At 66.8% G+C, this 50,233-nt stretch carries 40 protein-coding genes and 2 pseudogenes (1 of these 42 running past the window's edge); 20 read left to right on the top strand and 22 right to left on the bottom strand.

Going from position 1 to position 50,233, the window contains the following annotated elements; genetic code table 11:
- Both AB4Z46_RS08640 and AB4Z46_RS08635 read right to left on the bottom strand, forming a co-directional pair.
- On the bottom strand, nucleotides 1-157 hold a 157-nt coding region (locus tag AB4Z46_RS08640), incomplete at its 3' end, for a DUF938 domain-containing protein (protein ID WP_442283074.1).
- A 315-nt stretch (nucleotides 158-472) separates the two neighbouring features.
- Nucleotides 473-1,561, bottom strand: coding sequence for a redoxin domain-containing protein (locus tag AB4Z46_RS08635; RefSeq protein WP_442283063.1), 1,089 nt, complete (start codon nucleotides 1,559-1,561; stop codon nucleotides 473-475).
- Between the two features lie 672 nt (nucleotides 1,562-2,233).
- Here AB4Z46_RS08635 and AB4Z46_RS08630 point away from each other — a divergent pair.
- From AB4Z46_RS08630 to AB4Z46_RS08615, 4 genes and pseudogenes are all read left to right on the top strand, one after another.
- Nucleotides 2,234-2,584 (top strand): annotated as a pseudogene (locus AB4Z46_RS08630) (SDR family oxidoreductase); the annotation flags it as partial.
- Nucleotides 2,585-3,093: 509 nt separating this feature from the next.
- Nucleotides 3,094-3,483: a hypothetical protein gene (locus tag AB4Z46_RS08625; RefSeq protein WP_442283062.1), complete on the top strand. Its 390-nt coding sequence runs from the start codon at nucleotides 3,094-3,096 to the stop codon at nucleotides 3,481-3,483.
- Entirely contained in the window at nucleotides 3,480-3,947 is a 468-nt protein-coding gene (locus AB4Z46_RS08620; RefSeq protein WP_442283061.1) for a hypothetical protein, read from the top strand. The genes AB4Z46_RS08625 and AB4Z46_RS08620 overlap by 4 nt, the downstream gene beginning before the upstream one ends.
- A 167-nt stretch (nucleotides 3,948-4,114) precedes the next feature.
- A complete protein-coding gene (locus tag AB4Z46_RS08615) occupies nucleotides 4,115-4,732 on the top strand; it encodes a hypothetical protein (RefSeq protein ID WP_442283060.1) in 618 nt (205 codons plus the stop codon).
- Between the two features lie 162 nt (nucleotides 4,733-4,894).
- Here the strand turns inward: AB4Z46_RS08615 and AB4Z46_RS08610 are convergent, their stop codons facing one another.
- From AB4Z46_RS08610 to AB4Z46_RS08590, 5 genes and pseudogenes are all read right to left on the bottom strand, one after another.
- Nucleotides 4,895-5,284 carry a thiol-disulfide oxidoreductase DCC family protein gene (locus tag AB4Z46_RS08610; RefSeq protein WP_442283059.1) on the bottom strand — a complete coding sequence of 130 codons (390 nt, stop codon included), beginning with the start codon at nucleotides 5,282-5,284 and terminating at the stop codon, nucleotides 4,895-4,897.
- Nucleotides 5,281-5,796, bottom strand: coding sequence for a DUF4166 domain-containing protein (locus tag AB4Z46_RS08605; protein WP_442283073.1), 516 nt, complete (start codon nucleotides 5,794-5,796; stop codon nucleotides 5,281-5,283). The genes AB4Z46_RS08610 and AB4Z46_RS08605 overlap by 4 nt, the downstream gene beginning before the upstream one ends.
- A 26-nt stretch (nucleotides 5,797-5,822) precedes the next feature.
- Nucleotides 5,823-6,678: pseudogene (locus AB4Z46_RS08600) on the bottom strand (saccharopine dehydrogenase family protein); the annotation flags it as partial.
- Between the two features lie 118 nt (nucleotides 6,679-6,796).
- Complete coding sequence (locus tag AB4Z46_RS08595) at nucleotides 6,797-7,681, bottom strand: ATP adenylyltransferase family protein (protein ID WP_442283058.1); 885 nt, start codon at nucleotides 7,679-7,681, stop codon at nucleotides 6,797-6,799.
- Between the two features lie 46 nt (nucleotides 7,682-7,727).
- Nucleotides 7,728-8,540 carry a class I SAM-dependent methyltransferase gene (locus tag AB4Z46_RS08590; protein WP_442283072.1) on the bottom strand — a complete coding sequence of 271 codons (813 nt, stop codon included), beginning with the start codon at nucleotides 8,538-8,540 and terminating at the stop codon, nucleotides 7,728-7,730.
- 294 nt (nucleotides 8,541-8,834) lie between these two features.
- Between AB4Z46_RS08590 and AB4Z46_RS08585 the strand changes: the two genes are divergently transcribed.
- The 5 genes from AB4Z46_RS08585 to AB4Z46_RS08565 all read left to right on the top strand — a co-directional run bounded on the left by AB4Z46_RS08585 (nucleotide 8,835) and on the right by AB4Z46_RS08565 (nucleotide 14,062).
- Nucleotides 8,835-9,515 (top strand): redoxin domain-containing protein, encoded by a 681-nt coding sequence (locus AB4Z46_RS08585; RefSeq protein WP_442283057.1) that lies wholly within the window; start codon nucleotides 8,835-8,837, stop codon nucleotides 9,513-9,515.
- Between the two features lie 46 nt (nucleotides 9,516-9,561).
- A complete protein-coding gene (locus AB4Z46_RS08580) occupies nucleotides 9,562-10,428 on the top strand; it encodes a PAS domain S-box protein (RefSeq protein WP_442283056.1) in 867 nt (288 codons plus the stop codon).
- Between the two features lie 147 nt (nucleotides 10,429-10,575).
- Entirely contained in the window at nucleotides 10,576-12,333 is a 1,758-nt protein-coding gene (locus tag AB4Z46_RS08575) for a carboxylesterase/lipase family protein (RefSeq protein ID WP_442283055.1), read from the top strand.
- 103 nt (nucleotides 12,334-12,436) lie between these two features.
- Entirely contained in the window at nucleotides 12,437-13,078 is a 642-nt protein-coding gene (locus AB4Z46_RS08570; protein WP_442283054.1) for a 2'-5' RNA ligase family protein, read from the top strand.
- Nucleotides 13,079-13,141: 63 nt separating this feature from the next.
- Nucleotides 13,142-14,062, top strand: a complete 921-nt coding sequence (locus AB4Z46_RS08565) for an HAD family hydrolase (protein ID WP_442283053.1) — start codon at nucleotides 13,142-13,144, stop codon at nucleotides 14,060-14,062.
- A 41-nt stretch (nucleotides 14,063-14,103) separates the two neighbouring features.
- On the opposite strand, the gene AB4Z46_RS08560 is transcribed toward AB4Z46_RS08565, so the two are convergent.
- From AB4Z46_RS08560 to AB4Z46_RS08515, 10 genes are all read right to left on the bottom strand, one after another.
- A complete protein-coding gene (locus AB4Z46_RS08560) occupies nucleotides 14,104-15,744 on the bottom strand; it encodes an alkaline phosphatase family protein (RefSeq protein ID WP_442283052.1) in 1,641 nt (546 codons plus the stop codon).
- A 217-nt stretch (nucleotides 15,745-15,961) separates the two neighbouring features.
- A complete protein-coding gene (locus AB4Z46_RS08555; protein ID WP_442283051.1) occupies nucleotides 15,962-16,714 on the bottom strand; it encodes an SDR family NAD(P)-dependent oxidoreductase in 753 nt (250 codons plus the stop codon).
- 70 nt (nucleotides 16,715-16,784) lie between these two features.
- Nucleotides 16,785-22,208: an autotransporter-associated beta strand repeat-containing protein gene (locus tag AB4Z46_RS08550; protein ID WP_442283050.1), complete on the bottom strand. Its 5,424-nt coding sequence runs from the start codon at nucleotides 22,206-22,208 to the stop codon at nucleotides 16,785-16,787.
- Nucleotides 22,209-22,628: 420 nt separating this feature from the next.
- The gene (locus AB4Z46_RS08545) at nucleotides 22,629-23,708 is read right to left on the bottom strand and encodes a linear amide C-N hydrolase (RefSeq protein WP_442283049.1); all 1,080 of its coding nucleotides are present in this window, start codon (nucleotides 23,706-23,708) and stop codon (nucleotides 22,629-22,631) included.
- 72 nt (nucleotides 23,709-23,780) lie between these two features.
- On the bottom strand, nucleotides 23,781-26,768 hold the full coding sequence (locus AB4Z46_RS08540; protein WP_442283048.1) for an autotransporter outer membrane beta-barrel domain-containing protein: 2,988 nt from the start codon (nucleotides 26,766-26,768) through the stop codon (nucleotides 23,781-23,783).
- Nucleotides 26,769-26,942: 174 nt separating this feature from the next.
- Nucleotides 26,943-28,442 (bottom strand): efflux transporter outer membrane subunit, encoded by a 1,500-nt coding sequence (locus tag AB4Z46_RS08535; RefSeq protein ID WP_442283047.1) that lies wholly within the window; start codon nucleotides 28,440-28,442, stop codon nucleotides 26,943-26,945.
- A 25-nt stretch (nucleotides 28,443-28,467) separates the two neighbouring features.
- Nucleotides 28,468-29,598: an ABC transporter permease gene (locus AB4Z46_RS08530; protein WP_442283046.1), complete on the bottom strand. Its 1,131-nt coding sequence runs from the start codon at nucleotides 29,596-29,598 to the stop codon at nucleotides 28,468-28,470.
- Nucleotides 29,599-29,603: 5 nt separating this feature from the next.
- Complete coding sequence (locus tag AB4Z46_RS08525) at nucleotides 29,604-30,761, bottom strand: ABC transporter permease (protein ID WP_442283045.1); 1,158 nt, start codon at nucleotides 30,759-30,761, stop codon at nucleotides 29,604-29,606.
- On the bottom strand, nucleotides 30,758-32,530 hold the full coding sequence (locus AB4Z46_RS08520) for an ATP-binding cassette domain-containing protein (RefSeq protein ID WP_442283044.1): 1,773 nt from the start codon (nucleotides 32,528-32,530) through the stop codon (nucleotides 30,758-30,760). The genes AB4Z46_RS08525 and AB4Z46_RS08520 overlap by 4 nt, the downstream gene beginning before the upstream one ends.
- Entirely contained in the window at nucleotides 32,530-33,555 is a 1,026-nt protein-coding gene (locus AB4Z46_RS08515) for an HlyD family efflux transporter periplasmic adaptor subunit (protein WP_442283043.1), read from the bottom strand. Before AB4Z46_RS08515 ends, AB4Z46_RS08520 begins: the two co-directional genes overlap by 1 nt.
- Before the next feature lie 282 nt (nucleotides 33,556-33,837).
- On the opposite strand from AB4Z46_RS08515, the gene AB4Z46_RS08510 reads away from it, so the two are divergent.
- Entirely contained in the window at nucleotides 33,838-34,404 is a 567-nt protein-coding gene (locus tag AB4Z46_RS08510; protein ID WP_442283042.1) for a hypothetical protein, read from the top strand.
- A gap of 18 nt (nucleotides 34,405-34,422) precedes the next feature.
- Here AB4Z46_RS08510 and AB4Z46_RS08505 read toward each other — a convergent pair whose 3' ends face one another.
- The 4 genes from AB4Z46_RS08505 to gcvA form a co-directional block, all read right to left on the bottom strand.
- Nucleotides 34,423-35,400 (bottom strand): Bug family tripartite tricarboxylate transporter substrate binding protein, encoded by a 978-nt coding sequence (locus AB4Z46_RS08505; RefSeq protein ID WP_442283041.1) that lies wholly within the window; start codon nucleotides 35,398-35,400, stop codon nucleotides 34,423-34,425.
- Entirely contained in the window at nucleotides 35,397-36,773 is a 1,377-nt protein-coding gene (locus tag AB4Z46_RS08500; RefSeq protein WP_442283040.1) for an MmgE/PrpD family protein, read from the bottom strand. Before AB4Z46_RS08500 ends, AB4Z46_RS08505 begins: the two co-directional genes overlap by 4 nt.
- 11 nt (nucleotides 36,774-36,784) lie before the next feature.
- Nucleotides 36,785-37,480 carry an RraA family protein gene (locus AB4Z46_RS08495; RefSeq protein ID WP_442283039.1) on the bottom strand — a complete coding sequence of 232 codons (696 nt, stop codon included), beginning with the start codon at nucleotides 37,478-37,480 and terminating at the stop codon, nucleotides 36,785-36,787.
- Nucleotides 37,481-37,590: 110 nt separating this feature from the next.
- Nucleotides 37,591-38,478 carry a transcriptional regulator GcvA gene (gcvA, locus tag AB4Z46_RS08490; RefSeq protein WP_442283038.1) on the bottom strand — a complete coding sequence of 296 codons (888 nt, stop codon included), beginning with the start codon at nucleotides 38,476-38,478 and terminating at the stop codon, nucleotides 37,591-37,593.
- Nucleotides 38,479-38,794: 316 nt separating this feature from the next.
- On the opposite strand from gcvA, the gene AB4Z46_RS08485 reads away from it, so the two are divergent.
- The 5 genes from AB4Z46_RS08485 to AB4Z46_RS08465 all read left to right on the top strand — a co-directional run bounded on the left by AB4Z46_RS08485 (nucleotide 38,795) and on the right by AB4Z46_RS08465 (nucleotide 43,469).
- Nucleotides 38,795-39,355, top strand: a complete 561-nt coding sequence (locus AB4Z46_RS08485) for an H-NS family nucleoid-associated regulatory protein (protein WP_442283037.1) — start codon at nucleotides 38,795-38,797, stop codon at nucleotides 39,353-39,355.
- 436 nt (nucleotides 39,356-39,791) lie between these two features.
- Complete coding sequence (locus AB4Z46_RS08480; RefSeq protein ID WP_442283036.1) at nucleotides 39,792-39,926, top strand: hypothetical protein; 135 nt, start codon at nucleotides 39,792-39,794, stop codon at nucleotides 39,924-39,926.
- Nucleotides 39,927-40,024: 98 nt separating this feature from the next.
- On the top strand, nucleotides 40,025-41,353 hold the full coding sequence (locus tag AB4Z46_RS08475) for an ATP-binding protein (protein WP_442283035.1): 1,329 nt from the start codon (nucleotides 40,025-40,027) through the stop codon (nucleotides 41,351-41,353).
- A gap of 110 nt (nucleotides 41,354-41,463) precedes the next feature.
- The gene (locus tag AB4Z46_RS08470; RefSeq protein ID WP_442283034.1) at nucleotides 41,464-42,924 is read left to right on the top strand and encodes an ATP-binding protein; all 1,461 of its coding nucleotides are present in this window, start codon (nucleotides 41,464-41,466) and stop codon (nucleotides 42,922-42,924) included.
- 29 nt (nucleotides 42,925-42,953) lie between these two features.
- The gene (locus tag AB4Z46_RS08465; RefSeq protein WP_442283033.1) at nucleotides 42,954-43,469 is read left to right on the top strand and encodes an ATP-binding protein; all 516 of its coding nucleotides are present in this window, start codon (nucleotides 42,954-42,956) and stop codon (nucleotides 43,467-43,469) included.
- Here the strand turns inward: AB4Z46_RS08465 and AB4Z46_RS08460 are convergent.
- Nucleotides 43,380-44,681 (bottom strand): MFS transporter, encoded by a 1,302-nt coding sequence (locus AB4Z46_RS08460; protein ID WP_442283032.1) that lies wholly within the window; start codon nucleotides 44,679-44,681, stop codon nucleotides 43,380-43,382. The two genes, AB4Z46_RS08465 and AB4Z46_RS08460, sit on opposite strands and share 90 nt — an antisense overlap.
- A gap of 172 nt (nucleotides 44,682-44,853) precedes the next feature.
- On the opposite strand from AB4Z46_RS08460, the gene AB4Z46_RS08455 reads away from it, so the two are divergent.
- The 5 genes from AB4Z46_RS08455 to AB4Z46_RS08435 all read left to right on the top strand — a co-directional run.
- Entirely contained in the window at nucleotides 44,854-45,933 is a 1,080-nt protein-coding gene (locus AB4Z46_RS08455) for a LacI family DNA-binding transcriptional regulator (RefSeq protein WP_442283031.1), read from the top strand.
- A 55-nt stretch (nucleotides 45,934-45,988) separates the two neighbouring features.
- A complete protein-coding gene (locus AB4Z46_RS08450; protein WP_442283030.1) occupies nucleotides 45,989-48,160 on the top strand; it encodes an ADP-ribosylglycohydrolase family protein in 2,172 nt (723 codons plus the stop codon).
- 73 nt (nucleotides 48,161-48,233) lie between these two features.
- Complete coding sequence (locus AB4Z46_RS08445) at nucleotides 48,234-48,578, top strand: STAS domain-containing protein (RefSeq protein WP_442283029.1); 345 nt, start codon at nucleotides 48,234-48,236, stop codon at nucleotides 48,576-48,578.
- On the top strand, nucleotides 48,575-49,462 hold the full coding sequence (locus AB4Z46_RS08440; RefSeq protein WP_442283028.1) for a patatin-like phospholipase family protein: 888 nt from the start codon (nucleotides 48,575-48,577) through the stop codon (nucleotides 49,460-49,462). The genes AB4Z46_RS08445 and AB4Z46_RS08440 overlap by 4 nt, the downstream gene beginning before the upstream one ends.
- 28 nt (nucleotides 49,463-49,490) lie before the next feature.
- A protein-coding gene (locus tag AB4Z46_RS08435) for a PP2C family protein-serine/threonine phosphatase (RefSeq protein ID WP_442283027.1) crosses the window boundary here: on the top strand, nucleotides 49,491-50,233 show its 5' portion. The gene runs 412 nt beyond the window's last position; the window shows 743 of its 1,155 coding nt (coding positions 1-743); it begins with the start codon at nucleotides 49,491-49,493; its stop codon lies beyond the right edge, outside the window.

Below are 50,233 nucleotides of genomic sequence, written 5' to 3'. Positions count from 1 at the left end.
TGAGGGCGGGCAAAGCCCTGGCGAAGTGCGCCACGTGCTGCCCGGTGCCGCTGCCGATCTCGAGCACGAGGCCGCGTGGCGGCAATACGCGCGCAAGTACCTCGAGGATCGGCTGCTTGTTGCGCTCGGGGGAGGGGGCGGTCTCGCGTAAGTTCATGCAGCGATGGTAAGCCTCAAGTCGTGCTCGGCGCCTCAACCGCTCCGTCTGCTGCCTGCCGACGTGTGCCCTCCGATGCGGGACCTGCTTCAGGTCCCTGTGGGCGGGCTCGGCCGGCAGCTTTGCGGCAAAGAGATCATGCGGTTTGGCGCAGGCCCAACGCGTGAGTTCAATCACGCCGCTCGACAGAGCGGTGACCCTCTGGAAGCACAGACTCCTTCGCGCGTCAAGGCTGAGCCACCATGACTGAGCGTGGGCTGGCTCCTGTGGCAAATGGGCCTGCTTGGCGGCAACAGTCGCAATGAAAGACCCGTATCAGCCGAATGTGAACGAGTAGGCATCAATTCCGGGCTCGAAGAACTCAATCTCGAACAGCCGATCCGCGATGGGCTTTGCTTGCCGAATCAGTTGGTATAGCCGGTGGTCGGACAGCACCCCTCGGCCCTCTGCATCAATATCTGCACCGTGCGCCATGCCAGGTGGCTTCCCATCGACGAGCACGCGAAATGGCACGGTCTTCCCTTGAACGGCGGATCCCATGACCAGATGAAGATCGCGAGAGTGGAAGCGGTACAGGATCCTGCCGTTCGCTCGTTCCAACGCAGCGGCTTCTCCGCCGACTCTCCAATGCCCGGACAACGCCCAACTATTGAGCTTCAACTGATCGGGCGCCACGTACAGGTGTGCAACACCCCGCTTCACGCCGCCCGGTGAGACGAAGCCCTCCGCGCGGTCATATCCCACATAGGTTTCCGGCGACTGCAGGTCGTCCCAATCGGCCTGTGCCTGACTTCCAGAGCCCGCGACACGTACCAGCTGTGAATCGACCCCCTTCGCGCCGGCCTCAGTCAGCAGACTCTGAAGCACCCTTTCAGATCGCTCATACTGGCCCTCACCGAATTGGTGGTGGCGAATTCTTCCGCGCGCATCGATGAAGTACAGCGCTGGCCATTGGTCGTTGTCAAAGGCGTTCCAGATCGCACGCTTGCTGTCCACGGCAACCGGAGGCTGCACCTGCAAGTCCGCGATTCCCTTGCGAACGTTCTCGATGTCCTTCTCGAAGCCGAACTCGGGGGTATGGACGTTGATGACGACCAAGCCCTGATCCTTGTACTTGTCGGCCCACGCCTGAATGTGCGGAAGTGTGCGATGCGAGTTGATGCAGGAGTAGGTCCAAAAGTTGACGAGCACTACCTTTCCCTGCAAGTCATCAGCGGTCAGCGGCTTCGAATTCAGCCAATCGACCGCGCCGCCTAGTGCCGGTACCAAGGTCTTCCCCGGCGGAAACTTGAGGGGCGACATCAGTGGAGGCCGCTCGGCTCTATCGGCAGCGAATAGGTCGGTGCCGCCACAAATGCTGCAAACCACGGCGACAACGAGCAACGTGAAGTGATTTCGTTTCATTGGTCCTACTCCTGTGCGCCGGTGGTGGCAGTCCCCTTGCGTGCCCGCTCCCTTGCCTTGATCCGCTTCTTGCTCCAGTTGCGAATCACTCATCCCGTCTGCCCAGCCACCGCAGGCGCATCGCAGTGGCGACCAACCAGATCATCATCATGCCAATGACAGATCGGTTGGCAATGCCGTGCGCAGTGGGTCGGGCACTAACTTTTTGGTGCGTACTTGCCATGAGGTAAGCGTAGGCGGCCGAGCATCAGTGCATTGCAACCTGTTCGCTGACTTCCATGAATGTCCAGACCCCTGACGCCATTGCGCGATACCTTCATTCGCGTGGAGCCGACAACGAGGCCTCGCTCAGTGAGTACTTCCACGCGCATGCTGTTGTTCGGGACGAAGGCCAGACGTTCCGTGGCTTGAACGCCATCAGCGCCTGGAAGGCCGCAGCCGAGGCCAAGTACCAGTACCGGCTGATGCCACTGGGTCTCTCACGGGAAGGCGGCACGTTCAAGCTGTTGGCACACCTTGAAGGCAACTTCCCGGGCAATCGAGTCGATTTGATACACGTCTTTGGCCTCAAGGACGGCCTCATCGACTCTCTCGAAATCCGTCTACCTATCGAACTCGAGGGTCGAAGGGCGCTCGTCACGGGCGGCACCAAAGGGATTGGAGCAGCCGCGGTTGCCGGAGGCAACCGCTGCCTACGCTGCCGCCAAGGCTGCCCTGTCGACCTACAGCAAGAGCCTCTCCAAGGAAGTCGGTCCAAAGGGCGTGCGCGTGGTACGCGTGGCACCCGGTTGGGTCGAGACCGAAGCTGCGGTGAGCCTTGTCGAGAAAATCGCCAACGAGCATGGAACAGACTACGACGGTGCACGCCGCTCCCTCATGAACTCCCTCGGCGGCATACCGCTTGGGCGTCCTGCCAGGCCCCAGGAGGTCGCAGAGCTGGTCGGGTTTCTGGTGTCGCAGCGCGCAGCCTCCATCACGGGGGTCGAATACCTTATCGACGGGGGAACAGTTCCCGTTGCCTGAGGCAAGCTTCGGCGCTGCGCCGCCGCGCGGCCTAAGGCTAGTGAAGTCCAATGTAGATTTCCACCGATCGAATCGGAATGTCGGCTGTTGGCTGACGGGTAAATCTCTCCGAGCAGGGCCCGCCACGCGAGCAACATCAACCAATCTGGCAGTCCACGGTTCGATGACATGGCAATTTCCTGTTGATTGAGCGGCGGTCGTGAAGGTCCGGTTGAATCCGCAGTCCGAAGCGGACATTCGCAACGAAGCTGCCCATCCAATGTTTAGAGCCCCAAACCTTGCCGCAACAGGCCCGACCTCCAAATGTTCATGGCTCGTAGCGCGCACGATAGCAAAGGCCTCATGGCGAATGCACCGCGCTGGCTAAAGTTTTCGAAATAAGTGTCGATATACCCAATGGGGTCGCCTCATTTTCCGGAGGCGACTCATTTGCCGACTCGATGAGCCCGCTCAGCTTCTAGACCAGTTTCACTGGCTGGCCATTCGAACCCACCCGTTGAGTGAAAACGATGAATGCTGAACCCCAATCCTTCGTCCTTCCGAGCTACAAGCGTAGCTCCGTTTACCTCTTTGTTGGGGGCCTGACGCTTTTCGTAGGGCTGAACTTGACGGCCTACCTGCTTGATTTCCAAGGTGACTTCGTCTTCGTAACCGGATTTCCCATCGTACTTCTGGGGTCGATTGCTTCCTACTTCCTGAAGCGCCGTCACTTCCGTCAGTACGGCTATGCGTGGTACAGCAAGACCTTCCCTGCCAGCGTCCGCGGCGGCGGGCGAGTGTCATGCCGCCACTGCGGGAGCAATCACGTAGCGGTACGCAATCTGATGCAGCGCACCTTCCACCGGGCGCATATCTGCGGGCAGTGTGGAGAGACGCTGTACTACTCGCCTGAGCGATGACGTACCCATTTTTCAGAATAATGAACACCCTGCCGGCCCTCTCTCTTGCCGCTGTCCTTGCGGGCTGCGCCGCCACCGGTGACGACTACGTGAAGGGCGTTGTCCCTGAGGTCACCAATCATCCGGTCCTCGGCACCCTCAACTCAAAAGAGCGCGCGCTTCTCGGCCCTGACGCGAATGAGAACGGAGTTCGAGACGAGATTGACCGCATTGTTTCAACTCAGCATGCCGGAGCCCGTGCACAGGCGCTCCGCTTTGCCATGGCATTCACTGAAGCAATGTTGTCCGGTGCCGCCGCCGGCACATCGCGCACCGCGCCAGCCGCCTCCGAACTCGATGCCGCTGCCTCTGCGCTTGACGCAGTTGACGGACCGCAATCGAGTGGCACCTTGGCGGCACGCATCGCCAATTCCCCCGAGCGCCGCGCTGCCGCATCCGCCGCGGACATCAAGCTTGCCAGATAGCAGATGTGCTGCGGAACCTCTCGTCACGGCACTGCTGGTTTGACTCGGTCGGGTCCGGCCCCGGGGCAATCCAGATCACAAAGAACAGTTCGTAGCTCCGCTCTCCATTCGCCTTGGGCTGCGGGAAAAAGGTGCATGCCCGGCGGACGCACAAAGAGGCAAACAAAGTGAAACTCTTCTACCGTATCGCAATCCTCATGACGGCAATCCTTCTCGCGGCCTGCCAGACGCCTGTCATCCACGGTATCAACAAGGCCATCAACCTTGGAACCGAGCTCCCGCCTGAAATGTGGGAGCGCAATGTCGCGGCCGAAGTCGCGTTTGACGAGGTCTGGGCAGGCGCTTACAACTTCGCCAACCGGAACTTGATCTACACCTTCGGGATAGAGTTCGGCTCACCCGAGTACGATATGCGGGTGGCGCGAGTCAACCTCCGGCAGCCGGAATACGGGGCGTGGGTGAGCGCTGGCCAGAAGGTGTGGCCGACGACTGCCATCGTTCCGGACCACCTGCCAATGCTCAAGGGCGGAGACATCGTCGAGGTGCGTCACCCGACGACCTGGCACGCCAACAAGGATTTTGTCGCCAAGGGCGAAGGCAGTGTTGTGCTTCGAATCCTCTGTAGCAAGGGCCAACAGGACTTTGCCGACTGCGTGAAGAAGCAGCCTCGCATCGGAAAGTATCCGGGTTTCGGTGAAACCGGCACGCTCTATCCGGCAAGTCTCCGGGAATACGGCTTCACCTTCACGCCGAAGTACGACAAGGATGGGAAGGCTATTCGCTAATCCACGCATGGTCGCCACCCCCGACGGCACAATTTGGTCATCGTCGGCAACGTGAAGATGATCGTGGTGCCGATTCCGCGTGCGCTCAGGGGTCTCAGAACCTCGACGCCAGTGCAATAGTTCGCTGGGCTGCCTCGTCGGAGCCGGCGGGCGCCTGGCGAGTCAGTCCAGGAAGCGCTCGGCGTAGTCCTGAGGCGGCATCGCACATGTTTCAGTGCGCCCGAACAACCAGTACCGGTTTCGTGCGACCCAGCGATACAGCACGTCGCGCACAGGCGCAGGCACCAGCCAAGCGGCCCACGCGAGCCGCCACGGCCACCCCAGTGCGTGGAGCACGCGCAGGATGGCGGATGTGTGTTGCCAGGTGCGATTCCCATCCACCACGAGCAGCGTTTGCAGTCCGTCGACGTTCAGGCCCGCCTGAGCAAGCAAGCCCCTTCCTGCTGCACCCTGGATGGACGCAAAGCGGACGAGGCCATGCCGGTCGTGCCGCAGCAGAAATTGCACCCAGCCATTGCAAAGAAGACATTGAGCATCGAAGACGACAATCACACGGGTTCCTGCTCGGAGACAGTCAAATGACCGCGATAGCTTGCCACGGTTCCGATGGCCGGCAGCGATGCCTGAACCCGAAAGTGAAGCCGGTCGCTTTGGCCGGTCTCCTCGGCAACGACTCGCGGGAGCAGCCAGCGCGGGCAGGGCATTCCCAGAAAGTGCAGCGCCTTCAGGCGCATTTCAAGTCTGCCGTCTGTCTCGCAGAGGTCGAAGGTCAGACGAGTCGCGCCCAGTTGCTCGACGACCCGAGTCGCATCGAGGCGCATGCGCGAGGTCATTGTCCGGCTCGGGAAATGTCGGGTCCACGTCTCGGCCTCCGGCGCGGCATGGAGCTCGAACCGGATGGGGCCGCTGGTCGCCCGAAGCGGGGTGCCAAGGCAACGAGCGAGGAGGCTTGCCGCCGGCGAGGAAGGCGCATCGGTGTCGACCCAGCCGTGAAGCTCCTGCGCGCCGACCAACTTGTGAAAGCGCTGCACGGCGAGCGGAAGGCGGTCAAAGCTCTCACCCATGGCCCGCTCGTACATCGACACCGTGTTCATGCGACTACCTCTGCCATCTGGATGTTCAGGCCTCGCGCTTCTTCTTCGAAGTTCTCGAGCGACAGTCTCCCCACACAGGGCGTCGCGCCAGCCGGCAAGACGCCGCCTGCCTTGAGCTTTCGAACCAATGCGGCTGCCGCCAGCGTCGGCACGCAAGGGCCATCGCCATGCGTTGCAACCAGATTCCAGGTGCGTGACGCCTCGGCCCCATCGGGGCGCAGCCCAGTCACCGTGCATGGCGCCCGCATCGGACCCCCAGCCCTTGAAGATGTCTGCCGCACGCTGGAGCCAGCGCGCATGGGCTGACCAGTCCCGGACGAGACCGCGGCGCGCAGCCCACGCCATGGCGTTCATCCCCCGGTGCAGGAAAGCGAGTTCGAGGCCGGCGCCGAACCGAACGATGGGGGACCCGGCATACCGACCTGGCAGCAATGCGAGGTCCGGGACATCGCATGGCGACAGCCATCGCTGTCCGACCGGCGCCGGGTAGCGATGGCGGCGCGAGCCGCTCCATCCGATCGTGTGCGCAGAGCCGTCGACCGGGATCGGCTTTCCGCAATAGCTGAGGATGGCCTTCACGGTCGACAGACCTCGCTCGGTTCTGTTGCCGGGACTGATGCCGATGTCGATGCTGCGGACGGTCGCCATGTCTCGCACGAGGTGGTCAACGGCTGCGCTCGACAGTGCCGGGACCGAACTTGCTCCGCTGCTCACGAACACGCCCGCCGCCCTGGCGCTCGAGTCGAGCTCGCGGATTCCGGCGACGAATGCGCGCGCATCGGCCAGGTCGATGTAGTTCGCGCCGGTGGCGATGCACGCGCGCGCGACCCTGTAGTCCTGACCCTGTCCGGGACGCGGCCGCTGCCCGGCCTCGAAGACGTTGCGGATGAGCGGCACCCTCCGTTGATCCAGGCACCAGATGCGCCTCCGGCACTAGGCGCCTTTGCGCCAGCGAGCTCGGGAAGATCGGTCATGCGCCATGAGGCTCGTCCAGCGGCATCGCAACCGCGCGCAGCACCTGCATCGGCCCCATGGCGCAGACGCGGTCCAGTTCCTCTTGCGAACGCAAGAACAATGAGCCGGCGAAGCCGAGCCCGTTCACGGAGATCGATTCGAAACGTTCGCGCGAACGCGGCACGACGAGCATCCAGCCTCGGCGAACCAGCAGGTTGTAGGGGGCCGACTGAACGTCGCCCTCTTGGGTGGCGACAGCGGAAATCCCGCACCGATCAAGCAACTCGCCATAGAGGGCATGCAACTCGGGCGCCGTCGCTTGCGGCGCCAGGCGTGCGAACGCATGCCTGAACGGCAGCCGCGAGCCGCTGCCGAGCAGTCGCTCCATCGGTACCTGGTCCGGGCTTTCGCGTGCGAGCGGGAGCGGCACCAGCTGCAGGTGCTTGTGCCGTTGGCTGGCCCCAGCTTCGACGCCCCCGTTGTAGAAGGCGAGGCCGTCGACCTCACTCAGGCAGGTGACGAGCGCGGCGAAATCCTCGACGGCAAGGAGGCGCTCCTGGCGTTCGAAGCCGCGGGTGACGAGCAACACATGGCCGGCGAGCAGTTGAAACTTGTTCAGCAGGACGTAGTGCGAAGGCGCGAGGTCGCCGACGAACAGAGAACGGTCGTAGTCGCCGAGGGGATCCCTGGCCGCCGAGACATGGCGGGCCTTGTCCTTGCGCGCCAGGCTCGACACCGTGCGCAAGACGAACCGGACGCCATCGCTGTCGAGGAGGATGGTTCGAGTCTCGATCGGCTGCAACGCGCCGTCTGCCAGCGCACGCCGCATTGCATCCTGGACGATGGACTGCGAAAACACGCCGCCATTTTCGACCCGTTCCGGGCAACGGGGAATGACCACGTGGGGCCCGGCGGTTTCGGTTGCAACAGGCTGCGCCGGGACTGCGCTATCCCGCCGCCACGATCACATGCGCCTGAATCTTGCCGGCCACCGGGCCTTCGCCATGGCGGCGGGCGATCGCCGCCGTCGCGCGGTCCGTGGCGAGTTGAAGCAAGCTGGCGTCGCGCGCCTCGATTTCGTTGCGCAGCGGCGTTCCCTGGCAATAGGCGGTGGCGGCGTCGCGTGCCGAGGGCGCGCGACTCACGTTCTCGCGCGTCTCGATCTCGATGCCGGTGAACCCTGCGCGACTCAATTCCTCGCGGATCAGTGCGATATCGTGATAGCCGTGCGGCGTGCGGGCGAGGAATCGCGGAGGGTCGTGCGGAAACACCGCGGCGACGGCGCGGGTGACGTCATCGGCAAAGGCGTTTTCTTCGATGCGGTCCCAGACACTGAAGACAAAGCGCCCGCCCGGCCTCAGCACGCGATGCGCCTCGGCGTAGCCCGCGACCCGGTTGGGGAAGAACATCGCACCGAACTGGCAGCAGACGACGTCGAACGAGGCGTCTTCGAACGGCAGGTCGAGCGCGTCCGCCTGCCGCCATTCGATACGACTATCGGCCCCCTGCCGGCTGGCGGCATAGTCGAGCATGGGTTGGCTGAGGTCGGTCACCACGTAGCGCGCGTCGGCGTGGAGTCTTGGCGCAAGCGCCCGGGTGACCACACCGCTGCCGGCCGCTGTTTCAAGCACCGAGCCGGGCGCGCAGGCAGCGACAAGCTCCGCCAGGTCGACGGCATAGGCCGCGAAGATCAGGGGGACCATCAGCGTGTCGTAGAGCTTCGGGATCGAGCCCGCGAACACCTTGTCGCTCTCAGTCATGAGTTCCCCTTGAAAGGTCTGAACGGCGCCCTTGACCACTCATTCCAGAGAGGGGCAGGCCACTCCGGCGAGTCCGCCGCCTGGCTGGGCATTGGCGACGATGCGCCATGGTGGGCGCGCATGCCCGCCTCGTCAACATGGCCCGTGCACTCAGGGCTGGTAGCTCGGTGGGATGGGGCGTGAAAGGCGAGAGGTGAAAACGTAGCATCCGACGCCGAGCGTTGTGATTGCCTGCGACAAGTGATACGGTCGAATTCTGTCGCTCAGCTGGACGACACCCGAAGGAGATATTCCATGGGAGATCAGAGACGCCCGCTACGACAGGGAGAACTTGCACCGGCGTTCGCGCTTCCGGCGGCCAACCTCGAAGGGATGGTCTCCCTCGACAGCTTGCGCGGTCGTCCATTCCTGATCGGCTTCTATCGTGGCTTGCATTGCCCGTTCTGCCGGCGCCAGGTGCTGCAGCTCGGGAGCGTGGAGCCGCCTTTGCGCGCCATGGGGGTGGAGACCCTCGCCGTCATCAACACGCGGCTGGACCGCGCCAGCCTGTATTTCCGGTACCGGCCGACGCCCGTCACGCTTCTGTGCGATCCGGATTGCCTTGCACACCAGGCCTTCGGCGTGCCGCATCTCGAGTTCCTGCCTGAGGGGGACAACGGCCAGCCCGAGTGGCCCTATCGCGCGAGCATGGCGCAGTTCGCCGCGGCGCGAATCAACCCCACCGGCGAGCTGTCTGCGCCGACGCAGCCATTGGAAGCCAACGCCGCCCTCAACGCCAAGGACGGCTTCGAACCGGACGAGATCGACAGTGCCATCTTCGCGCTCCACGGCACTCAGCTCGTCGGACACTTTCTGGTCGATGCGGCAGGCATCGTCCGCTGGGTACAAATCGAGGCGGTCGATGGGCCGAACAGCCTCTCCATCTTCCCGAATGCGACGCAGATCATCGCCGCCGCCGACGGCCTTGGACGGTGACCCACAGGGACTTCGACAACGGCTTGCGGGTACTACGATCCGCGCCATGAATTCCGCGGAAGCCATTCCCTTCGAAGCCATCGTCGAGCAGTCGGTTGCCGGCATCTACGTGATCCAGGACGACCGCTTCGTCTACGCCAACAGCACCTGGGCGGCCATCGCCGGCTATGCACGGGAAGAGGTGATCGGGATGCCGCTTTCTCGCATCGTGCCGCCGGACTTTCTGGACGAGGTGCGCCAGCGGGTGCAGGCCCGCCTGCAAGGCGATCCGCCCAGCATGCACTTCATCACCCGCGGGCTGCATCGCGACGGGCATGTGGTGCTGGTGGAGGTGCACGGTTCGCGGATGGACTTTCGAGGCCGCCCGGCAGTGATCGGCGTGGGGGTCGACGTCACCGAGCGCCTGCACAACGAGGCCGAGTTGCGCCGCCTGCTGGCGCAGGTGCAGGCCTTCAGCAGCCGCACGGCCGCCAAGCTCGAGGCGCAGCGCAGCGCCTTCGCGCGCGAAGTGCAAGAGGTGCTGGGCGGCATGCTGAGCAACATCCGCACCGACGCGGCGCGCGTGCTGCACGGCGCCCAGGGCGGCGAGTTGCAAGGCCTGACCGAGCGGCTGCTGGCCCTGACGCGGCAGACGGTCGACGCCGTCGGCCAGATTGCCGCGGCCCTGGGGCCCACCACGGACACGACACCGCGGGGGCACGTCGCGCAGCCGCCGCACCGGCGCCTGAGCGCGCGCGAGCAGCAGGTGTTGCCGCTGCTGATCAAGGGCCTGTCGCACACCGAGATCGGCGCGCGCATGTGCATCAGCGGCAAGACCGTGAGCACGCATCGCAGCAACATCTTCCAGAAGCTGGGCGTGCGGAGTACGGCCGAATTGGTGCTTTACGCGGTGCGCAACGACCTGGTGCCCTGAGCCAGCTAGCGCGCAGGCGAGCATTTGTCAATCAGCCGATTCCGAGGCGCTGTTGGGGATTGACCAGGAGGCCCGGCGCTTCGAATGTTTCCAGAATGCTCACGGGAGCCGGCGGCGTTCCCGCGCGACAACAACAAGGAGACAACTGTGAACCTCGATCCACTGCACGCGCCGCTGGCGCGTTGGCGGCGCCTGGCCCTGGCCGGCGCGGTTTTCATCGCAGCCCTGCTGGGCCTGAGCCCGGCGCTGGCCGCCTATGACCAGCAGTTGACCCGCCAGCTCGACGCCGGAAAGATCTACGGCAAGGCGGATGCCGGCAACACCCAGGCCTTCCTGGGCGTGCCCTTTGCGCAGCCGCCGGTCGGTGCGCTGCGCTGGCGTGCGCCGCAACCGCCGGTGCCTTGGAGCGGCTCGCGTGCGGCCACCAGCTTTGCGTCCATGTGCGCGCAGGTCGGCAGCTTCTTCGGCGAGCCCGACCCGGCCACCTTCGACCAGCCGGTGGGCAGTGAAGACTGTCTCTACCTCAATGTCTGGCGGCCTAACTCCAGCGCCGACCGGTTGCCGGTGCTGTTCTGGATCCATGGCGGCAGCAACCTCAAGGGCTCGGCGCGCGAGCCGCTCTACAACGGCGCCTACCTGGCGGCCAAGGCCAACATGGTGGTGGTCACGGTGCAGTACCGGCTGGGCATGCTGGGGTGGCTCAAGCATTCGGCACTGGCCAGCGGCGATGCCAAGGACGACTCGGGCAACTACGCCACGCTGGACCTGGTGCGCGGCCTGGACTGGGTCCGCACCAACATCGGCGCCTTTGGCGGGGATCCCAACCTGGTGACGGTGGCCGGGCAGTCGGCCGGCTGCATCAACACCTGGGGCCTGTTGCAGTCGCCCTTGGCGGCCGGCAAGTTTCAGCGGGCCTTGTGCATGTCCGGGATCCCCAACGGCTACCCGTCGGCCGTGGGCCAGCTGGCCGCCGACGATCTGGCCAACAAGTTGCTGGTCGACACCGGCCGTGCGTCCACGCCCGAGCAGGCCGCGGCCCAGCGCCTGAGCATGAGCCCTGCCGAGGTCGCGGCGCTGCTGCGCGGCGCCACGGCGGCGCAGATCATGAAGTTCACGCCGTACCCGGTGGTGCCGGGCCACTTCACCGATGGCACGGTGATCCGCGCGAGTGGCCTGGCGGGGCTGGTGGCGGGCAACTACAACAAGATGCCGCTGATGGTCGGCTCCACGCACGACGAAGGTTCGTACTTCGCCTATTCCTTCGGCATGGGCAAGCCGAGCGCCCAGGCGTACTGGCAACTGGCCAACTACGCGGCGCCCGGCACCGTCACGGTCAACGACCTGATCAAGCCGGAGTTCCAGCCGATCTACACCCAGACGCATGAGGCCATCAGCTACGCCCTGGACAACGTGATCGACAACGTCGTGCGCCTGCTGCGCCTGCAGCAGGGCGGCATCTACCGCTACAACTTCAACTGGAACGACACGCCGCAGCCCTGGAAGGACACCTTCTCGGCCTTTCATGGCATCGACATCGGCTCGCTGTTCGGCAACTTCGTCACCAACGAGCCCAACTTCATGCACTTTGCCTGGGACGCCAGCAACGCGGCCAGCCGCCAGGCACTGTCGGACCGCTTCATCAAGCACTTCTCGACCTTCGCGCGCACCGGTGCGCCCACGCAGCTGTTCGACGGCCAGACGCCCTGGCCCGACTGGACCAACTTCACCTGCTGCGCGAAGCGCATGATCTTCGACAACACCTCGTACATGTCGTCGGCCGACTACCTCTTCTTCTGGCCGCGCTACGCGCTGTTGTCGCCGCAGCAGAGAGACTATGTGTGGAAGGTGATCGACTTCAATGCGCTGCCCGCGAACGTCGATCCGCTGCGTAACGGGCCGCGCTGAAGATGGCGGTGCTGTAGCCGGATGTCTATACTGAATCCCCTTTGCAGTGACGTGGGGCGCTCGGCGCTGCACTTGGTCGCAGATGACACTCGGAGTTGCAGAAATGACCCTCCCGATGAGTCCGGCTACAGCCATCGACATCCTGCTCGAACCCGACGCCAGGATGCTCGAGCACGCTGAAGCCAACAACGCTCGCCTGCTCCAGGTTTTTCCCAAGGGATTTGCCCTGGATGCGACCCATCGGCCGCACGTCACGCTGCTGCAGCGGTTCGTCCGTACCGCGGACCTGGACAAGGTGCATGCCGCCGTCGAAAAGGTCCTCGCCGGAACCCGACTGGGCGACATGGAGCTGGAGGCCATCAGGTACTACTACATCCCGAGCCAGGAGATCGGGCTGGCTGGCATCGTCGCGAAACCCACGCCTCGACTTCTCGAACTGCAGGAGGCGCTGATCGAGGCGGTGACGCCGTTTGCGACCGAGACCGGCGACTCGGGCGCATTCGTCACGACACCCGATGACCCTGTCATCGACCCGTTGCTCATTCAGTACGTTTCCGCGTTCGTGCCGAAGGCTTCCGGTGAGCATTTCAATCCGCACGTCAGCACCGGCGTTGCGTCGCGCAAGTACCTCGACGCGATGCTCGCCGAACCGTTCGAGGCTTTCAGCTTTTCGTTCAAGGGCGCTGCCATTTATCAACTGGGCCAGTTCGGTACGGCGGCCAGGAAACTCAAGGCGTGGGATTGAAGCCATCGGCAGCCCATGCTGGCATGCCAGCCGCCGAGCGAACGGAAGTACAAAGGAGCGGGCATGAATCCGAAGAGGCTTTCCAGTTGGAACGACTGTGCTTCGCGCACTGCGATCGTGGACTTCGTCGAAAGGACTACCCGATCGGGCAGTTCCGATTTCGTTCCGCCCGCCGATCGGGTCGCGACCTTCGACAACGACGGGACCCTCTGGTGCGAGCGACCCCTCCAGGTTCAATTCTTCTTTGCGCGGAGCCGCCTCGAACAGTTGGCGCAAGCGGATCCTTCCTTGCGGACACGCGATCCGTTCAAGACCTTCCTCGAGCACGACATGCGCAAGATTCCGCCCTTCGGGATGGAGGATCTGATGCACCTTGCGGCGACCGTGCACTCGGGCACGACGGTTGACGAGTTTGGTCGGATCGCCCAGCAATGGCTCGCTGCTGCCAGGCATCCGACGCTCGGTCGCCTCTTCACGGCGTTGACCTACCAGCCGCAGATCGAACTGCTGCACTACCTGCACGAGAACGGGTTCAAGACCTTTGTCGTGTCCGGCGGTGGCATCGACCTCATGCGCGCATGCAGCGAAACACTCTACGGGGTGGCGCGCGACCAGGTGATCGGCAGCAGCATGAAGACACGGTTCGAGATGCGCGACGGACGAGGCGAGTTGGTCAAGCTTGCCGAAATGGAAAGCTTCAACGACCGCGAGGTCAAGGTGAACAGCATTTCCCGCCATGTGGGTCGGCGTCCGATCCTCGCCTTCGGGAATTCCGATGGCGATCTCGCGATGCTCAGGTATACGCGAACGGGTGAAGGGCCACGCCTGGCGTTGCTCTTGCACCATGACGACGCAGAAAGAGAGTTCGCCTATGACCGCGAGTTCGCTCTCAGTCCTCTGGCGGAAGCACTCGATCACGCGGACGCGTACGGGCTGCAGGTTGTCAGCATGAAGCGCGATTGGGCTCAAGTCTTTGCGGCTTGAAAGGGTCCTGAGTCCTTTTGAGATGAGTTTCTCGGCCGCGATCAGGATGGGGTCCGCAATCCCGGAAAGAGCTTGAAGGCATCGTCGCGAATCATCCCGATGGCCTCTGCGCCGGTGAGCTGGGCGTCCGGCGAGAGGGTCGGCACCGCCGCGCCCGAGGTTTTCTCGAACGCCAACAGGCTGTGCACCAGCGCCTTGCCGAGCGGCGACAGTGGCAGATCCGGGGGGAGCAAAGCGACGTCGAACTTCGGAACCGGCCGGGGGGTGACCTCGGGCCACTGATCCGGTGCCCTTGGCTTTCCGAGCGAAAGAACCGCAGCGATGTCCCGGGCCGAGGCGTCGCGTGCGGTGAGAGGGCGTCCGAGCGACCATCGCCTGCGCATGGTCTGGATCAGGGAGGTGTGGCGATATTCATCGTTGACCACGATGCGCTCGGGGACCCATGCCGAGATCGCGATGGCAGGTACCCGCGCACCTGAGCGATTGAACCTGAACCCCATCTGGCCGGCCGGTGCCGTGCGGGTCGGTGGCACAGCGGGCGGAGGCGGGACATGGTCGTAGGTACCACCGGTCTCGTCGAAGGCGACCAGCAGGAACGTATTGAGGTAGTTCGATCCGCTGGAAGATGACGAGGAGCGGACCGCGTCGTAGACCGACGCGAGCAACGCGTCGCCACCCAGAAGAGAGGACGGCGGATCGTACGGCAGGCCGTGAAGCAGTGCCGAGATCGGCGGGTGCATGTCATTGTGGCCGTGCCACAGGTTCGGTTCGATGAATGAGTAGGTCGGCAGGCGGCCTCTTCTGGCGTCCTCGAGGAAATCGGCAACCGTCGAGAAGTTGGTTGCGAAGCGGTTGCGCAATCGTGAGGCGTGAATGATCCCGGTGAAGGAGGCCGGACTTGGCGAATCGCAGTAGACGCGCCATGTCAGTCTCTTGGCCTCCAGGCGGTCGAACAGCGTCTCTGCCCTGTTGTGAACGGGAAAGGAATCGGGAGGAGACATGTTGACGACGTATCCCGAAGCCGTGCCCGCATGGAAGAACGAGCGGTTGCTGAAGGTTTGCGACGGCACCTCGCAGAACCAATGGTCGAAAACGGCGAAACCACGAGCCAACGCCGACATCACCGGCATCTGCTCGGGCGTGTATCCCGCCATGATCTGCGCGTACTCGTCGTAGGTGGGCTGCCGCCTCATCTCGGCCGTGAAGGCGCTGATGTAGTCCATCACGAACCCGTCCATCGTCGGCCGCTGGCGCGGATCACTCGGCGCGTTGTACGGAGCCACCATGCGCGCCAGCGGCATGAAACGGTTCTTCGGGTCCAGGATTCCGTACAGATCCGTGTTGATGTGCGGGTACTCTTCGCCTGGATCCGGCTGCGGCGTGTTCATCGTGGGCGCCACGCCATAGGGCACGAACTTGCGCTCGGCGCCATGCTCGGCCCATTCCGGGATGGGGTTCTTGAGGTCCTTGCCGATCACGCCCTCGAACGACCGGACGTCGCCCGGTGCGTAAAGGCGGCCGAGCAGATTGTCGAATGAGCGGTTCTCGAACATGAGCACGACCACGTGATCGAGCGCCTTGCGCGGGTCGCCCCTGGTCCCTTGAGCCGGAGTGATCTCGGGGAAGGCTACGCTGGCAGCCGCCGCACCGACGATCTCGATGACCTCGCGCCGTGTCGTCATGGCTCACCTCGTGGCTTCGAATACGACCGAAACTCCGCCGCGCACCCTGGATCATCGCCGACGCCCAGGCGGGCAGTGGCACAGACTAGGCCTTGACGCTCCGTCTAGCAATCCCGGCGCCCACGGGGGTCCACGTACGTGGCCCCCCGCCTGCGGTTCATTGGTCTTCTTTGGTAAGGTGAGGGCGGCAATCTCTACGAGTCCGGCCCTACCCCTGTCAGCTGAGAAAGCCGCCGTCTATCGTCAGAACGGTTCCCGTCACAAAGGAAGCCTCGGATGAAACCAGATAGGCGACACCCGCTGCGATTTCTTCGGGACGTCCATAGCGGGGCACGACCAAGGATTTGAGAGTGTCCTTGGCCCACGGGCTGTCCATCGGGTTCATGTCCGTTTCGACGGGTCCTGGCTGGATGACGTTCACCGTGATGCCCTGTCTTCCCAGATCACGCGCCATCCCCCTCGTCAATCCCAGGATGGCGCTCTTGGTCATCGAGTAGCCAGCCATGCCCGGCGCTCCTGCGCGCTCCGCGTTGATGCTCCCTATGTTGACGATGCGGCCGCCAGCCGGCATGAACTTGATCGCCTCCTGTGAGGTCGTGAAGACTCCGCGAATGTTGATGTCGATCAGTCGATCCAGCATCTGCAGGGTGAGATCAGGCAGCGGGGCGAGCTCTGCGACGCCCGCGTTGTTCACGAGAATGTCGAGTCCTCCGAACGCGTCGATGACCTTTCGAACAACGCCCTGTGCGGCCGACGGGTCGGCTGCGTCGGCTCGGATGGCCAGGCCACGGCGCCCTGTCGCTTCAATTTGCCTGAGTACGCCTTCGGCGAGCTCTTGGCGACTGACGTAGGTGATTGCTACATCGGCTCCATCTTGTGCCATTCGAAGCGCAACAGCGGCACCGATGCCGCGGCTCGCGCCAGTCACCAACGCCACCTTGCCTGCAAGATCTRCCAATTTCGTTCCCATTCGAGAGCCATGAAGCGGGCGACTATACGGGGCCGCATGGTCCTCGCGCCTGGATTCGGTCGCAATCCGTTCAGAACATCAAGTTCAAGCCGAGCGTGCCCTGCGCCGTCGACCTGACCTGAGCATCGCCGCTGCCGGTACGGAAGACCCTGCCGAGCTGGCCGTAGACCGATACCTTCGGCGTGAGTCCGAGCGTGAAGCCGACCATGAGTTCGGTCGACGTGTAGCCGACGGCACTCTCGATCGGGGTCGCGCCGGCCGGGCCGGCGAAGGTGACGGTGTCGTGGCCCGAAAAGCCATGCCACAGGTTGATGCCTGCGTAAGGCCGCAAGCGGCCCATCGACGTCGACAGGTCGCCTGCGAGGCGTGCCCCGATGCGTCCGATCACGGCGTTGTCGGCGTCCTGCAGCACGCTCGCACCGCTGATGCGGGTGTTGTCGAGACTGAGGCGGTGATAGATCAACTGGGCCTGCGGCTCGAGGGCCCAGCCGCCGCCCAAGGCGAAGCGCTGGCCGATTTCGCCGGAGGCCATCAGGCTGGTGGCACCGAAACTCGAGCCCTGTCCGAGGCTGCCGCCCGACACGTCATGGTTGCCGTGCTGCAGCACGAAGTCGGCATAGAGGCCCTGCGGATCGGCGTATGTCGCGTAGCCGCCCACGTAGGTGCTGTCGGCGTGCAGCGTGCCGGCATAGCCGACCAGCCCGCCGGGACCGTAGGCGCCGTTCACGTTGGCGTCGGCGCGCAAGAGACCGGCATAGAGGCCGGCGCGCCAGAGCGGGTTGGCGAACAGGTCGACGCCGGACTGGAAGCCGCCCATGCTGGTGCGGCTCTCGGGCTGCGTCACGCCGCCCTGGCTGACAGTGATGGTGCCGCCGAGCACGCGGCCCCAGGCGTGCCGGTTGGCGCCGCCCCAGCCGCTGGTCGACGCATCGGCGCTGCCGGCTGTCGCCGCGGCGATGCCGCTCTCGTCGCCCACGCGGCGATGCAGGTCTGCGAGCATCGCCAGATCGCCCTGGCGCAGCACGCTGGGCAGCGCCGCATAGAGCGGCACTTCGGCGCGATACATCGGTGCCGCCGGCGGCGCCGGCGTGCCGGTCGTCGTGATGGCGGAACGGTCCTGCGTGCTCAGGAACCAGCTGCCGCCCTGGCCATTGGCATCGCCTGCGAAGAGCCGGTACTGGAAGGCACCGGCGTCCACGTGGTCGCCGTCCAGCGTGAATGCCGTCCTGGTGCTGGTCGCGCCGTTCTGTGCGGAAACGACCTCGATGCCGTCGCCGGTGGTCTGTGCGCCCAGGCCGCCGAGATGGGTGATCTGCAGCGTGGTGTGACCGCTGGCCACCGCGCTCGGGCCGCTCAGGACCATGCGGTCCGAGATGCTGTTGCTGCCACCGAATGTCGTGCCCATCTTCAGCACGCCGTTGTTGCCCACGTAGGGGCCGGTGACGGTGAGGGTCGTGCCGGCTGCCGCAGACAGCAGGTTGACGGTGCCCGCATTGGTGAGGGCGGCAATCGTCTGGTTGTGGCCGGCGAGGTCGAGCGTCGCGCCCGCGGCGACCGCGTGGGCGGAGGCGGCGCTGAAGGCATTGGCCGCACCGGCCCGGAGGGTGCCATGGCTGACCGTGGTGGCCGCCGTGTAGATGTTGTTGGCCGCGGCCAGAATCAGGGTGCCGGTGCCTTGCTTGGTCAGCTCGGATGCGCCGCTGATGCCCCCGGACAAGGTTGCGGTGTTGGCGCCGGTGTCGATGATCGGGTCGACCACGCCGGTGAAACGGATCGGGTTGGCCAGCGTCAGCCCATCGGCGACAAAGGCCAGCGTGGTGTTGTCGTCCATGGCCAGTGGGCCGGTGCCGAGCGCGCCGCTGTGGCCCACGGCCAGCGTGCCGTCTCTCAACAGGGTGCCGCCGCTGTAACTGTTGACGCCGGAGAGGATCTGAGTGCCGCTGCCCTGCTTGATCAGGCCGCCCGAGCCGACGATGCTGCCCGCGAAGGTCTGGTTGCTGCTGTCGCCGAAGGTCAGGGTGCTGGACCCCAGGTCGAGCCTGGACCCGGCCGAACCGCTGAGTACTGCGAGCGTCTGGTCGGCGCCCGAGGCACTGAAGTCGAAGCGCGCCCCGGCACCGACCAGCTTCAGCTCGCCGGTGCTGGGGAGGCTGCCGCCAGGCCCCAGGGCAAGGGTGCCAGCGTTGACCCTGGTGCCGCCGGAGTAGGTGTTGGCGCCGGTCAGCGTCAGCGTGCCCGCGCCCAGCTTTTCCAGTCCACCCGTCCCGCTCATCGCGCTGGCGAGCGTGAAGTTGTTGCCGGCATCTGCAATGTCGATGCTGGCGCCGGTCGCTGCCAGCGTCACCGCGCGCGCCGTGGTGTTGAAAGCCGTGCCCGTGATGCGCAGCGTGCCGCCTTCCAGCGCGATGCTGGCCGAGGGCGCGCCGAGATTGGCATCGGACGAAACGGCCAGCACGCCTCGGCTGATCCGCGTGCTCTGCGTATAGGTGTTCGCGCCGTTCAATACCAGTGTGCCCAGGCCCGTCTTGTGGATTCCGGCGCCGGCCAGCACGTTGTCGACGGTGGCGGTCCAGTTGACGCTGCCGGCGCTGCCGTCGCCGACGCGGATTTCGCCGAGCGGGCTCGGGGCTGCGCCCGACAGGGTCAGGGCATCGCCGTTCAGGTGGTAGCCGTTGCTGGCGAACTGGACACCGATCGCGCTCACCGGCCGCGCCCCGCCGGCGCTGTCCACGGTCACGGTGCCCGGCGCGCCGCCGAAGATCACGAAGGCGTTGGACGGCTGGCGTGTCGAGGTGACGGAGCCGGTGGCATCGGTCCAATTGGCATTGGCCTGCGACCAGACACCGCTGCCGCCACCCATCTGGCTGTTGCTTGCCAAGCCGTTGGCGTTCCAGAAATTGAGTTCCATGCCGGCCGTGGTGATCAGGTTGATCTGCTTGCTGCCGGCCAGGTTCTGGATCGTGTAGCCGCCGGCCGGCGGCGCGATGCCGCCGTTGCTTTCCGTCAGCGTGCCGGTATAGCGGAACAGGTTGTACAGGCCCGGCCCGAAGTTGCCCGCATTGCTCGGATTGAGCGTCGCGCCGTTGATCGTCAGGTTGCCGTTGACCTGCACGTGGTGGCCCTGTCCCGGCGTGCTGAAGTTGGCGCCCGGCGTTCCGAACGCGAAGTCCAGCGAACTGCCCTGTTCGGCCACCAGGTTGCCGTTGATGGTGAAGCTGCCGACCGGATTTCCCGGCGCCAGATGGCCCCCCGCCTGCACGACCACGTTGCCGTCGATTTTCCCGAAGCCGCTCAGCGTGCCGCTGTTCGCCACCGTGATGGCGCCTTGCACGCTGGCCGAGGCATGCGCCGCATCGCCGCCGACGATCAGACTGCCCGCATTCACCTGGGTCGGGCCGGTGTAGGTGCTGACGCCATTGAGCGTCAGGGTTCCGCTGCCGATCTTGTTCACGCCGCCGGTTCCGGCAAGCACGCCCCCATAGGTGCCCGCGCCCACACTCAGCGTGGTGCCGCCGAGCCGGACCTGGCCGCCGTCGCCGCCCAGCGTGGCGATGGTCTGGTTGCCGGCGGCCGACACGTCGAGCACGCCGTTGCCGTTGAGTTTGAGCGCCGAGCCCGCGGCCAGGCTGCCGCCGGCGCCCAGCACCAGCACGCCGTCGTTGACCGTGGTGCCTCCGGTGAACAGGTTCGCGCCGGTCAGCGTCTGCGTGCTGGCGCCGTTCTTCACCAGCGCGCCGGTGCCGTTGATGGTGCCCGCGAAGGCGCCGTCGCCGGTGCCCGAAATCGTCAGCGTGGTGGCGCCGATGTTCACGGTGCCACCGCCGCCGTTCAACGACCCGATCGACTGGTTCCCCGCCGCCGAGAGATCCAGCGTCGCGCCGGCCGCCAGGCCGACGCCAGCGGACGAAGCGACGCTGGCCCCGGCGCCGAGGGCCAGTGTGCCGGCATCGATCTGCGTGGTGCCGCTGTAGCTGTTGTTCCCGGAGAGCGTGAGCGTGCCGCTGCCTTGCTTGACCAGCGCGCCGGTGCCGCTGAGCGTTCCGTTGTAGATGCCGTTGACGTTCTGGTTGAACACGAGCGTGGCGTGGTCGACGATGTCGCCTCGCAGGCTGGTGGTATCGCCTTGCAGGGCACCCGTGATGATCGTGGTGCCTCCCGTGTAGGTGTTGGCGCCGCTCAATGTCAGGGTGCCCATGCCGTTCTGGGTCAGGCCGCCCACGCCGCTGATCACGCCCGACAGCGTCAGCGCGTTCGTTCCCGCCACGGACAGCCCGCTGGCACCGAGCGTGATGTTGTTGCCCAGCGTGAGACCGCCAGTCGACGCCGCGATCGCGCCGCCGCTGGCTGCCAGGATCCCCGAGCCGAACACGCCCGCGTTGCTGAAATTGACCAGCCCGCCGTTGAGCGCTGCGTCGCCGCTGACCAGCGGGCCCTGCAGGTTCCAGGTGCCGCTGTTGACCTTCAGGTGCTGAAAGTTGATGTAGGTGCCGCTGGAGAGCGTGGTCAACGCGCCGCCAGTGCCGGTGCCCGTTCCGGAAGTCGGCAGCACGTTCTGCAGCACCAGCGTGTTGTTGCCGCCGGCGCCGCCGTCGACCACGCCGGTTGGCGCGAAACTGATCGTCGCGCCGACCAGGCCGACGACGTTCAGGTCGAGGCCGATGCCACCCGCGAGGTTCACGGACGAACCGGACACCGCGGTGAATGTATTGGTGCTGCCCGCCCCCATCGACACCCCGCCGTTGATCGTGCCCGAATTGGCGAACCAGTGGCCTAGCCCAGGCGTGCCGGCGGCCTGGAACGCAACGCGTCCGGTGATCGTTCCGGTGTTGACGAAACTCGTTTGCCCGCCGCCATAGGAAGCCACGACCGGCATGTCGGAGGGAATCATGCTGAGGCCCAGGAGCGCGTTGGCGCCGATCGAGCCGTCGTTGCGGATGTTGGTCACACCGCCGGTGCCGTTTTGTACAGCGAGCGCCATGCCCGTCAGGCCATTGATGCTGACGCCCATGAGCCCCGACGTCCCGTTCATGACGCCGGTTGGCGAGTTGTGGATGGTCACTGTGCTGGCGTTCCCGTTGCCGACGACGGTGCCGGAGGAAAGCAGGCTGAGCAGGCCCAGCAGCGAAGGGTCGATCGTGCCGGCGTTGTTCAGCGTGACGTTGTTGCCGGTCAGGCTCATCGCCGTGCCACCGAGGCCGAGCAAGACGCCGGCGCTCGCGCCCGATTGCACATTGACGGTGACGTTGTTTGCTGAGGTCGCGTAGCTCGGCGCCAGGATATTCGCCGCCCCAGTGCAGGTCACCGTGGCGCCGGCGGTTGGATTGGCGGGCGTGCACGCCGCCTGGGCCGCGGATCCGATCCATAGCAAGGGCATCGCGGCCGTCAACGCCAACGCGTTCCGGACGCCCGATGTGCTGCGGCGGCGGGCGGTTTCGGGGGCGGCGACCCAGGCGCCGAGCGAAGGGTTCCAGACGGTGCGGTGCGTGCAGTTCATCAGAGTGTCTTTGGGGTCCAGGCCGCGCTCACGCCTGCGCGGGCGGCGTGGAAGAAATTTTTTCTGTGCTGAGGGGAGAGACGGGCGAAGAGGGCCGACTTTGTAAAGATACGCGGCGGCGCGAATCGTAATCAAAAGTCGCAAATTGTTTCGGAACCGAAACGAACTGGCGTGGCCCCGGAGGCGCGATGAGGCCCTCTTGAAGCACGGACGCCATCACGCGTCAATGACGGCGTGGTCGCGGTGCACGAAGAGCTAGTACATGACTTCAGGTAGCGTTGAATGCAACGAAATGTGAATGTGCGTAAGCCTAATGGCCTTGGGCCGCCCCGTCCATCACGGAAATCCGTGAGCGGCCAATGAAAACCGGAGTTCGGATGGGGCTGGCGTTCGCGAATCCGCCCCGTTCCCTGGCGATGGCTAGGGCTTCTGGAATTCCAAAGCCTGGGGTGCGGCGGCCGGCTTGAACGCAGCGGTCGTCAGCGACTTGGCATTCAGGTCGAAACTCATCAGATCGATGCTGCGAAGCGTCGGGTCGTCGTAGGTTTTCACGTAGAACTTCCTGTTGGAGAGATCTGCGATCGTCGACCACTGCGTGTACTCGAGCGGCACCTTGGAGGTCTCATTTCCGGAGCCTTCCTTGATCCATCCGATCGGAATGTCGAAGTTGTTCAGGATGTGTTCGGTGAGGCGAACGCTCTCGATGCCGCCCTGCCTGCGTTGTGCTGAAAGCGTGTAGCCCAGGGCGCGAACGAATCGCGAGGGCGGGGTCGGATCGCCCGGAATGCCGAGCATGCCCGAGCCCTGCCCTAGGGGAGTGATCGTCTGCCCCTCCAGCTTGAGATCGGGCGCGTTGGCGGCCGACAGCTTCACGTAGTTCCTGAGATTGGTCATATGCCAATCGAAGGGCGGCGAGTTGGTCATGACCCCCAGGGGGTTGTCGTAGACCTTCAGCACGCCGTCCACCGGTTCCACCACGATGGACGCCCCGGACGCATCATGCAGCGTGTAGTGGAGCGGAGGCACGATGCCGAGGTTCGGCTGCTTGACATCGACGATCAAAATGCCGGACAGGGCCGCCTTGACTTCCGCGACGGTGGCGAAGCTGGTCAACGCCCAGCCAATGAAGTCCCATGGCGCGAGCGATTTCGCAGGATGCGTCTTCGCCGGATCGGCGTAGCCGGCAAAGCCCGGGAAATAGAGGGCGCCACCAGCGAGCCCCTTTTCGTTCATGCCGTCGATGACCGTCGTGATCCCGAGCGCGTTGACGCCGACGACGGCGTATCTGGATTTCCAGGCCATGCCCGGCTTGCCCTCGGGACCGGTGGCGGCCATCGCATATTGGCGAGGCACCACGATGGCGCTCGACTGGAGCGGGAACGCGAACTCCATGGTGCGGCCGTAGACGGCGCCACCGTCGGTGGTCCGCACGAGAAAGCTCGTGCAGGCCAGTGCAACGTCGGGAACGACCAAGGCTGCAGCGACGGCCAGTGCCGTCATGCCTTGGGCGAATTTGCGCCCGCAGGCGCTCGAACGTGAAGACTTGGAAATCATGATCAGACCCTTCTTTTTCTACCAGCGCACCTTCACGCCGAGGCTGGCGTTGATCCCGCTGCTCGCGCGCGCATCGCCGCCCGAGGCCCAGAGCTTGCCGAGTTCGCCGTAGAGGCTGGTGGTACTCGACAGCGCCAGCGTCGCGCCCGCGGCCAGCTCGGTGCTGGTGCCGCCGGTGCGGGTGCCGATGTCGGCGAAGCCGCCCGGGCCGATGAAGCGCGCGATGTCCGTGCCCTTGCTGCTGCTGTAGACGTTCAGCCGGCCATAGGGCTGCAGCACGCCCGCGGCGGTCGTGACCTCACCCTTGAGGCGCAGGCCCACGCGCGCGATCCAGCCGTTGTGGCTGTCCTGCTGCACGGTGGCGCCGGCGATGGCGACCTCGTCGAGATCGACGCGCTGGTGCATCAGCTGAAGCTGCGGCTCGAGCGCCCAGCCGGGCGCGAGCTGGACGCTCTGACCCACCTCGACCGAGGCCAGCAGGCTGTCGCCCTTGCCGTGGCTCGCCAGCGCGAGCTGCGGCGAGACGTCGTAGCGATGGCGTCCGCCCTGCAGCACCGCGTCGGCATAGAAGCCGCCCTCATGGCGCCAGGTGGCGTAGGCGCCGAGGTAGCGGCTGCGCAGGTCGTTGCGGCCCACCGCCAGGTGGGCGACGCCGCGCGCGAAGCCCGTGACGCTCATGTCGCCCTCGAGCTGGCCGACGTAGACGCCCGCGCGCCAGTTCGGGTCGGCCCACAGGTCGGTGCCGGCCTGAAAGCCGTTCAGGCGGCCTTCGCTGTCGGGGCTCACGGCGCCGGTCTGGCTCACCGTGCGGTCGGTGCTGATGGCGCGCCCCCAAGCCTGACGCGGCGCACCGGCGCCCGACTCGTCGCCCACGCGCTGGTGCAGGTTGCTCAGCATCACGAAGTTGCCCTGGCGCAACTGCTCGGGCAGCGCGGCGAACTGCGGGACTTCGGGGCGGTACATCGGCACCGCGATGGGCGGGGCGCTCGGAGCCGCAATGGACGGCGTGGTCGGAGGCGGCACGACGATCGCGGTGGAGCGCAGATACCAGTTCTCGCCGGCGCCGCCCGCATCGGCCGCGTGCAGGCGGTACTCGAAGGCACCGGCATCGACATGGCCACCGGCGAGCGCGAACGCATCTTTCGTGGTCTGCGCCGTGGTGGTGGCGCCGTTGAGCGCGCTGATGACTTCGATGCCGTTGCCGTTCGTCAATGCACCCAGGCCGCCGAGCTTGACGATCTGCACGGTGGTCTTGCCGGTGGCGATCGCGGTGGCGCCGTCGAGGATCAGCCGGTCACTGACGCTGCTGCTGCCGCCGAGCGCCGTGCCCAGGCGCAGCGTACCGTTGTTGCCGACCCAGGGGCCCTTGACCGTCAGCGTGGTGCCGGGCGCGCTGCCGGCGAGCGAGACTGTGCCGCCGTTGGCCATGGACGCGATGGAATGGCTGAAGCCGGCCAGATCCAGCGTACCACCCGAAGTCACCGAATAGGCTGAAGTGGAACTCAGTGTGCCGACCGCGCCCGCGCGCATCGTGCCGGCCGTCACGCGCGTTGCGCCGGCGTAGGTGTTGGCTGCTGCAAGAACCGTTGTGCCGGGACCGCTCTGGCTCACCACCCCGCTGCTGGCCGTTCCGATGATCGGCACGGCGAAGCTGTAGCTGCTGTCGGTATGGTTGAAGTCGACCCGCCCCGCACCAGCACTCAATTCGACAGACGCTGCCTCCAGCACACCCGGGGCTTCGGCGGCCTGCCCCAGGGCGCCGCCGATGCTCAATGTGCCCGTGGACGCGGCAGCGCTGGCGATCTTCATGGCGCCAGTGCCCGCCATCAAGGACGCCTTGCCCCCATTGGCCAATCGCAGAGAACCCGCGCCAGCCCTTGCGATCTCGAGACTGATGCCCGTAGAGGCCGCGGTCGAAATCAATTCCGAGCCGCTGCCCGAGACGGTGACGGACGCCGTGCGGCCCGCGGTGGTTCCAATGCGTGCCCACGAAGTGGACACGACGCCGCCATCGAGAATTGTCAAGGTTCCACCATGCACGCCCGTCTGGCCGGAATCGATCCGCGAGCCAGGCCCAGTCACCGTCACGGTGCCGGTGCCACCCTGTGAGCTCAGCGCGCCGATGCCGCCAATGCCGAAGGAGGCACTCTGGATCCGGCCTCCGGCGGTGACGTCGATGAAGCCCGTTCCCCGGCTGACGGTCAGCCCGCTGACCGAGACGAGGGACCCTGTGCCATCGACCCTGAGCCTTCCCGTCGTACCCGCGGTATCGCCCATCACGAGCTGATTCGTCGAGCGGAACTCGCCGCCGTTCAGCACGTTCAGGGAGCTTCCGGCCACTGAGCTCACGCGTGATGGACCCGTGCGCGCATCCATCCAGGAACCTGCCCCGGTGATGGTGGCGCTCGCGTTATCGCCGACTACCTCCAACCCCGCATCGCCGACGCCATTGCCGAATGTGATCTGCCCGCCGTTCTGGACACGCACCGCGCCCGCGCCAATCACCATGCGATTGACGTAACTGCTGCCCGTGCCGGTCAGGATCAGCGTGCCGGCACCGTCCTTGGTCAAACGGCTGAGGCCGGTCATCTTGCCATCGACGGTCACTGTCGCGCCTGCCGCGGCATTGATGTTCCCGTTGCCTGTGGTGGCGAGCGTGAAGCCGCCCAAGCTGATGGTGAGCGCCTTGGTCGCGGCGGGAAGGGTGCCGGGTGACGCGATCGTGAAGCCGTTGAGGAGCGTGATCGTTGACGCCGCATCCGCACTCGCATTGGCCTGGCTGATTGCCAGGGCGAGTTCCGCCTCGGTCGACGCTGTGTAGGACGCCGCATGCGCCTGCGGGAGCATCCCGCCCGTGACAGAGACAAGCAGCCCGAGCACCGCGTGAGGAACGAGCCGCCTGGCGGCCCCGCCGCTTCCGATCTTTCCACGCCCGTGCGCCACCTCCGACACCGCCACCCAGGCGCCCAGCGCGCCATTCCACACCGACCGATAGGACCTGTTCACTGCAATCGACTCCACCTGGTTTTGAAACGTTCTCGAACGCACCGAGAAACACAAGTGACATCTGGATGCAAGAATGGCGACTGTCTGCAATCAGTTGCTTCGCGTCAACTTCGCTTCCTTTCAGAAAGTGTCGGTTCCTTTCAATCGCGTCGATGGGGGCGGATCTCTGAAAGATCAGGACTTCGCCGGCAGCTCACCGGCGCCTCCCAGCGCCTTCGACACCGCCACCAGGCCCAGGGCCAGGCGGCTTGTGCTCTCGGTGTAGTCGCGCTGCGCCTGCAGCCAGGTGCGCTGGGCATCGAGCTGCACCAGGAAGTCGGTCAGGCCGTGCGCGTAGCGCACCTGGGCCAGCTGCAGCGCGTCGCGGCTGCTGCGCTCGCGCTCGGCCAGTTGCACGTTGCGCAGCCGCTCCGCCGAATAGGCGCTCAATGCATCGTCGATCTCGTGCCAGGCCTTCAGCACGGTCTGCTGGTAGGCCACGGCGGCCTCCTGCTGCTGCAGCTCGCGCAGGGTCACGGTGGCGCGCCGGCGCCCGCCATCGAAGACCGGCAGTTGCAGGCTGGGCCCGACGAACCATTGGCGGCTGCCCCAGTCGCCGAAGGTGCTGGCGTTGACGGACTCGAAGCCGAAGCTGGCGCCGATCGTGATGCGCGGATAGAGGTCCGCCACGGCGACGCCGATGTTCGCAGTGGCCGCATGCAGCTGCGCCTGGGCGAGCTGGATGTCGGGGCGGCGCAGCGCCAGCTCCGAGGGCAGGCCCAGTGACAGGTCGGGCAAAGCGCGTTCGGCCGCGTCGGGCCGGTCCGCAAGCTGCGCCTGCAGCGCGCCGGGCCGCTCGCCGAGCAGCAGCGTGATCTGGTTCACGGCCGCCGCCTCCTGCGCCAGCAGCTGGGGCAGGCGGGCGCGCAGATCGGCCGCCTGGGCGCGCTGCCGCGTGACGTCGAGATCGGTGGTGAGGCCGCCGTCGGCGCGCGCCTTGACCAGCTCCAGCGTTTCCTCCGAAGCGGCGATGTCGGCGCGTGCGATGCGGATCTGGCGCTGCACCGCGCGCAGCGCGAAGTAGTGGCGCGCGAGCTCGGCCTGCAGGCTGAGCTGCACCTGCGCCAGCAGCGCTTGCGAGGCCGCGACGTCGGCGTCGGCGGCCTCGATCGAGCGCCGCACGCGGCCCCACAGGTCGATCTCCCAGGTGGCGTCGAAGCCGGCCTCGTACAGGTCGTGCGGATCGCTCAGCGTCTGGATCAGCTGCCTGCGGTTCAGGGGATTGAGGGCATCGATCAGCCGCGTGGGGTCGCCGTCCTCGCTCTGCCGCGCGCGCCGCGCGCCGGCCCGCGCGCCGACCTGCGGAACCTGCTGCGACTGGACGACCTGCAGCTGCGTGCGGCTCTGCGCGAAGCGCAGCGCGGCGGTTTGCAGGTCAGGGCTCGCGGCCAGCGCTCGCGCTTCCAGCGCATCGAGCACCGGGTCGCCGAACATGCGCCAGTCGGCCGGCGCCGCCGTGCTTGCGCGCTCGCGTTCCTGCGGCGCGACCAGCTCCGGCGAGCCGCCGTGCCAGTCCGCGAAGTTCGCGGGCGCCGCCGGCGTTTCGGGCTTGAAATCGGGTCCGACCGCACAGCCGGCCAGCGCCAGCGCCGCCAGCCAGGCCAGGCGATGCAGGGAGCGAACGGAGGTTTTCATCTCGGTCTCCTTGGGAGAAAGGGCTTCAGACCAGGCGATGGCGGAACAGCCAGGCGGCCAGCGGCAGCGTGATGGCCGCGATGACGAAGAGCGGAATGAGGTTGTGCCAGACGGTGAGCAGTCCCACGCCTTCGAGGTACACGCGCTGCACGAGATCGATGGCGAAGCGCAGCGGGTTGGCCAGCGTCGCGATCTGCAGCACGCGCGGCATGTTGCTCACCGGCGTGGTCAGGCCCGACAGCAGCATCATCGGCATGATCAGCACGAAGGTGTAGAGCATGGCCTGCTGCATGTTGGCCGACACGGCCGAGATCGACAGGCCGATGCCCACGCTCGCGATGGTGAAGAACGACAGCCCGATGTAGAGCGTGACGAAGGAGCCCGCCATCGGCACCCTGAACCACAGCAGCGTGATGAGCAGCACGAGGGTGGACTGCACGAGCCCGATCAGCACCGGCGGGATGGCCTTGCCGATCATGATCTCGGTGGGCGACAGCGGCGTGACCAGCAACTGGTCGAAGGTGCCTTGCTCGCGCTCGCGCGCCACGGAGAGGGCGGTCAGCAGCAGGGTCTGGATCATGCTGAGCGCGGCGATCATGCCGGGCATGAAGTTCCAGCGCGTTTCGAGGTTGGGGTTGAACCACGCGCGCGATTCGATCGAGACCGGCGCCTGGCGCCCGCCGTGCCGCCGGCGCCATTCGTCGTTGAAGCCGGCCACGACCGAACTGACGAAGCCCGCCGCCGAGCCCGCGGTGTTGGAGTTGCGCGCATCGATGATCACCTGGATCGGCGCCGCCTCGCCGGCGTGGAGCTGCTGCGCGAACTGCGGCCCGATCTGGATCACGACCAGCGCGTCCTGCGCATTCACGATGGGCGTGATCTGCTCGGGCGAGGTGAGCGTCGCCGCGCGGCGGAAGACGCCGGTGCCGTCCAGCCTGGCGATGAGCGCGGTCGATGCGCCGCTGTGGCTCTGGTCGAGCAGCGCGTAGTCGACGCGGCTCAGGTCGTAGGTGGCGGCATAGCCGAAGAGCAGGCTTTGCATCAGCGCCGGCACGATGAGGATGACGCGGCTGGACGGGTCCTTGAGGATCGCCAGCAGCTCCTTGCGGCAGAGGTGGGCGACGCGCCGCACGAAGTCGATGAAAGAGCCGTTCATGGTCTTCAATCCAGCCTCTTGCGCGTGACGAAGCGCGCGACCGCGAGCAGCACCAGCGCGTACACGGCGAGGATCGCGCAGTTCCGCAGGATGAGCGACCACACGTTGCCCGCGAGGAACAGCGTGCGGATCAGCTCCATGAAATACGTGGCCGGCAGGGCCTGCCCGACGATGCGCACGACGGTCGGCACGTTGCGCAGGTCGAACAGAAAGCCCGACAGCATCAGCGACGGCAGGAAGCTCGAAATCAGCGCCACCTGGCTCGCGAGGAACTGGTTGCGCGTGACGGAAGAGATGACGAGGCCCACGGCCACCGCGACCAGCAGATAGAGCATCGCGCTGACGACGATCGCGGCGAGCGAGCCATGCATCGGCACCTCGAACAGGAAGCGCGCGGCGACGAGGCACAGCAGCAGTCCGGCCATGCCGATGCCGAAGTAGGGAATGATCTTCGCCAGCAGGATTTCCACCGGACGCACGGGCGTGACGAACAAGGCCTCCAGCGTGCCGCGCTCCCATTCGCGCGCCATCACGAGCGCCGTGAGAAAGGCGCCGACCAGCGTCATGATGAGCACGATCAGCCCCGGCACGAGGTACCAGGTGCTGGTGTTGGCGGCGTTAAACCACAGCCGCTGCTCGATGACGACCACGCCGATGCCCGGCGCCGCGCCCCCGGCGCCGCGGTCGGCCAGCCGCAGCGCGTTCTGCGCCAGGGCGCCGCTCGCGTAGCGCAGCACGGTGGCGGCCTTGTTCGCATCGGCGCCGTGCACGATCACCTGGATGCTGGCGTCGCCGGCCGCGAGCCGGCGCGAGAAGTCGCCGGGCACGCGCACGATGCCGTCGACCTGGCGCTGGTGCATCAGCGCCTCGGCGTCGTGCATCGAGGTCAGCATGACCGGCGAGATGTACGGCGTGAGCTGCAGGCCCGAGACGGCCTGCACGGCGGTGGGCGAGGTGTCTTCGAGCACGACCGCCATCGGCGCGTTCTTGACGTCGAGCGAGAGCCCGTAGCCGAAGATCAGGATCAGGATGATCGGCAGCAGGATGCCGATCGCGAGGCTGCTCGGGTCGCGCACCAGCTGCCGCGTCTCCTTGCGCGTGAGCGCGATCAGCCGCTGCCAGAAGCGGCTGTGGGGGGCGGGAGGCGGCGCGGGCGCGGTCATGGAGATGCTCTCGCGGCGTCGCGGGCCTGGGTCACGATGTCGATGAAGGCCTCCTCCATGCTGAGCCGGCTGTCGGGGGCGCTGCCCGCCTGCACGCGCACCTGCTGCGGCGTGCCGATGGCGAGCAGCTTGCCGGCGTCCTGGATCACGATGCGGTCGCAGTACTCGGCCTCTTCCATGAAGTGCGTGGTGATGATCACCGTCACGCCCGCCTGGGCCAGCGCCGTGATGCGGCGCCAGAACTCGCGCCGCGCCAGCGGATCGGTGCCGCTCGTGGGCTCGTCGAGAAAGAGGATTTCCGGCTCGTGCAGCAGGCCGGTCGCCATCGCGAGGCGCTGCTTGTAGCCGCCGGGCAACTGTCCGCTGGTCGCATGTTCCTGGCCGAGCAGGTCGAACTGCTGCAGCACCGTCTGCATGCGCTCGCGCAGCCGCTGCCCGCGCAGGCCGTAGGCGCCGCCGAAGAACTGCAGGTTCTCGGCGACGGTGAGGTTGCCGTAGAGCGCGAACTTCTGCGAGACGTAGCCGATCCGCCCGCGTGCCTGCGCGCGCGCGGTGCGCAGGTTCATGCCCGCCACCTGCAGGAAGCCGCTGCTGGCCGGCAGCAGTCCGCAGAGCATGCGGAAGGTGGTGGTCTTGCCGGCGCCGTTGGGGCCGAGCAGGCCGAAGATCTCGCCGCGCCGCACGTCGAAGCTGGTGCTCGCGACGGCGGTGAAGTCGCCGAACTTGCGCACCAGGTCCTTGACCTGGATGACGACCTCCTGCGTGTCGGCGGCGGGCGGTGCCGCCTGCGCGGGCGCGTGCACGGCCGCCGCGGTGGCGGTTTTCTGCTGCGCGCGCAGCAGCACCATGAATCCGTCCTCCAGGCGCGCGGGCACGGGCTCCGCTGGCGCACCGTCGAGCAGCGCGTTCACGGACGCGGCCTCGGCGTCGGGCCGGCGGATGAAGCGCACTTCACCGCCTTGCGGCACGGCATCGATGATCGAGGCGGGCGCATCGAGCAGGCGCGCCTGCAAGGTGCGCGGCGCCGTGCCGCGAGGCGGCGTCGTGACGAAGCAGAGGCCTTTCGCGTTCGCGCGCAGCTGCTGCGGCGCGCCTTGCGCGATCAGCCGGCCGCCGTGCAGCACGAAGACCTGCGCGCAGCGCTCGGCCTCGTCGAGGTAGGCGGTGCTGACGACCACCGAGAGGTGCTCGTCGTCGACCAGCTGCCGCACGATCTCCCAGAGCTCGCGCCGCGACAGCGGGTCGACGCCGACCGTGGGTTCGTCGAGCAGCAGCAGCTCGGGCGAACGCACCAGCGTGCAGGCCAGCCCCAGCTTCTGCTTCATGCCGCCCGAGAGCTTGCCGGCCGGGCGGGCCGTGAAGCGGCCCAGGTCGGTCATCGCCATCAGGCGCGCATAGCGCTCGCGCCGGGTCGCCTTGTCGACCCCGTGCAGGTCGGCATAGAGGTCGAGGTTCTCCTGCACGCTGAGGTCTTCGTAGAGGCCGAAGCGCTGCGGCATGTAGCTGATGCGGTCCTGCACCGCCTGCGGCCGGCTCGCCACGTCGATGCCCAGGACCTCGAGCCGGCCCCGGTCGGCGCGCATCAGGCCGGCCGCGAGCCGCAGCAGGGTGGTCTTGCCGGCGCCGTCCGGGCCGACCAGCGCGGCCAGCGTGCCGGCGGGGATCTCGAGCGAGACATCGTCGAGCGCGAGCGTGCCCTCGGCCGAGCCTTTCTGCGCAAAGTGCTTGCGCAGGCCTTGTCCCACCAGCGCCGGCGCGGCGGGGTCCATCAGCGTGGGCTCCCCGCCATGCGCGCGTCGCCGTCCGGCACGAGGCGCACCGTCACCGGCATGCCCAGCCGCAGGCGGTCGCCGGGGTCTTCGGCGAGCACGCGGATCTCGTAGACCAGGCTGCTGCGCAGCTGCTCGGTCTGGACGGTCTTGGGCGTGAACTCCGCCACCGACGAGATGTAGCCGACCTTTCCCTGGAGCGGCTCGCCGGGGTGGCTGTCGGTCGACAGCGTCGCGGCCATGCCCGGCCTGACGCGCCCGAGGTCCGCCTCGCTGACGTAGGCGCGCACCCACTTGGGGTCGGTGATCGCGAGCGTGAAGACCGGGCGCTGCGGCGACGCCATGTCGCCCGGCTCCATCAGGCGCGCACGCACCACCGCATCGATGGGCGCGCTGAGCCGGGCTTCCTGCAACTGGTGGCGCAGCACCGCGAGTGCCGCGGTGGCGACGTCGAGCTGCGCCTGGGCCTGTGCGATGTCTTCCTTGCGCGGGCCGGCGACCACGAGCTGCTGCGCCTTGCGCGCGTTCTCGAGTTGCGCCTCGGCCACCTTCCGGCGCGCCTGTGCGGCGTCCAGATCCTGCTGGCTGACGGCGCGGCCGGCGGTGGTCTGGCGGATCGACTGCAGCCGCTCGAGCTGCTGGCGGGCCAGTTCGGCATCGGCCTGCGCCGCGGCGACCTGGGTGCGCGACTGCGCCACTTCCTCGGGCCGGCTGCCGGCCTTGAGGCGCTGCAGCACCTGCGACTGGCTGGCGATCTGGGCTTCGGCCTGGGCCGCCTGCAGCTGCAGGGTGCGCGTGTCGAGCTCGCCGAGCACCTGCCCGGCCTTCACGCGGTCGCCTTCCTGGACCTCGAGCCGGGCGATGCGCTCGCTGCCGTTGAAGGCCAGCGACACCTGGCGCAGGTCGACGTTGCCATAGAGCACCAGTTGCTGCGCGTCCGCCGGCTGCCGATGGACGTACCAGGCCACGAAAACAGCGGCCGCGACGAGGACGACGGCGCCTGCAAGGAACGGTTTCTTGTTCATGGTCTGCTCTCGCGCGCCGGGGCGGCGGCACAAGGTCCTGGTCGGAAAAGGTGGCCGGATGATATCAAATTGGAATTCAAATTCAAATTACCCCGGATCGGCCATCTGCCCTTCCAGTGGAGGTTTTGCAGCCAAGTTGCGTGAACTATGTCAAGTTCGCCGTGATAACTTGGCATCGCCCGGGAAGATCCGCGCCGCCCCTCTCTTAAAGTCGAAGTGAAAGGCAGCAGCGTTCGGAACGGGCCGGGGAATAGGCCTCGCGCACGACCGGCAAAGTGCTTCATGACGTTCAAGAAACTCCGGATCACCGGGCCCGGGACTGCTCCCTATCAGCTCGGTCAGCCCATGTATGTGTACGACGCCTGCGTTCTCCTCGGAACGCTGGACCCCGTGCCGGTGGGCAATTCCGGCACCGAGATCCACATCGAGCATTTCACTCCGACCCGCGTCGTGCGTGAAGAGCGGCGTCACGTCGGGCGGCTGGTGTTCCTGGAGATCTGCGCGTTCATCTCGGAGCACTTCCACCAGGTGCAGGCGATCAGCTTCGCGTTCACGCGCGAGGTGGGCGTGCTGGGCGGTGGCACCCAGCAGGCGGCCGCGCGGGTCGAGACGATGGATCGCATCGGCGCCATCAACGTCCAGATCCGGCCCCGGGTGGATGCGCTGCCGGGGCAGTTCATCGTCTCCGGCGTGTGGGCCTACAGCGAATCGAGCATCGAGGCCCTGCGCGTCGTGCTCGAAGAGCAGCGCGCGCTCTATCGCGCGCAACCGATCTCCGTCGGCGTGGCGGACAAGCCCGGCGTGCGCGCCGCGCTGCGCCGGCTGATCTCGGGGCGCAAGGGCAGGTAGGGCGGCTGAGGATCGGCCCTATTGCAGGCTGATCCCTGTTTCCTTGATCACCTTGACCCAGGTGCCGATCTCGCGGGTGATGCGACGCGTCGCCTCCGCCGCGCTCTCGGTGACCACGTCGATGCCGAGCGCTTCGAAGCGCGAGCGCACCTCGGGATCGCGCAGCGCGGTGTTGAGATCGGCGTTGAGCTTGTCGACGATCGGCCCTGGCGTGCCATGCGGCGCCGCAATGCCGAAGAGGGACACGACGTCGTTGCCGAGGACCACGCCGCTCTCGCGCATCGTCGGGACCTTGGGAAGCGCCGTGACCCGGCTGGGGCCGGCCACCGCGAGTACCTTGATGCGACCGCTCTTCAGGTTGTTGATCGCGGTGGACGTGTTGACGAACATCGCCTGGATCTGTCCGCCGATGAGGTCCGTGATGCCCGGGGTCGAGCCCTTGTAGGGCACGGCCAGCATGTCGATCTTCGCGGCCCGCTTGAGCATTTCACCCGCGATGTGCTCCAGCGAACCGTTGCCGGTCGTCGCATAGGAGAAGGCGCCGGGCTTCGCCTTCGCGGCCTGGATGAATTCCTGCAGGGAGTTCACCGGCAGCGAGGCGGGCACGATCAGCAGGTTGGGCAGGCTGCCCACGATGGCCACATGCTCGAAGTCCTTGAGCAGATCGTAGCCGGCGGCCCTGCCCATGAGGCTGGCAGTGATCGCATAGGTGGTGAGCGCCGTCATCAGCACGGTGTTGCCGTCCGGCGCCGCCTTCGCCACGTACTGCGCACCGATGTTGCCCGAGAAGCCGGCCCGGTTGTCCACGATGACCGCCTGGTCGCGAATGACCGACAGGCGCTGCGCCAGCACGCGCGCCATGGCGTCCAGCGACCCGCCTGGCGGATAGGCGACGACGATGGTCATCTCCCTGGGCTGGCTGTGCGACAGGCCGGCCAGGCCGGCCAGCGGCACGGCGGCCGAGGCGAGAAGTCGGCGACGGGATAGGGAAGTCATGGCGTGGGCTCCTGGATGGATGGGCGGATCGGCGAGACACTCGCGAGCAGCGCTCCGAGTTCGCGCGCGCGGAGGTGGTCGAGGTCGGCGAGCGCGGACCACAGTGCCGTGGCGCGCTTCGGCGCCAGCGCCGTCGTGGCATAGCGCATGAACTTCTCCCTGTGGAGGGCGTCGGGCATCGGCGCGCTGGGGTGTCCGAGGGGCTTGGCCCGGCGCGCCCTGAACACCTCGGTGCCTTCGCGGACGACGCGCAGTTCGGCAAAGTCGCCGTTGCCTGCGGGGAAGTCGGCGCCTTGCGCGAGCGAGATGCTGTTCGCCAGCGCCCGCAGGCCGGGCCGGTCCAGCGCGGCGTCGGTGAAGTCGGGGAGTCCCTGCGTGCCGGCCAGCAAGGCCGTGGCGACGCAGTATTCGACGTGGAACTTGGCCTCCGCCCCCGACCGGGGCCATCGCTTGCCGCGCGCCGTCTCCAGCCGGGCGCTGATGCCGCAATGGACCGACGGCGGGACGGACGCGTCGAAGGCGCCGGCTGCGCGGGCCTCGAGCACCATGTCGATGAGCGCATGCATCAGCGAGCAGGTGGGGTATTGCTTGAAGACGATGCCGGGCGACGCCAGCTCGAAGGGCGAGCCCAGCGTGGCCAGGGCCCTGGCCGGCGACGATGTGCCGTCGTCGCAAAACAGTTGCAGGAAGCCCTCGTGCCCTTCCAGCGCCTGCGGGCTGGACGTCAGGCCACCGGCGGCGAGGCGCGCGGCGAGCACGCCGTTCTGCGCGGCGAGGCCGGCGTGCAGGGCCTTGGTCATGGTCGCGAAGTTCACGCGCAGGCCGCCCGCCATCGAAGCGGCGATGCCCAGCGCGTGGGCCGTGCGGTCGGCATCGAGCCGCAGCAGCCTGGCACTGGCCGCGGCGGCGCCGATGGTGCCCAGGGTGCAGGTGGTGTGCCAGCCGACCTGCGCGTGGCGATCGTTCACGCTGCGCCCGAGCTTGGCGGCGATCTCGACCCCGATCGCGTAGGCGGTGACGATGTCGGCACCGGCTGCGTCCGTCTCTTCCGCCAGCGCAAGCACCGCAGGCACGATCGGCGCCGAGGGGTGTCCCCGCATGGATTCGTTGGTGTCGTCGAGCGCGTGGGCGTGCGCGGCGCAGCCGTTGACCAGCGCCGCGTCACGCGCCGATGCCCGGCCCTGCCGTCCCCAGAGCGTGCTGCAACCGGCGCCTGGCGCCGCTTGCAGCGCCGCGAGTGTGACCGGTTCGCCCGCACCGGCGAGCGCGCCGCCGATGCAGTCCGCGATGGCCCGTCGTGCTTCCCGGCGGACGGAGTCGGGAAGGTCGTCGGGGCCGCTCGCCGATGCGAACTCGGCGAAGGCGCGCGTCATGCCCACTGCGTTCACGGCTTCGATGCCGGCTCGAGCCAGGACGCGATGTGTGCCTCCATCTCGTCGAGAAAGCCCTGGATCCCATGGCCCGCGGAAGGCGTCAATGCGTGAGCGACGGCCTGAAGGCTGTGCCGCGGCACGATCGCCACCCCCTCGACGCTGGCGCACACCACGTCTCCCGGATGAACGACGACGCCGCCGCAGCCCACCGGGACATTGATCTCGGCCGGCCCGAGCTTTGGCCCGGAATGGGGTGACACGGCGATGCCGTAGATCGGGAATCCGGCCGCCTCGGCTTCGCCGATGTCGCGCCAGGCGCCGTTGACGACCAGGCCCGCCAGGCCGCGCTCGTCGCGTGCGAGTTTCAGCAACTCGAAGCCGCCCATGCACCAGTGCGTGAAGCCCTGCCCGTCGACCATCAGCACGTCGCCCGGCTGCACCTTGCGGATCGCGGCCATGACGCCCAGGTTGTCACCCGGCGGGCACTTGACCGTGAAGGCCGGTCCGACCAGCGGCAGGGCAGGCGTGACGAGCGAGCGGATGGCGGGCTGGCAGGTGTACATGCGGCCCACCAGGTCGCTGATGCGTGTCACGTCGACGCCGGCCAGCGCGGCGACCAGCGCCGGGTCCGGGCGCTCGAAGTCCCGGTTGAACACAAAGGGGGGCAGGGGCTTTTTCCAGCGCCGGTCAGGAGGGATCGAGGTCATGGGAGTTGCGCGGTCGATGCACAGTTTTAGTGTGGATTGACCTGCATTCTCGACGCACGATCCCCAAGGGGAAGGGCGATATTTTCTACCTACTTGGATAGAAAATGTAGTTAAGTCCGGATCTGTTCGAGCAGCCACCCGCGCATGGCGACCACCGCCGGCGCGTTGTGCTTGGCTTCAGGGCAGACCAGGTGGTAGCCGCGCGTGCTCGGCAGGCCCTGGCGGGACAGCTGGACGATGCGGCCCTCCGCGATGCCGGGCTGCACCAGGAAGCGCGGCAGCAAGGCGGCGCCGAGGTCGGCATGCACGGCTTCCAGGATCATGTTGAAGCTGTCGAAGCGCGGCCCCTGGAAAGCGTTGGCCGGCTCGGTGTCCACCTGCCTGAACCAGTCGAGCCAGGCCGACGGGCGAGTGAACTGCTGCAGCAGGGTCGCCCGATCCAGGTCCGCGGGCGTGCGCAGCCGGTGGGTCTGCTTGTAGCGGCGGCTGCAGACCGGCACCATGTCCTCGTCCATCAGGTGCGTGGCCACGGTGCCCGACCAGGTCGGTTCGCCGTAATGAATGGCGGCGTCGAAAGCCTCGGTGGCGAAGTCGAACGGCGCGCTTCGAGACACCAGGTTCAGGTTGATCTCCGGATATCGGGCGAAGAAAGCCGGCAGTCGCGGAACCAGCCACTTGACGGCGAAGGTCGGTACGGCGGCCAGGTTCAGGATCTCCTTGTCGCCGCTGGCCATCGCCTGGCGCGTGACCTCGCCGAGTTCGTTCAGGATTCGCCGGACTTCCTCGAGGTAGCGAGCACCCGCGCTGGTGAGCAGGACGCGCTGACGGGCCCGCGCGAACAAGGCCATGCCGAGTTGAGCCTCCAGTTGTCGGACTTGCTGACTGACGGCGCCTGGGGTCAGGTGAAGTTCGTCTGCGGCGCGCCTGAAGTTCAGATGTCGCGCGGCCGATTCGAAGGCCGTGAGCGAGGCAATGGAAGGGAGGCGGGTGCGCGTCATGCGCTGCGGATTCTCTCATCCGGCCCTGGCGTGGTCGGAAGCGAGATGACTGGCCGGATGTCTCTGCCAGTACTGACCGGGCGTCATTTCTCGACTGTGGTGCTTCTCTCTATTGCGGCATGGTGGCTTGCAAGTGATCAATGGCTGCACCCGCGAGAGAAAACAAAAGGAGTCATGGCCACCTCGATGCGTTGCCGAGATGCGCAATACGTGTCGTTTCTGCGCTGTATCTCGGAACGAGAGATGAGTGTTGGCTTACTTTGGACGCGAGAGATGGTTAAGCTATACCTCCTGAATGAACGATCGGATTTAACTCATGGCTCAAACCTATCTCCAGATTCAAAAGAAGATCGAAAAACTCCAGAAGACCGCCGATGCGCTTCGCCAGAAGGAAGTGGGCGGCGTCATTGCGCGCATCAAGGTGGCGATCGAACACTATGGCTTGACCGCGCGACAACTCGGCTTGGCCGACGGGCCGGCGCAAGGCGAGGCAGCGCCCAAGTCCCGCAAGGCGAAGCCGGCCGCAAAGGCAGCGACTGGCGCGAAGTACAGCAATGGCGATGGACAGTCCTGGTCCGGACGTGGCCCGCGTCCGCGCTGGTTGCGTGAAGCGATCGCCGGTGGCAAGTCTCTCGAGGCGTTTCTTGCGGCGTCTGCTGCACCTGCCGAGTCCGTCGCGCCATCCGGCAAGGCCGTGAGAGCAGTGAAAGCAGTGAAAGTCGCGAAAGCCGCAAAGCCCAAGGCCATCAAGCGCCGGCCATCGACGGTGCTGTACCGCGACGGTGGGGGCAACTCGTGGACCGGCCGCGGCCCGCAGCCGCGATGGCTGAAGGAAGCACTGGCCGCCGGGAAGACGTTGGAAGAACTGAAGGGCTGAGCTGCGGATTCAGCCGGTCGATGCAAAAAAACTGGCTGAACATTCTTCTGCGCGGCCGGGGATTTCAGAAATCGCGCGGGCCCTGGAAGTCATTCATTTGCGGCAAAGCTCGAGCGGGGCTCACGCGCGCGACTCGTCCAAGTTACCAGCGTCGGGGCCATGATGGATTGACGACGGGCGGGCATCCGCAGACCCGAGGACACCTCGTCACTGGCGTTCACGACACCGATCTGGGGGCCACGCGGACGCCGGGGCTCACCAGCATCAGCACGCCGATCGTCGAGATCGGCGATGCAGCCGCCCTGCAGGACGGCTTCGCGAATGACTTCGCGGCTCACTTGTACCGAATGGCAGACAGAGTAATAATACGTATTACTACAGAATTGGATTGGCGGAGCTTCGACTGGCGCCGTCATCTGAAAACGAGCAACTTGCCATGCACCCCATCTACCGACCAGTCTTCGACTGCGTCACCGGCACTCGACCGGTCGTTTCCGAAGTCGCGCACAGCGCCGGTATTCCCGCCAGCCCGGGCGATACGCTGGTGCCGGGCGGCAGCAATTGGGTGTAGCCGACACCATCCACCATGGATCTGCACAGAACCTTGCCTTGAATACCGTCCCGCAGGATCCGCCATCCCCGGGGTCGCGGCCCCGCGTCCACCCCACCGTGCGCCTGGACTACGGTCTGCGCGTGCTGGGGCAGGGCTTCTTCGGCGCCGTGGCGCTCTCGGTGTTGCAGCTGCGGGCTCTGCCGGCCGGCATCCTGGTGCTGATCTGCAGCACTGCCTTGCTGTGGCCGCATCTGGCCTATCTGTTGGCGAGCCGCGCGCGCGACAGCAAGGCCGCCGAGCGGCGGAACTTGCTGGTCGACAGCTTCCTCATGGGCGCGTTCACGCTGCTGACCGGCCTCGATCTGTGGATTGGCGTGGTGTCCTTCACCGCCATCAATGCCGCCAACCTGAGCATCGGTGGGCTGCGCCTGGGCCTGATGGGCGCTGGGTGCTTCGTGCTCGGGGTCCTGGTGGCGGGGCTCAGCGCCGGCTTCGACGTGTTGCCGGTACCGCTGCTGGCGCATGCGATGACGGCGCTTGCCGTCATCACGTACACGGCCGCGTTCGGCATGGCGTCTCATTTCCGGACGCGCCAAGCCATTGGCGCCAAGCGGGAGGTTCACGCGCGCAACCAGGTCATCGAGCAACAGAAGGCGGATCTCGAGCAGGCCCGGGTGATCGCCGAGCGTGCCCGCGAGCAGGCAGAGGCCGCGAACCGCACCAAGAGCAGCTTCCTGGCCAACATGAGTCACGAGTTGCGCACGCCGCTCAATGCCGTGATCGGCTATACCGAGATGCTGGAGGAAGACTTCGCGGACCGCGGCGAACTCGACACCTCGCTCGCCGACCTGGGCCGTATCAAGGGTGCTGCGCGGCACCTGCTGCAAATGATCAACGATGTGCTCGATCTCTCGAAGATCGAAGCGGACAAGATCGAATTGCACGTCGAGCCCTTCGAACTGGCCGAATTGCTGGACCAGGTGGTCTCGACCACGCAACCCCTGCTGGCGGTCAACCGCAATAGCCTGCAGGTGCATTGCGCGCAGGAGTTGGGCCTGGTGCAATCCGACATGACGAAGCTGCGACAGGTGCTGATCAACCTGGTCTCGAATGCGGCCAAGTTCACCAGCAATGGCAGCATCTCGATCAAGACCAGCGGCGGACTCGACGCCGGCGGCCACCCGATCGTGGTGTTCGAGGTCAGCGACACCGGTATCGGCATGACTTCTGAGCAACTGGGGCGGCTGTTCCAGCCCTTCGTGCAGGCGGACGCCGAGACGACGCGAAAGTACGGCGGCACGGGCCTTGGTTTGGCCATCAGCCGCCGTCTGTGCCGCCTGCTGGGCGGCGACGTGACCGCCATCAGCACGCTCGGCGAGGGCAGTCAGTTTCGCGCGGCGGTGCGCGCGCAGTTACCCGTGGTCAGGAACGCAGCCGCGGATTGACATGGCAAGATCCTGCTGGTCGAGGACAACGCGCTCAACCCGGACATGCTGCTGCGGCGCCTGCGGGCCGACCGAACTTCAGCGCCTGCCGGGAAGATCGAAGAACTGATATGACCACGCGGCCCGGCATGCCTGCGGCGACGGGCGTCGATTCCACACCCGATTCACTGCGCGCGGCCAACGGCGCTTCGGCCGCGCCGCGACGCCTCTACGGCGGGGTGCGCGTGAACTACCCGGTGCGTGTCGGCGCCCATTTGGCCGCCGGCCTGTTGCTCGGCTCGGTCTTTGTCATGAAGCCGCCGATCGCGCTGTGGGGGGCGGTGGTGGTCATGTTGACGTGGCCGCATCTCGCCTACAGGCTGAGCTGTCGCGCCAGCGATAGCAGGCGCAGCGAGATGCGCGCCTTGCTGGTCGACTCTTTTCTGATCGGAGGCTACGGCGGCCTCTCGGGTCTCAACCCGTGGATCATCGTCGCCCTGGGGGGCGCCATGCACGCATCGAACCTCGGTTCAGGCGGGGCGCGCCACGCGTTGCGCGGCCTCGTGGCGATGGCGATCGGCATCGTGGCCGGCGCCGCCGCGACGGGTTTCGAGGTCCGTCCGGACACCTCCTTGCTGACCATTGCGTTGTCGGCCGTGGCCGCGACGCTCTACCTGTCGCTCTTCGGCCATGCGATTCACGCCGAATCGCTGCGCACCGCCAGGACGCGCGACGCATTGCAGGAGCGCAATCGCGAGATCGAAGCCCAGGCCATTCACCTCGAGCAGGCGCGACAGGAGGCAGAGCTGGCCAACAAGGCCAAGAGCGCCTTTCTGGCGAACATGAGCCATGAGCTGCGAACACCGCTCAACGCCGTGATCGGCTACGCCGAGTTGCTCGAAGAAGAACTGGCCGGCAGCACGCCCCCGGCGGCCCGCGCCGACCTGGGCCGCATCAAGCATGCGGCGAAGGATTTGCTGTCGACGATCAACGCCGTGCTCGACCTGGCTCGGCTTGACGCCCACAAGATCCAGCTCAACCTCGAGGACTGCGACCTGCGCGGCCTGCTGTCGTCGGTCGAGGCCGCCGCGCAGCCATTGCTGGCCGCCAACGGAAATCGCATGCAGGTCGACATGCAAACGGGCCTGGCCCTTATCCATGTGGATGCGCTGCGCCTGCGACAGGTGCTGATCGCGCTGGTGTCCAACGCGGCCAAGTTCACGGACCATGGACACGTGCGGCTGCGCGCGTTCACGCGCGAGCGACGACCCGGCATGCTGCAAGTGCGGTTCGATGTCGAAGACACCGGCATCGGCCTGAGCAGCGCGGAGATCGGAAGGCTGTTTCAACCCTTCCTGCAGACCGACGAGGGCACTACGCGTGCCTTCGGCGGCAGCGGCCTGGGTTTGGCGATCGGCCGCCGCCTGTGCCGCCTGATGGGCGGGGACATCGAGGTGGCCAGTACGCCCGGCGCCGGCTCGCGCTTCACCGTCTGGCTGCCCCAGCCGGTCCCTTCGCAACGGCCCGAGACGTCTTCCGATGCCGCGCCCGGGCCACCGCCACCGGGCGCACCCTCGGAACGCAGGGCATGAGGGACCGGCGCACTCCGCGCGCCGGCGCGATGGATCGCATCGCATGCGGCGCCGAACTCGCCAACCTGCCGGCGCTGCTGGCGCTGGTCGCCGCCACGTGCCGGCGCGAGCAGATCGACGACCCGACGTGCGACGACCTTCAGCTCATCGTCGAGGAGGCCTGCGTCAACGTCATGCACCATGCCTATCCTGCAGGGCAGGGCGGCCCGCTGACGCTGGAGGTTCGCATCGTGGATCACGGCGGTCCACGCCGCATCGTGTTGACGCTCGAAGACCGGGGCAGGCCATTCGACCCGCTGTCGGCGGCACCCGTGGACGTCACCGCCGCGATCGAGGCGCGCGCGCCGGGCGGCTTGGGCGTGCACCTGATCCGACAACTCTCCGACCGCCAGCACTACCAGCGCCACCCACTCCGCGGCAACGTCTTCACCATGGAAAAATACCTGGTCCTGCCGTCAGTCCAGCTCGCGGCCCGTCCGATCCTTGATCCAGATCAGCGCCAGCGACGAGACGACCAGGATGGCGATCAGATAGAGCGCCGGTGACAGCTTGCTGCCGGTGTTCTCGATCAGCCAGGTTGCGACGAGCTGCTGGAAGCCGCCGAACACGACCGAGACGCCGACGACGAACGACATGCCGGTGACGCGCACCTTCTGCGGGAACATCTCCGGGAACAGCGTCAACGACGGGCAGTTCATGAACGCGAGCAGCAGCGACAGGCCGGCGACCGCGATCAGCAGCGTCGACTGCGTCGGCGAGGCGATCAGCCACAGGAACGCCGGATAGATCAGCACCAGCATGCCGATGCGGCCGATGATCACCAGCACCTTGCGGTTGTACATGTCGGCGCACCGGCCAAGGAACGGACTGACGGCGAAGCTCAGCGCGCCCGAGACGAGCGCGGCGAGCAGCGCGGTCGTCGGCGGCAGGTGCAGTTCGCGGATCGCGTAGATCGGCATGTAGAACGTGACCGTATAGGCCGCGACCGCATTGCCGATGCTCAGCAGCGAGCCGAGCCGGATCTCGCTGCCATGGTTCTTCAGCACCATCGCAATCGCGCCGTGCGAGCCGTCCTTGTGCTGCAGCGTCTCGCCGAGGTGGCGGCGCAAGTAGGCGCCGACCGGCGCGATCAACGCGCCGAGCAGGAACGGCACGCGCCACCCCCAGCTCTCGAGCGCAGCCGAATCCAGACTCGCCGTCAGCAGCAACGCGACCGCCGCGCCGACCGCGATACCCAGCCCCTGGCTGGCGAATTCCCAGCTGCCGAAGAAGCCGCGGTTGCGCGTGTCGGCCTGCTCGATCAGCACCGTCGCCGACGCGCCGACTTCGCCGCCGGCCGAGATGCCCTGGATCAGGCGCGCCAGCACCAGCATCGTCGGGCCGATCAGCCCGGCCTGTGCGTAGGTCGGCGCAAGGCCGATCATCAGACAGCCTACCGCCATCAGGTTGATCGTCAGCACCATCGCGGCGCGGCGCCCGACCCGGTCGGCGAACGCGCCGATCAGCACGCCGCCGACCGGCCGCATCACGAAGCCGACCCCGAAGGTCGCGACCGACAGCATCAGTTGCCCATAGGCGCTCGCGCTCGGAAAGAACAGCTTGCCGATCGTGATCGCGAAGAACCCGTAGACCGTGAAATCGAAGAACTCGAGCGCGTTGCCGACGGTCGTCGCCGCGATGATCTTGCGCCGACTCGGCGCCGTCCGCGTCGCCGACAGCGCGGAGGAGGGAGCGTCGGGCATGGGTACGGCTGTCATGGATTCGTCTCGCTGTGTGGGCGGCAGAACGGCGTCTGACTTTGTTGCAATGCGGACCTGCGCAGCAATATAATACGTATTATGTATCGGCTCAAGCCCGCGAGACCCCGCGTTCCCGTCACCTTTGCGGGTCCTGGTGGCGGGAACGCGGCAGCAACTATAGTCGTCGCTGATGACAAAGAAATCGAAGGTTGCAGCACGCACAGGGGGCGCCGCACCGGACCCTATCGACAAGAAGCCGCGAGCGCCGCTTCGCCGGCCGACGCAGCGCGACATCGCGCAGGCCACCGGCCTGTCGCAGACCGCGGTCTCGCTGGTGCTGCGCCATGGCGACGTGCCTGCGGTCTCGGCGGATGCCCGCGAGCGCATTCTGGAGACCGCGCAGCGCCTCGGCTATGTGCCGAACCGCGTCGCGCAGAATTTGCAGTCGACCCGCTCGCACACGCTCGCGTGCATCGTCCCGGACATCACGAACCCCACCTATCCGGCGCTGGTGCGCGGCTTCCAGGCGGTGTCCGCGGCGGCCGGCTACGACGTGATGATCTTCGACACCGATGGCAACCTGGAGCGCGAGCGCCAGGCGGTGCGCTGGCTGCTGCAGGGCCATGTCGACGGCGTGATCGCGTCGTTTTTCCATATGACCGAGGCAGACCTGGCCGGCCTGGTCAAGCGCGGCACCGCGCTCGTGCTGCTCGGGGGGCAGGTGCGCAAGGCCTCGACGCCGATCGACAGGCTCTTCATCGACAACGCGGGCGCGGCCCGGGCCATGACGCAGGCGCTGATCACCAAGGGGCACCGGCATATCGCGATGATCTCGCCCCCGCTCGGGCCGGGCGCGGAGCGGCGCCGTGGCTATCGCGGCGCCATGAAGGATGCGGGGCTGCGCACGATCGAGATCCCGGCCGACGACTTCGTGCAGGATGCCGGCGCGCGCGCCATGGCGGCGTTCCTCGCGCAGCGGCCGCTCTGCAGCGCGGTGTTCGCGGCCAACGACCTGCTCGCGATCGGCGCGATGGCGGCGATCCGCGCCGCCGGTCTGCGCATCCCGGACAACATCGCGGTGGCTGGTTTCGACGACATTCCGGCCGCGGCGCTGATGTACCCGGCGTTGACGACGGTGCACCGCGGCGAGACGGCGATGGGCCGCCGGGCCGCCGAAATGTTGATTGCCCAACTCGACGCGAACGGCGCCGAGCGCCCGGGCCGCAACATCGAGATGCCCTACCAGCTGGTGATGCGCGACTCGACCTGAGCTGCCGCTCGCCCGGCCGGCCGACCCGCCCCATCGGAAGCGGGGCAGTACCGCCATGAGACAAGCCGGGCGGCTTCCCCACGACTATGCCGAACGCGTCTACAGCGGCGTGCTCGGCAAGCTGATCGGCGTCTACCTCGGGCGGCCGTTCGAAGGCTGGTCCTATGAAGACATCGCGGCAAAGCTCGGCGACATCCGCTACTACGTCCACGACCGCGAGGGCGTGGCGCTGCGCAACAACCTGCTGGTCGTCACCGACGACGACATCGCCGGCACCTTCGTGTTCGCGCGTGCACTCGGGGACTACGGCTACACGCCCGAGCTGAGCGCGCGGCAGGTCGGCCAGACCTGGCTCAACTACGTCGTCAAGGAGCGCTCGGTGCTGTGGTGGGGCGGCCCGGGCAACTCGACCGAGCACACCGCGTTCATGCGCCTGGACTCCGGCGTGCCGGCGCCGGAGAGCGGTTCGATCGCGATGAACGGCCAGGCCGCGGCCGAGCAGATCGGCGCGCAGATCTTCATCGACGGCTGGGCGATGGCTGCGCCGGGCAACCCGGCGCTCGCCGCCAGGCTTGCCGGCGAGGCGGCGCGCGTCAGCCACGACGGCGTCGCGGTTCATGCGGCGCAGCTGATCGCGGCCATGGAGGCGCAGGCCTTCGTCGAGCGAGACATGGACACGCTGATCGACACCGGCCTGGCTGCGATCCCCGCCGAGTCGACCCTCCGCAAAGTGATCGACGACGTGCGCCGCTGGCACGCGCAGGACGCTGCCAAGGACTGGCGATCGACGCGCGAGCGCATCGCCGCGCAATACGGCTACGACCGCTTCGACGGGCTGTGCCATGTCGTGCCCAACCATGCATTGATCATCCTGTCGCTGCTCTACGGCCAGCACAGCTTCGACGAGGCGCTGTCGATCTCGTGTACCGCCGGCTGGGACACCGACTGCAACGCCGGCAACGTCGGCTGCCTGATGGGCATCCGCGGTGGCCTGGCCGGCATCGACAGCGGCGCCGACTGGCGCGGACCGGTCGCCGACCGGATGTACCTGTCCGCCGGAGACGGCGGCGGCGCGATCACCGACGCGGTCCAGGAAAGCTGGCGCCTGATCGACGCCGGCTACCGCCTCGCCGGCGCCAGCGCCCCCGTCCGGCCCAAGGCCGGCGCGCGCTTCAGCTTCGCGTTTCCTGGCAGCGTGCAGGGCTTTCATGTCAGCGCCGGCGACCCGAGCCTCGTGCACCCGCTGACGCTGCACAACGTCGCGGTCGACGGCGGCCGTGCGCTCGAGGTGCGCTACGCCGCGCTGAGCGAGGGCCGTGTGGCGCGCATCGGCACGCCGACCTTCATCCACCCCGAGGTGTTCGGCATGCCGGCCTACGAACTGGTGGCGTGCCCGACGCTGTACCCGGGCCAGCACCTGCGCGCCAGCGTCTCGGCACCGACCGACAACACTGCGCCGGTACGGGTCGCGTTGAGCCTGGGCCACTACGACGCCCATGACCGGGTCGTGAAGATTGCCGGTCCGGGCGTGCTGCTTCAACCTGGCGGACAGGCTGAACTGCGCTGGACCGTGCCCGACCTGAAGGGGCTGCCGACCTACGACATCGGCCTGGAGCTGCAATCGCCCGCAGCGCGCGCTGACGGCCGCGTGCTGCTGCACGCACTCGACTGGAAGGGCGCCCCGGAGCTGGTGTTGCGCCGCCCCGAAGGCCCGGGCCGGATGTGGTTCAAGGCCTGGGCCGACGCGGCAACGCACTTCACGTTCAGCCCGCGCTGGGAGGCGTTCCGGCTGTCGCAGTCGCACGGCGTCGGCATGGTCGTACAGGGCACGCGCGACTGGCACGACTACGCGGTCGAGTCGACCGTGACGCCGCATCTGGGCCGCAGCTGGGGCCTGGTCGCACGCGTCCAGGGATTGAGGCGCTGGTACGGGCTGGTGTTCGACCGCAGCGTCGGCACCGGAAGCGCCGACGGCGATCGCGTCAGCCTGGTGCGGATGCGCGACACGCCGCAGACGCTCGCAAGCGCGCCGTTCGCGTGGCGCGCCGCGCGCGCCTGCAAGCTCAGGATCGAGGTGCAAGGCTCGGCGCTGCGCGCCTGGGTCGACGAGAGCCTGCTGTTCTCGGTCAGCGATGCCGGCCCCGAGGCGCTGGACGCCGGCGGCATCGGCCTGATGTGCGACACGGGCTCGTTGTCGACCGACGAGATCGTCGTCCGGCGGCTCTGACCCGCCACGACGTCCTCACCATCGAAAAAGTACCTGGTGCCGCCCGCGCCCCACCGACCCCTGGAGAAAGCTCATGCAGATCGACATCACCCAACACGACACGATCTTCGTCCTGGCCATCACGGGAAGCGTAGACAGCTTCAACGCCGACGCATTGACCCAACGCTTTGCGGAGTCGATTTCCGAGGGCAACGTACGTCTGGTGGCCGATTTCTCGCTGGTGAACTACACCAGCAGCGCCGGCCTGAGATCCCTGCTCGGCACAGTCAAGAGTTGTCGCGTCGCCGGTGGCGACCTGCGTGTGGCTGCGTTGCAGCCTCAGGTCCAGCGGGTGCTCGAGATCTCCGGCTTCACCAGCATTCTCAACATCTTCCCCGACGTGCGCCACGCGGTGGAGAGCTTCACGGAGGCCGCATGAGGCAAACGCCGGTTCAGGGGCCTGCGGTCACGCTGGTGATCGGCTCGGGCAGCGTCAAGTGCGCTGCGGCCATCGGCGTGGTCAAGGCGCTCACCGACGGCGGCATAGGCATCGATCGCGTGGTCGGCTGCAGCGGCGGCGCCCTGTTCGCGGCCGGGGTGGCCCTTGGCTTCGACGCCGACAGGATGACGGACATCACCCTGCGTACGTGGACCCGCAAGATGACCTCCAAGCGCAACAACATGGGCTTCCTGCGCCTGCTGGCACCCAGGCTCTTCGGTTTTCGGCCGGACAATTTCGGCTTGCGTGACGATGGTCCGATGCTCGCGGCCTTTCGCGACGTCTTCGGGCAACAGCGCATCGAGGACACGCCGATTCCGCTCCACATCACGGCCACCGACTTCCTGAATGGCGAACTGGTCGACATCAGCCGCGGCGACCTGGTCGACGCGATTCGCGCCAGCGTCTCGCTGCCCCTGGCGTTTCAGCCCGTGAAGCTGGGCGGCCGGCTTCTGATCGATGGCTATCTGGCCGACCCGCTGCCGATCAGCGTGGCGATGAAGAACGGCAGCCGCGTGATCGTCGCGGTGGGCTTCGAGAGCCCGTACCAGGAAAACATCCGCAGCGCAGGACGCTTTGCGGCCCAGCTCAGTGCGATCCTCGCGAACAACCTGCTCAAGTCGCGGTTGGCCTTTCAGAGCGCGGCGCACCACTCCGAGGTGATCCTGATCCTGCCGCAGTTCAAGCAGCGCGTGCGCCTGTTCGACACCGACAAGGTGCCCCACATCATCGAAGAGGGCGAGCAAGCCGCCTTGCAGCAACTGCCCTACCTCCACGCGCTGCTCGATGCAAATCGCAAATGCCTTGAATCCGTCGCAGCCTGAGGGCGCGGCCGACCTCCTGGAGCGCCCGATGCGCATCCTGGTGGTCGACGATCTCGAGCTCAATCGCGACCTGCTGGCACGCCGCATCCAACGTCTGGGACACGAGGCGGGCACCGCCGTCAACGGACGCGATGCACTCGACAAGCTGCGTCAGCAGGACTGGGACCTGGTGCTGCTGGACATCACCATGCCCGAGATGGACGGCTACGAAACCCTGCGACGCATCCGGGCCGACCCCTTGACCGCGCAGCTGCCCGTGGTGATGGTCTCGGCCATCGATGAGAGCGAAAGCGTCGTGCGCTGCCTGGAGCTTGGGGCCGACGACTACCTGCCCAAGCCTTTCAACCCGGTCGTGCTGCAGGCGCGCATCGAGTCGTCGCTGGCCAGGAAGCGCCTGCAGGACCACAAGAGCCAGCTGCTGCAGGCGCTCTCCCGCGAATTGCAGATCGGCCAGCGGATCCAGCAGGGCTTCCTGCCCGCGGAGCTGCCGAGCCAGGCGGGATGGTCGCTGGGCGCCAGCTGCACGCCCGCCCGGCAGGTCGGCGGCGACTTCTACGACGCCTACTCGCTGCCTGGAGGCTCGCTCGCACTCGTGGTCGCCGACGTGTGCGACAAGGGCGTGGGGGCGGCGCTCTACATGGCGCTGTTCCGCACGCTTCTGCGGGCGATGGCCTGCCAGGCGCCGCTCGAAGAGGCACCCCCCGCGACGCTCGTGCGCAGCGTGGCTTTTGCCAATGATTACATCGCCACCGTGCACGGGCACGAGAACAT

Source organism: Variovorax sp. M-6, assembly GCF_052114385.1.
Lineage (GTDB): Bacteria > Pseudomonadota > Gammaproteobacteria > Burkholderiales > Burkholderiaceae_C > Variovorax.
The sequence above is the reverse complement of the archived record's forward strand: the minus strand, read 5'-3'. Positions and strand labels throughout refer to the sequence as shown.

What these genes read in the sequence shown, in the direction of transcription:
- AB4Z46_RS08635 (WP_442283063.1), bottom strand. Translation starts at nt 1,561, where the DNA reads ATGAAACGAAATCACTTCACGTTGCTCGTTGTCGCCGTGGTTTGCAGC.
- AB4Z46_RS08625 (WP_442283062.1), top strand. Translation starts at nt 3,094, where the DNA reads ATGAATGCTGAACCCCAATCCTTCGTCCTTCCGAGCTACAAGCGTAGC.
- AB4Z46_RS08620 (WP_442283061.1), top strand. Translation starts at nt 3,480, where the DNA reads ATGACGTACCCATTTTTCAGAATAATGAACACCCTGCCGGCCCTCTCT.
- AB4Z46_RS08605 (WP_442283073.1), bottom strand. Translation starts at nt 5,796, where the DNA reads ATGGGTGAGAGCTTTGACCGCCTTCCGCTCGCCGTGCAGCGCTTTCAC.
- AB4Z46_RS08590 (WP_442283072.1), bottom strand. Translation starts at nt 8,540, where the DNA reads ATGACTGAGAGCGACAAGGTGTTCGCGGGCTCGATCCCGAAGCTCTAC.
- AB4Z46_RS08585 (WP_442283057.1), top strand. Translation starts at nt 8,835, where the DNA reads ATGGGAGATCAGAGACGCCCGCTACGACAGGGAGAACTTGCACCGGCG.
- AB4Z46_RS08580 (WP_442283056.1), top strand. Translation starts at nt 9,562, where the DNA reads ATGAATTCCGCGGAAGCCATTCCCTTCGAAGCCATCGTCGAGCAGTCG.
- AB4Z46_RS08570 (WP_442283054.1), top strand. Translation starts at nt 12,437, where the DNA reads ATGACCCTCCCGATGAGTCCGGCTACAGCCATCGACATCCTGCTCGAA.
- AB4Z46_RS08565 (WP_442283053.1), top strand. Translation starts at nt 13,142, where the DNA reads ATGAATCCGAAGAGGCTTTCCAGTTGGAACGACTGTGCTTCGCGCACT.
- AB4Z46_RS08560 (WP_442283052.1), bottom strand. Translation starts at nt 15,744, where the DNA reads ATGACGACACGGCGCGAGGTCATCGAGATCGTCGGTGCGGCGGCTGCC.
- AB4Z46_RS08550 (WP_442283050.1), bottom strand. Translation starts at nt 22,208, where the DNA reads ATGAACTGCACGCACCGCACCGTCTGGAACCCTTCGCTCGGCGCCTGG.
- AB4Z46_RS08545 (WP_442283049.1), bottom strand. Translation starts at nt 23,708, where the DNA reads ATGACGGCACTGGCCGTCGCTGCAGCCTTGGTCGTTCCCGACGTTGCA.
- AB4Z46_RS08535 (WP_442283047.1), bottom strand. Translation starts at nt 28,442, where the DNA reads ATGAAAACCTCCGTTCGCTCCCTGCATCGCCTGGCCTGGCTGGCGGCG.
- AB4Z46_RS08530 (WP_442283046.1), bottom strand. Translation starts at nt 29,598, where the DNA reads ATGAACGGCTCTTTCATCGACTTCGTGCGGCGCGTCGCCCACCTCTGC.
- AB4Z46_RS08525 (WP_442283045.1), bottom strand. Translation starts at nt 30,761, where the DNA reads ATGACCGCGCCCGCGCCGCCTCCCGCCCCCCACAGCCGCTTCTGGCAG.
- AB4Z46_RS08520 (WP_442283044.1), bottom strand. Translation starts at nt 32,530, where the DNA reads ATGGACCCCGCCGCGCCGGCGCTGGTGGGACAAGGCCTGCGCAAGCAC.
- AB4Z46_RS08515 (WP_442283043.1), bottom strand. Translation starts at nt 33,555, where the DNA reads ATGAACAAGAAACCGTTCCTTGCAGGCGCCGTCGTCCTCGTCGCGGCC.
- AB4Z46_RS08510 (WP_442283042.1), top strand. Translation starts at nt 33,838, where the DNA reads ATGACGTTCAAGAAACTCCGGATCACCGGGCCCGGGACTGCTCCCTAT.
- AB4Z46_RS08505 (WP_442283041.1), bottom strand. Translation starts at nt 35,400, where the DNA reads ATGACTTCCCTATCCCGTCGCCGACTTCTCGCCTCGGCCGCCGTGCCG.
- AB4Z46_RS08500 (WP_442283040.1), bottom strand. Translation starts at nt 36,773, where the DNA reads ATGACGCGCGCCTTCGCCGAGTTCGCATCGGCGAGCGGCCCCGACGAC.
- AB4Z46_RS08495 (WP_442283039.1), bottom strand. Translation starts at nt 37,480, where the DNA reads ATGACCTCGATCCCTCCTGACCGGCGCTGGAAAAAGCCCCTGCCCCCC.
- gcvA (WP_442283038.1), bottom strand. Translation starts at nt 38,478, where the DNA reads ATGACGCGCACCCGCCTCCCTTCCATTGCCTCGCTCACGGCCTTCGAA.
- AB4Z46_RS08485 (WP_442283037.1), top strand. Translation starts at nt 38,795, where the DNA reads ATGGCTCAAACCTATCTCCAGATTCAAAAGAAGATCGAAAAACTCCAG.
- AB4Z46_RS08480 (WP_442283036.1), top strand. Translation starts at nt 39,792, where the DNA reads ATGCACCCCATCTACCGACCAGTCTTCGACTGCGTCACCGGCACTCGA.
- AB4Z46_RS08470 (WP_442283034.1), top strand. Translation starts at nt 41,464, where the DNA reads ATGACCACGCGGCCCGGCATGCCTGCGGCGACGGGCGTCGATTCCACA.
- AB4Z46_RS08465 (WP_442283033.1), top strand. Translation starts at nt 42,954, where the DNA reads ATGGATCGCATCGCATGCGGCGCCGAACTCGCCAACCTGCCGGCGCTG.
- AB4Z46_RS08460 (WP_442283032.1), bottom strand. Translation starts at nt 44,681, where the DNA reads ATGACAGCCGTACCCATGCCCGACGCTCCCTCCTCCGCGCTGTCGGCG.
- AB4Z46_RS08455 (WP_442283031.1), top strand. Translation starts at nt 44,854, where the DNA reads ATGACAAAGAAATCGAAGGTTGCAGCACGCACAGGGGGCGCCGCACCG.
- AB4Z46_RS08450 (WP_442283030.1), top strand. Translation starts at nt 45,989, where the DNA reads ATGAGACAAGCCGGGCGGCTTCCCCACGACTATGCCGAACGCGTCTAC.
- AB4Z46_RS08445 (WP_442283029.1), top strand. Translation starts at nt 48,234, where the DNA reads ATGCAGATCGACATCACCCAACACGACACGATCTTCGTCCTGGCCATC.
- AB4Z46_RS08440 (WP_442283028.1), top strand. Translation starts at nt 48,575, where the DNA reads ATGAGGCAAACGCCGGTTCAGGGGCCTGCGGTCACGCTGGTGATCGGC.